Source organism: uncultured Parasphingopyxis sp., from assembly GCF_937129435.1.
Taxonomy (GTDB): Bacteria; Pseudomonadota; Alphaproteobacteria; order Sphingomonadales; family Sphingomonadaceae; genus Parasphingopyxis.
Map to the genome: position 1 here is coordinate 1 of NZ_CAKZNF010000041.1, position 56198 is coordinate 56198.

Here is a 56198-nt window from a genome sequence, read left to right on the forward strand (position 1 = left end):
CGTATCCTGCGCCATCCCCTCGTCGTCCTTCCGACAGAGTGGCATTTTATCCCCCCCCCCCCCTGCGGGGGAGGGGGCCGGGGAGAGGGGAAAATCTCGCAACCGGCCCTTAGTTGTTCTGAATACCGAGAGGGACTGCCCCTCTCCCAACCCTCTCCCCAGAAGGGGAGAGGGCTTTTCTAGCCGTCCGGCAGTTCGAGGATGCGCTTCGAGATGACGTTGAGCATCACCTCGCTCGTTCCGCCCTCGATGCTGTTCGCCTTGGTGCGGAGCCAGCCGCGCGCCCTGGCGCCGCCGTTCGAGGCCTCGCTCTCCCATTCGAGCGCGTTCGAACCGCCCGCCGACATGACGATCTCGTTGCGGCGCTTGTTCAGCTCGGTGCCCGCATATTTCATCATATTCGGCTGCGCGGGATGCGCGGTGCCGGCCTTCAGCGTGTCCATGAACCGCTCGGCCATCGCCTTGAAGGCCAGCGCATCGACATCGAGTTCGGCAATCTTCGCGCGAAGGAGCGGATCGTCGAGCCGGCCCATCGCATCGGCGCCGAAGCTCGGCAGCACCGCCTTGCCGAACGAGCCGGCGCGGTCGTTGCCGCCGGTGTTCGAGATCATCTCGCGCTCATGGCCGAGAAGATATTTCGCCACGTCCCAGCCGCGATTGACCTCGCCGACCTGCGCCGGGATGTTCTCGCCGTAGGATTTCGGCACCTCGACATCGTCGAAAAAGGTCTCGCAGAACGGGCTGTTGCCGCTGATCAGCAGGATCGGCTTGGTCGACACGCCCTTCGATTCCATGTCGAACAGCATGAAGGTGATGCCGCGATATTTGTCGGTCTTGTCGGTACGGACGAGGCAGAAGATCCAGTCGGCCTTGTCGGCATAGCTCGTCCAGATCTTGCTGCCGTTGACGACCCAGTGATCGCCCTTGTCCTCGCCGAAGGTCTGGAGCGACACGAGGTCCGAGCCCGAACCCGGCTCCGAATAACCCTGGCACCAGCGGATTTCGCCGCGCGCGATCTCGTTGAGAAATTTCTGCTTCTGCTCTTCGGTGCCGAAATGCAGCAGCGCCGGCCCGAGCATCCAGATTCCGAAGCTCGACAGCGGTGGCCGCGCATTGATTCGCGCCATTTCCTCGCGGAGGATTTTGGCCTCGGGAGGCGAAAGCCCCGCCCCGCCATATTCCTTCGGCCAGTCAGGCACGGTGTAACCCTTGGCGACGCAGGCATCGAACCATGATTTTTGCGCGTCGTTCTTGAAGGTCCAGTTGCGTCCGCCCCAGCAGACATCGTCGTCGTCGCGTACGGGCTCACGCATTTCGGGCGGACAGTTGGCTTCGAGCCATTCGCGCGTTTCGGCGCGGAAAGCGTCCAGGTCACTCATTGCTGTGTGTCTCCTTCGGAGTCGTCTTTTTCTTTTCACCTTACGCTTGACGTGCGCGTCAATACAAGGGCAGCCTGTAGCAAGCAGGCGGCATCAAGACCGGCGCGAGTTGGAGAGAGTTTCAGTGCCAAGCGCAGCGGACGTGATTCTGCCCGAAGAGGATGCCGAGCGCGCGCGCGCGATGAAGGGCCGGACGCTCACCCTCGGGCTGCTGACCGCCGTTTATTTCTTCAGCTATATGGACCGCCAGATCCTCGCGATCCTGCTCGAGGACATCAAGGCCGACCTGCTGCTCTCCGATACCCAGCTCGGCTTGCTTTCCGGGCTCGCCTTCGCGCTTTTCTACGCGACGCTCGGCATTCCCGTGGCGTGGCTCGCCGACCGCGCGAACCGGCGGAACATCATCTGCATCGCGCTCTCGCTGTGGAGCGCGATGACGGCGGTGTGCGGGTTGGCGCAGAATTTCACCCAGCTGCTGCTTGCAAGAATCGGTGTGGGCATCGGCGAAGCCGGCTCCTCGCCGCCGTCGCACTCGATCATCGCCGACCTTTACCCCGTCAACAAACGTGCCGGCGCTCTCGCCATCTATTCGCTTGGCGTAACGCTCGGCGCCGCCGCCGGGCAGATCCTTGGCGGCAACGTCACCTATTATTTCGATTGGCGTACCGCCTTTTTCGTTGTCGGCCTTCCCGGAATCGTTCTCGCCGTTGTCGTCCGCTTCCTGGCAGTCGAGCCGCCCCGCGGCATGTCCGATGCGATGCAGACGGCGGCCCAAGACTCGCCCAGCATCGCCGAAGGCTTCCGCAAGATGTGGGCGAACCGCGCGGCCGTGCACCTCGTCATGGGCGTCACGATCACCTCGATGATCGGCTATGCGCTGACCGGCTGGACACCCGCCTATCTGATCCGCAGCTTCGGGCTGAACACGATGGAGGTCGCCAATTTCGTCGCACCCGTCCTTGCCGTGGCGGGCGTCGCAGGCGCCGTCGGCAGCGGCAAGCTCGCCGACTGGCTGGCCGATCGCTACGGTGTCCATGCCCAAAGCTATATGATCATGGCGCTGAAGCTGGTCGCCCTGCCGTTCCTTCTCGGCTTTTATCTGTTCGAGAATATTTACTGGGCGGTCGGCGCCTATTTCTTCGCCCAGGTCCTGCAGAGCTGCTATCTCGGCCCGACTTTCGCGCTGATCCAGGGGCTCGCGCCGCTCAAGATGCGCGCCGTGTGGGCGGCGATCACTCTGCTGGTCATCAACCTGATCGGCCTTGGCCTCGGCCCGACGGCGATCGGCATCCTGTCCGATCTCTACGTCCCTCGCTTCGGCGATGAGTCGCTTCGCTACGCCCTGCTGACCGTTGCGCTGATGACGCCCTGGGCCCTGTTCCATTATTGGCGGGGCGGGGTCTTGCTGAAGCGGCAGGCAATTGAGAAGGCTGACACCGAATGACAATCGGCAATACCAATGCAGGCGGACGCGCTTTCGCCATCCCGCTCGACCGGCGCCTGCCCGGCCGCGTCAAATTTTTCTTCGGGTTCGGCGCGATCGCCTTTGGCGTGAAGGATCTCAGCTTCGCGCTGATCCTGACCTTTTATTTCAACCAGGTGATCGGCGTCGACGAGGCGATTGTCGGAACCGCGCTCTTCTGCGCGCTCGTCCTCGATGCGTTCATCGACCCGCTGATCGGCCATCTGTCGGACAATCTGCGGACGCGCTGGGGACGCAGGCATCCCTTTCTCTACGCCTCGGCCGTTCCGGCGGCGCTCGCCTATCTGCTTCTCTGGTTCCCGCCCGATCCCGACGGAGCCAACATGTTCCTCTTCATCTTCGGCGTCGCCTTTCTGGTGAGGGCGACCATGTCCTGTTTCGAAGTGCCGATGGCTTCGCTCGGCCCGGAACTGACGAGCGACTATCACGAGCGCACGCGGCTTTTCGGCCTGCGCTTTTTCTTCGCCTGGCTCGGCGGCGCCTCGATGCTGCTGCTCGCTTTTGCCGTGCTGCTCCCCGCCTATCCTGGAAATCAGCTCGATCCGCGCGGCTATCACGATTTCGCGATCATCGCCGCCATCGTTATGGCATTGGCCATCGCCTTGTCGGCACTCGGCACGCATAGCGAGATCAAATATCTGCCCACAGTCGAGCGCGAAGAGCTGACTCTCGGGCAGAGCTTCGGCAATGTCTTCGGATCGCTGAGCAACCGGGCCTTTCTCATCCTGATGCTGTGCACGCTGTTCGCCAATGCCGCGCAGGGCCTCAATTTCGGCCTGCTCATCTATTTCATCACCCATTTCTGGGAGCTGGGCAGCCAGGCGCTTGCCTGGTTCATGATCGCGCAGGTGGTCGGCATCGGCTTCGCCGTGTTCGCCTCTTCCTGGCTATCGAGACGGGTCGGCAAGCGCCGCGCCGCCGTGCGCTTCCTGTTGCTTGCCATCGTGGCGGTTCCCCTGCCCTATCTGGCGCGCATTGCCGGCTATTTTCCGGACAATGGCGATCCGATGCTTCTGCCGCTGCTTGTCATTCTTGCCGGGCTCGGTTCCTCGATGCTCGTTTCGGCGCTGATCCTGAAAGTATCGATGCTGACCGATGTGATCGAGGACGATGCGGAAAGGACCGGACGGCGATCCGAAGGCATTTTCTTCGCCGGACAGTTTTTCGTGCAGAAATGCGTATCGGGCCTCGGCATCGCCCTGACCGCCACCGTGCTGGCCATTGCGGCGTTTCCGAGCGAGGCGGAGCCGGGTACGGTTTCCGCCGATGTGTTGCAAAGCCTGGCGATCTGCTTTGCCGTGGTCATCATCGGCTTCGGCCTTTTCGCCGCCGCCATTGTGTCGCGCTTCCCGATCGATCAGAAAGACCACGAAGACCGGATCGCGCGAATGCGCGGCACGGCACAAGAAACAACCTTGTAAACCCATCCATCGAAAAGCCACAGGAGAACAGCATGGATTTCACCCTCACCGACCGCGAAACGCATTTCCGGGACCGCGTCAAAGCCTTTATCGACAAGGAGGTCCGTCCTCGCATCGACGATTATGCCGCGGAATTCCCGCCCGAAAATCGCTGGGGCACCAGCCAGACGCTCGAGGAGCTGAAGGAAAAGGCCAAGGCCGCGGGCCTGTGGAATTTCTTCATGCCGCCGCATTCGGGGCAGGAGCATGTCGACGATACGTTCGAGTTCGAGGGCGAACAGCTCACCAACCTCGAATATGCGCTCTGCGCCGAGGAGATGGGCCGCGTCGGCCTGTCGTCCGAAGTGTTCAACTGCTCGGCGCCCGACACCGGCAACATGGAGGTCCTCCATCGCTACGGCACGCTCGAGCAGAAGGAGCAGTGGCTGCGCCCGCTGATGAACGGCGAAATCCGTTCGGCCTTCCTGATGACCGAGCCGGCCGTGGCCTCGTCCGATGCCACGAATATCGAGACCAAGATGGAGCGCGACGGCGACGAATATGTCATCAACGGCCGCAAATGGTGGTCGTCGGGCCTCGGCGATCCGCGCTGCAAGGTCGCGATCGTCATGGGCAAGACCAACCCCGATGCCGCGCGACACAGTCAGCAATCGCAGATCCTGGTGCCCATCGATGCCGAGGGGGTAAACATCATCCGCCACCTGCCCGTTTTCGGTTATGACGATGCGCCGCATGGCCATATGGAGGTCGAGCTCAAGGACGTTCGCGTCCCGGCCTCCAACCTGTTGCTCGGCGAAGGGCGCGGTTTCGAGATCGCGCAGGGCCGCCTCGGGCCGGGCCGGATCCATCACTGCATGCGCACCATCGGCGTAGCGGAAGAAGCCCTCGAAAAGATGTGCAGGCGGCTGCAGTCGCGCGTCGCCTTCGGCAAGACGATCGCCGATCATTCGATCTGGGAATGGCGTGTCGCGCAGGCGCGGATCAACATCGAGATGAACCGCCTGCTGTGCCTGAAGGCCGCCGACATGATGGACCGGGCCGGCAACAAATCGGCGCGCAACGAGATCGCGATGATCAAGGTTTCGGCGCCGCAAATGGCGCTCGACATCATCGACGACGCGATCCAGGCCTTCGGCGGCGCCGGTGTGACGACCGATCCGGGTCTCGCCAGCGCCTATGCGCATCAGCGTACGTTGCGGCTCGCCGATGGTCCGGACGAGGTCCATGCCCGCGCCATCGCGCGCTGGGAGTTCGGCAACCATGCGCCGGACGCGGACGAGATTTCAAGCGGCGACCTGGCGGTAACGCGATAGAGATCAAGACCCTCGCTCCTCCGGGGGCGAGATTTCGAGCGGCGATATCGGGGTGAGCCGGTAGAAATACACCGTCATTCCCGCGAAGGCGGGAAGGACAAAGGTAGGAGAATTTTTTCATGAAAGCAGCCATTCTGCGCGAACCGGGCAAGCCGCTTGAAATCGGCGAAGTCGAGATCGACGAGCCCGGCCCACGCGAGGTCAAGATCAAGACGAAGGCCTGCGGGCTGTGCCGGTCCGACCTCCACTTCCTCGACGGCGTCTACCCCTATCCGCTTCCCACCGTGCTCGGCCATGAGGCGGCGGGTGTGGTCACGGCGGTGGGCAGCGAGGTCACCCATGTTCAGCCGGGCGACCATGTCGTCACATTCCTCGCTCCGTCATGCGGCTCGTGCAAACTGTGCCAGAACGGGCAATTCACGCTGTGCCAGGATCCCTCGATGCAGCGCACGCCCGGCACCACGCCGCGCCTGACGATCGACGGCGAGCCGATGGCGCAGTTTCTGAACCTGTCGGGCTTTGCCGAGGAAATGCTCGTCCACGAAAATGCCTGCGTCGCCATCGACAAGGAAATGCCGATGGACCGCGCTGCGCTGATCGGCTGTTCGGTCGTCACCGGCGCCGGTTCGGTGTTCAACGCGGCGCGGATCAAGGCGGGCGAGAGCATTGCGATCATCGGCGCCGGCGGTATCGGCCTGTCCGCAATCAACGCGGCGAAGATCGCCGGCGCGGGCGAGATCGTCGCTATCGATCCGGTCGAATCAAAGCGCACCATGGCGGAAAAGATGGGCGCGACGATGACCTTCGACGCGATCGACGAGAACGTCGTCAGCCAGGTGATTGAAGCGACCGGCGGCGGCGTAGACCATGCCATCGAATGCGTCGGCAAGGCGGTGACGGCCCAGCTTGCCTGGAAAGTCCTGCGCCGCGGCGGCGCGGCTGTGATCGTCGGCATGATCGCGCCCGGCGAGATGGTCGAAATCCACGGTCCGGAATTCCTGCAGGGCAAGTCGGTCAAGGGCGCGCTCATGGGGGCGGGCCACTTCATGCAGGACATGCCCCGGCTCGTTGCACATTATCTGGGCGGTCGGCTCGACCTCGATTCGGTGATCGCCGAACGCATTTCACTCGACCAGATCAATGAAGGCTTCGACAAGCTGAAATCGGGCGAAAGCACGCGCTCGGTGATCATGTTCGACTGATTGTTCCTCCCCGCCATGGGGAGACATTGGGAGAAAGACATGCAAACTGCCGATCCAGCTAGCCTCGGCTTCGTTCCCGAGCGGCTCGACGCCATCCCGGCTTTTCTCAAGGAACGCTATCTCGATACCGGAAAGCTGCGCGGGCTGCAGCTGCTCGTCGCGCGAAGGGGCGAGGTCGCGCTGATCTCGACGCAGGGCAAGTCCTATGCCGAGAGGAACGACGCGCTGCGCGAAGATCAGATCTTCCGCATCGCGTCGATGACCAAGCCGATCACTTCGATCGCGATCATGCAGCTCGTCGAGCAGGGCAAGCTGGCGCTCGACGAACCGGTCCACCGCGTCCTGCCCGAGTTCAAGGGCATAGGGGTTTACGATGCCGGCGGCGGTAGCGTTCCGTTCGCGACCAGGCCGACAAACGGACCGATGCGGCTCGTCGATTTGATGCGGCACACTTCCGGCCTCACCTATGGTTTCCAGAACCGCTCGAACGTCGATCTCGCCTATCGCACCGGCAAGCTCGAAAACTGGCACGGCAACCACGATCTCGACAGCTTCGTCGCCGCGCTCGGCGAACTGCCGCTCGAATTCTCGCCCGGAGACGCGTGGAATTATTCGGTCTCGACCGATGTCCTCGGCGCCATCGTCCAGCGCGCCTCGGGCGAGAAACTCGATGCCTATTTCCGCGACCATATCTTCAAGCCGCTCGGCATGGTCGATACCGGCTTCACCGTCCCCAAGAAGAAGCGTGACCGGTTCGGCGACTGCTGGACCTGGACCCCGAAAAAGCCGGTGCTGTACGATAGCGCCGAAAACAGCCTGTGGCACAGCAAGCCTAAGCTGCTCTCGGGCGGCGGGGGGCTTGTTTCCACTGCGGCGGACTATCACCGCTTCTGCACGATGCTCCTCAATCGCGGCACGCTCGGCGACGCACGGATCGTATCGCGCAAGACGATCGACCTGATGACGATGAACCACCTGCCGGGCGGCCAGTCGCTCGCCGACATGTCGACCTCGCTGTTCAGCGAAGCACAGCTTGCGGGCACCGGTTTCGGCCTCGGCTTTGCGGTGACGCAGCATGTGGCGAAATCGATGATGCCGGGTTCGCCGGGCGAGTTTTACTGGGGCGGTATGTATTCGACCGCCTTCTTCGTGGACCCGGTCGAGGAGATCACGATGGTTTTCATGACGCAGCTCCAGCCCTCGAACGTCTATCCCATCCGGCGCGAGTTGAAGACGCTGATCTATTCCGCACTGGCATAGCACCGGTCAGGCTTGGCAATGCCGCTGCGATAGGGGATAATGACGAAATTGGGGTCGCGACCACGCGAAAGGGGTTCCCATGCTATCCATCAAATCCATCGCCGCCGCCGCGCCGATCGCCTTGCTACTCGCCGGATGCGGAATGGGCGAGCCGGTTTCGATCGAAGAGGTCGAGGCGAAGATGACCGAGGATTTCTCCGAAGACGGTGCCGAAGTCACCTGGATTTCGGTGGAAGAAGGCGAAGAAGGAAACGATTATAACGTCTGGATCGATGTCGTCGATGGCGAGGAAACAAGCACGAAAAACTGCGATGTTTCGATGACCAGCATGTCATCGAGCTATTCCTGCCAAACGATGACGCCGTCGGTGATCGATCAGGCTGCCGAGTTGCTGCGCGGGACCTATACCGAGCGCGGGATCGATCTGCTCGACTATGAATTTGAGCGCACGGGCGAAGATATGGCCTTTGGCGGGGATGCGACGATCCAGAACACGGCGAATGGCGCGCGTGCATTGATCACATGCGCCGGCGAACAGGAAGGCACGCAATTCAACATCAACTGCGACGACGGCACGTTGAGGCCCGTACCGGCGGGATGACGATTGTCAGCCTGATCTCTAGCGCGTAGCCGGACGGCGATGGTCGATGTCTTCATCTCCTATTCGCGCGACAATGAGGATCGCGTGCGGCTGCTCGCTGAGAAGGTGCGCAAACTCGGCTATGTGCTGTGGTGGGACGAAGAACTGCCGCCGCACAAAAGCTATGGCGATGTGATCACCGAGAAAATCGGTCAGGCCAAGGCGGGGATCGTCGTCTGGTCCGAAACCGCGGTCCAATCCGAATGGGTGCGGGCAGAGGCCGATGTCGCGCGCAACCAGAAGAAGCTGATCCAGGTCACGCTGGACGACGCCCAGCCGCCAATGCCGTTCAACCAGATCCAGTTCGTAAAGCTTGGCGACTGGAATGGCGAGCCCGATCATCGCGGCTGGACCAAGGTGCAGGGCAGCCTTGCCGAACTGTGCGGGCGGACCGGGGACGATCCTGCCGTCCCTCGCCCTGCCGCTGCTCCGGCACCGACGGATGTGCCGCCAAGCGCGGAGGATATTCGCGAAGAACTGCGGACCAAGAGGCGAGGCCCGGCGATCCGATTGATCGCCGTCTCCGTCATCGCGCTGATCGCGATCATCGCGTTTCGCGTGTGGAACAATTATGCGGACCGCGAGCCGCTCGAACCGGCCGAAGAGGAAAGCGCGGTCGTGCAGTCCTATCCTCTCGACGCGGTCGTGCAGGATCCAACCGGCTTCGCCTATATCCGCATCGCACCCTCCGGGAACTCCGCCGTAGTCGGCCGGGTGATGGCGAACGACATCTTCAACGTATCGCGCACCAACGATCGCTGGTGGCCGGTGATGACCGAGGACGGCGCCGAGGGATATATCGACAGCCAGCAGGTCCGTGTGATCGATGGCGGCTAGGCCCGGCCCGACCAAACACTTCCGAGCCGCTCCGCCGCCCATGCCCCACGCCGCGATAAAATAGCGCTTTACTCGGTCCGGTTTCGCGATCAGTTACAGCAAGGTTCGGCTGGCACAGCCTTTGGGGGAGAATGACAATGAATTCATCAACGCGAATCGGGCTGGTCGTGGCCATCGCCGCGCTGGGCCTCGGCTCTGCTTGCAGCATCGACAATAGCGATGCGATCGAGGAAGCGATCGAAAGCCAATATGCCGAAGACGGCATCGAAGTGACGGGCGTCGAAATGGCGCCGGACGAGGATGGCGATGGCTATTCGGGCACGGCGACGGTCATCGATCCGGGCACCGGTCAGGAGACCGAACTCACCTGCACCGCTGTCCCAGCCGAGGGTTCGACCTACGACTGGAACTGCAACGTCTGATCGTCAGAGCGCGAGCTTCTCGCGAAGCTCGCGCTTGAGAACCTTTCCGATCGCACTGCGCGGCAGTTCATCGACGATGTAGACGGCGGAAAGGCGCTGCGTCTTGCCGAGGCGCTCGTTCGCCCAGCTGCGCACCACTTCGGCATCCCGCGGCCCGACGACGACGCCGACCGGGGTCTCGCCCCAGTCCTCGCTGGCGACGCCGATCACCGCAACCTCGTCGACATCGGGATGTTCCTTTACGACGGCTTCCAGATCGCTGGGGTAGATGTTGAACCCGCCCGAGATGATCATGTCCTTGCGTCTGTCCATCAGCGTCAGGAAGCCGTCCTCGTCGAACCGGCCGACATCGCCGGTGCGGATGAAGCGATTGCCCTCGCTGTCATACCATTCGCCCTCGCGCGTCTTTTCGGGCTGGTTCTTGTAGCCCTTCATCATCGTTCCCGAGCGACCGACGATCTCGCCGATTTCGCCGGTCGGCACCTCGTTCCCCTCCTCGTCAATCAGGCGGATGTCGTGATCGGGCATTGGCTGGCCGACGGTGTGGAGCTTGTCGGGAAATTCGTGTGCGCGCAGGACGCATGAGCCACCGCCTTCCGTCATGCCGTAAAATTCGACAAGCCCGCCGGGCCACCGTTTTAGCACCTCGGCCTTCAACTCGGCGGCGAAGGGCGCGCTCGTGCAGAATTTCATCTGATAGGCAGAAAGATCGAACTCATCGAAGCGCGGTTCGGCCATCAGGCGCTTATACTGGACCGGCACCAGCATAGTGGCCGTCACCTTCTCGCGCTCGCTGAGGGTGAGGAATTCGACCGTGTTGAACTTCTTCATCAGCACGACCTTCCCGCCCGAAGCGAGAGTGGGCAGGAAGACCACGAGCGTGGTGTTCGAATAGAGCGGCGTCGAGAGGATCGAGACGGTATCCGGCGAAGTGAAGAGCGCACGCACCTGCCGCCAGCGCATCTCCTGCGGCATGACGATACCCTTGGGCGTCCCCGTCGTGCCGCTGGAATAGATGATGTTGAAGCCCTGTTTGGGGTCGAGCGCGACGGGCTCGGGCTTGCTGCCCTCGGCCGGCAACCAGGCATTGAACGTGTCGTCGTCGTCGAGGGTGACGGTCTCGACGCCCTCCGGAACATCCATCGCCGCGCGGATATCGGCATCGGCAAAGAAGATCCGCGCACCGCTGTCGTCGAGCATCAGCCGCAGCGCGTCGGGCGTCGAGCTTTGCGCGAACGGGGCCACGCAGCCGCCGGCGCGCAGTATGCCGACCCAGAGCGCCGCATAGGCCCAACCGTTGAGCCCGCAGACCGCAACCGATTCCCCGCTTTTCAGCCCCTTCGCCTGCAACTGTGCCGCGATGCGATCGCCGAGCCGGTCGAGATCGGCATAGGTCAGCCGCACATCGCCGGCGATCACCGCTTCGGCATCGGGGCGCTCACTCGCATGCGCATGGATCAGTTCGGCGAACGATCCGAAATCCTGGGCAAGCAATTCAGCGGCTGTCGTCATGTATCGGGTATCCTCTCGGTTTTCGCCCTACCCCAATTCGTCATTCCCGCGAAGGCGGGAATCCATCACCTGACTGTGCCACTCATTGGAACTGTGGGAGTTGGATTCCCGCCTTCGCGGGAATGACGGCGCTCTAGGTCACCAGCCGTATAGTCCTATTGATGATCCCGCATCCCCAGCACGCGCTTGGCGAGGATGTTGTTCTGTACCTCGTCCGATCCGCCATAGATCGTCACGGCGCGGTGCCATAGCCAGTCGCGAGTCTGCGCCAGTTCTTCCTCGGTAAAGCCCTCGCCTTCCCAGCCATATCCGTTCATGCCCATGATCTCGACCATGAGCTCGGACCGCTTCTGAACGAGACCGGCGCCGATATTCTTGAGCGCGGAGCTGGAAGCCGACGGGCCGCCCTGCGCCTTCGCTTCGGCCTGCGCGCGGGCGACGGTGGTGAAGAAATTGCGGGCGCGCATATCGTATTCGATGATCTCCCGGCGCAGCGCCTTGTCGGCGATCTCGCCCTTGTCATCGAGTTCAACATAATTTTTCGCATGATCGGAGAGCGAGCGCAGCAGGCTGCGCGCCCCGCCGCCGCCGATGCCGGAGCGTTCGAACTGGAGCAGCCGCTTGCCGATCGTCCAGCCCTTCCCTTCCTCGCCGACGCGGTTCTCCTTGGGCACCTTCACATCGGTGAAGAAGGTTTCGCAAAAGGGCGACTTGCCGGAAATCAACTGGATCGGCCGCGTTTCGACGCCCGGCGAATCCATGTCGATGATCAGGAAGGTGATGCCGTCATGCTTCACCGACTTGTCGGTGCGGAACAGACCGAAGCAGAAATCGGCCCATTGCCCGCCCGATTGCCATGTCTTCTGCCCGTTGACGAGATAATGATCGCCCTTGTCCTCGGCAAAGCTCTGCAGGCTGGCGAGGTCCGATCCGGCGCCCGGCTCCGAATAGCCCTGGCAGCCGCGCGTCGAACCATCGGAAAGCGGCGGCAGCCATTTCAGCTTCTGCTCCTCGGTGCCGAATTCCATCAGCGTCGGCGCGAACATGCCTACGGCAAGCCCGCCGATCGGGTTATAGGCACCGATCTTGCGCATTTCCTCGTCGAGCACCGCCGCTTCTTCGGACGACAGCCCGGCGCCGCCATAGGGTTTCGGCCATGTCGGCGTGCCGAATCCGCGCTCGCCAAGCCGCCTGCGCCATTCGACCATATCCTCGGACATGTCCGTCGGCCCGTCGACCATGCCCATCGGATTGTGGCGTCCTTTGAGCGAGGGAATCCAGTTCTCTTCGAGCCAGCTGCGCGCTTCTTCGCGAAACTGTTCGATCGGTTCGGCATCGGCCATGGCGGGTCTCTCCAGCTTTACGTTTGCGTCAATTGTCCGCCAACGCCGCGCCCCGGTCAAGCCGGGCAAGGATGACGCGAGCACAATTTCCGATTATCACCGCCTTCAGAAGTTGTTTCGGAGATGTGTATGTTCCCCCGCCTGCCCGCTTTTCTCGCAATAATCCTGTTCGGCCTCGTCGCCGCCTGCGGCTCTTCGCAGGACAGCGAGCCGATGACGCTCGACGAACTCTACGCCTCGGAAGAAGGCCAGGACACGCACAGTTTCGCCAATCCGACCGAAGCGCGTGTGACTCATGTCTCGCTCGACCTGCGCGCCGATTTCGAGGCGCAGCGCATGGTCGGCTCGGCAACGCTCGACATAACCGCCGCCGACGATGCGGAAGAAATCGTCCTCGACGCGCGCGGCCTCGAAATCCGCGAGGTCGTCAGCGGCGACGGCCGGCAGCTCGAATGGGAAATGGGAGAGGCGACCGATGACATCCACGGCGCGCCGCTGACCGTGCAACTCGACGGTGCCGAGCAGATCAAGATCACCTACGCCTCGGCGCCCGACGCCGCGGCGCTGCAATGGCTGTCGCCCGAACAGACGACGGGCGGCGAGCACCCCTTCCTCTTCAGCCAGGGCCAGGCCATCCTCAACCGCAGCTGGATTCCGACGCAGGACAGCCCGGGCATTCGCCAGAGCTGGGACGCGCGCATCGTCGTACCCTCCGAGCTGCGCGTCGTGATGAGCGCCGAAGACCTGACGCCCCAAGGCGAGGCCGTCGAAGGCGAGCCCGATCTGACCGCCTATCGCTTCCGTATGGAGCATGAGGTCGCGCCCTATCTGATCGCGATTGGGATCGGCGATCTCGAATTCCGGGAAATCGGGCCGCGTTCGGGCGTCTATGCCGAACCGTCGGTCGTCGGCGAGGCCGCCGAGGAATTCGCCGATCTGGAAGAGATGATCGACGCGGCCGAGCGGCTTTACGGCGAATATCGCTGGGGCCGCTACGACCTGCTCGTTCTCCCCGCCTCCTTCCCCTTTGGCGGCATGGAGAATCCGCGACTGACCTTCGTCACGCCGACCGTAATCGCGGGCGACAGATCGCTCGTCAGCCTGATCGCGCACGAACTGGCGCATAGCTGGTCGGGAAATCTCGTCACCAATGCGAGCTGGGACGATTTCTGGCTCAACGAGGGCTTCACCGTCTATTTCGAGAACCGGATCATGGAAGAGGTCTATGGCGAGGAGCGCGCCGCGATGCTCGCCGATCTCGGCTGGTCGGACATGATGGATTCGATCGAGGAAGTCGGCGGCCTCAACAGTGCCGACACGCAGTTGCATCTCAATCTCGCCGGGCGCGATCCCGACGACGGGATGACCCAGATCGCCTATGAAAAGGGCGCGGTGTTCCTGCGCACCGTGGAGGCCATGGTCGGCCGCGAAAGGCTCGATGCGTGGTTGCGCTCCTATTTCGACCGCTTCGCCTTCCAGCCGCAGACCAGCGCCGGCCTGATCCGCGACATGCGCGCCAATCTGTTCGAAGGCAACGAGGCCGACGAACTCGGGCTCGAAGCATGGATCTACGAACCCGGCCTGCCCGAGAACGCCGTCCATATCGAATCGACGCGCTTCACCGTCGTCGACCGGGCGATCGAGAGCTTCGTGCGCGGCGGACAGCTGGTGAATGTCGGCTGGCGCGAATGGACGACGCAGGAACGGCTGCGTTTCCTCAACGGCCTGCCGCGCGATCTGGACGAGGAGAAGCTTCGCACGCTGGACGACGCCTATGATCTCAGCGATGCAGGCAATAGCGAGATCCGCTTCGCCTGGCTGATGCTGGCGATCGAGAATCGTTACGAACCCGCCCGTGCCTCAGTGCGCGAGTTCCTGACGTCGATGGGCCGCCGCAAGTTCGTCGCGCCATTGTTCGAAGCGCTTTGGGCCGAAGGCGATTGGGGCCGCGAGCAGGCCCGGCGAATCTATCGCGAGGCGCGCTCCGGCTATCATTCGGTGACGACGGGCACGGTCGACGAGACTTTGAGCTGGAACGGCGCCGGCGACGAATAGAGCCGCCACGGCGTCCGATTGAGCGCGGCTGAACGGGGTTCCTCGGCTCGTCCCTGACTCCTCACCATTCGCCGCAACGGGGGTTTGCGTTAACCTGTATCTGGGGAATCTGCGTCCAACACCGAACGCATCGCAGTTGATGCATATCCTTCGGGGGGTCGCAAATAATGTCCAGTTTTCCGCGCTTTTGCGCGCGCTTCCTTTTGTTCCTGACAATCGCATTCGGCATCGGCATGCCCGCCCAGGCAACCGCCTGGCAGTGCGTCACCTATGCCCGTCACGTTTCGGATTTCGAAATTCGCGGCAACGCCCATACCTGGTGGGCTTCGGCCGAGGGCCGCTATGCCCGCGGTTCGACGCCCGAAGCCGGCGCTGTCATGGTGCTGCGCCCGCATGGCCGGATGCGGCTCGGCCATGTCGCGGTGGTCCGCGACGTCGTCGACAGCCGCAACATCCGCCTGAACCACGCCAACTGGTCGGGCCGCGGTGTCGTCGACGCCAATGTGCTGGCGCAGGACGTATCGGCCAATAACGACTGGAGCGTGGTCAAGGTGTGGTACGGACCGATCAATGCGCTCGGCCGCACCAACTATCCGGTCTACGGCTTCATCTATCCCGAAACGCCGGCCGAACGGCAGGCACGGCCGGTGATGGCGCAGGCGCCCGCCGCGCTGCCGACGCCCGAAGAAGCACGCGTCGTCCTCGGCAACGCCACGCTCGATCGCAACACGGCCGCCCGGTCCCGTGCAGGCGGCGGCAACCCGCGCGACCTGCTCCAGGGCGCCATGGCGAACGCCGAATAGGCGAGTTCCCCTCCCGCTAGCGGAAGGGAAAAATCAGCGAACAGCGCGCACGCGGATAAAGGCGGAGGAAACCCAGCCGCTTTCGCACGGCCCCTCGTAACGCCGCCGGGAGGCGACCGGGGCCGAAACGCCGCACGCGGCAGACAGTTCGCCGCTCTCCGCATAGACAATGCCAAACCCGCGCTGATCGTGCGTGCGGTTGCAGATATAGACGGCATCGCCATTGGTCAGCGTCCCCGTCTGCCGAGCCTCCTCGAACGGCGCTGCGCGCACCGGAAGCTGCCCGTCCCCCGAAACCGACTGAACGACGCCCGTGGCCTGGCATGCATCGAAACGCGGCCCCGCCTCGCCGATCACGATCGGCTGGACGAGATCATTGTCGACATTCACCTCGCCACGATTCAGCGGTTGCGTCCCCGTCCCGCTCGTCTGCTCGACATTCGGATTGCAGGCGGCGAGCGCGAAAAGCGCAAATGAGAGAGTGATGTTGCGAACCATGCACCTTGGATAGGGCATTGTCCGGGCGGGTCAATCGCCCGTCAGGCCGCCTCCGTCTTCCTTGCTTCCTTCTTGCGCTCATGCGGGTCGAGGAAGCGTTTGCGGATGCGGATGGCTTTCGGCGTCACTTCGACCAGTTCGTCATCGGCGATATAGGCGATGGCCTGTTCCAGCGTCATCACGCGCGGCGGCGTAAGGCGAATGGCGTCGTCCTTGCCGGATGAACGGATATTGGTGAGCTGCTTGGTCTTGGTCGGGTTGACCTCGAGATCCTGCGGCTTGGCGTTTTCGCCGATCACCATGCCCTGGTAGAGCTTCTCGCCGGGGCCGACGAACAATATGCCGCGATCTTCGAGTGTGTTGAGTGAATAGGCGATCGCCTCGCCCTGCTCCATCGAGATCAGCACGCCGTTCTGCCGCCCTTCGATCCTGCCCTTGTAGGGGCCGTATTTCTCGAACAGCCGGTTCATGATGCCGGTACCGCGGGTGTCCGACAGAAATTCGCCATGATAGCCGATCAGGCCGCGCGAGGGTGCGGAGAAAGTGATCCGCGTCTTGCCACCGCCAGAGGGCGACATGTCGGTCATCTCCGCCTTGCGCAGCGCCATCTTCTCGACGACCGTGCCGGAGAATTCATCGTCCACATCGACGACGACCTGTTCGTACGGCTCCTCGCGGCCATCGGGGCCGTCGCGGAAGAGCACGCGGGGACGTGAGATCGACAGTTCGAAACCCTCGCGCCGCATCGTTTCGATGAGCACGCCCAGCTGGAGTTCGCCGCGGCCGGCGACCTCGAACGCGTCCTTCTCGGCGCTTTCGGAGATGCGGATGGCGACATTGCCCTCGGCCTCGCGCTCCAGCCGGTCGCGGATGACGCGGCTCTGCACCTTGTCGCCCTCGCGCCCGGCCATCGGGCTGTCGTTGACCGAAAAGGTCATGGCGAGCGTCGGCGGGTCGATCGGCTGCGCCGGAATCGCCTCGCTCACCTCGGGCGAGCAGATGGTGTTGGCGACCGTCGCATCGGTCAGGCCGGCAATGGCAACGATATCGCCGGCCTCGGCGCTCTCGACCGGAACGCGGTCGAGGCCTTCAAACGAGAGAATTTTCGTCGCGCGGCCGCTTTCAACCACCTTGCCCGTGGCGTCGATCGCCTTGATCGGCATGTTCATTTCGAGACGACCCGAGGCGATCCGCCCCGTCAGCACACGGCCCATGAAATTGTCGCGATCGAGTAGAGTGGCGAGCATTGTGAACTCTCCATCGGGATCGGCGTCGGGCGTCGGCACATGTTCGACGATCGTTTCGAACAACGGCGTCAGGTCGCCGTCGCGGACGCTATCATCACGGCCCGCATAGCCCGATCGGCCGCTGGCATAGAGCGTCGGGAAGTCGAGCTGCTCGTCATTCGCCTCCAGCGCGAGGAACAGTTCGAAACACTCGTCGAGCACTTCGGCCGGGCGGGCATCGGGACGGTCGATCTTGTTGACGACAACGATCGGCTTCAGCCCTAGCGCCAGCGCCTTGCCGGTGACGAACTTGGTCTGCGGCATCGGCCCTTCCGCCGAATCGACGAGCAGGATGACGCCGTCGACCATCGACAAGATGCGCTCGACTTCGGCGCCGAAATCGGCGTGGCCCGGCGTGTCGACGATGTTGATCCGCGTGCCGTTCCACTCGACGCTCGTGCATTTGGCAAGGATCGTGATCCCCCGCTCCTTTTCGAGCTCGTTCGAATCCATCGCCCGCTCGTCGATCCGTTCGTTCTCGCGAAACGTGCCCGACTGGCGAAAAAGCTGGTCGACGAGCGTCGTCTTGCCGTGATCGACATGCGCGATGATGGCCACGTTACGCAGCGCGCGTGGGGAAGAGGTCATGACAAAATCCTAAGGGAATGTTCGGCGGCGCCTATACCCGCAATGGTGCGGCGCAACAAGGCGGCTTCGCAAAGCGATGCGGAGTGGCTAGGGCGTGCCTATGCGCGGGGCCTTTGCGATCATTCTACCCGACCGGTTCATTCCGGTGCTGCTGGCGACGGTGGTGCTCGCCATATTGTTTCCGCTCAGCGGACGGGCGCTGGAAGTTATCGGCTATGTTTCGATCGTCGCCATCGTGGCGCTGTTCTTCGTTCATGGCGCGCGGCTGAGTCGGCAGGCGGTGCGGCGCAGCTTCCTGCAGTTCCGGCTGCACCTCGTCATCATTGCCTTCACCTTTCTCGCCTTTCCGTTGATCGGATTGGGGCTCACGGAAATTGCGGCTCCGTTCATCGGCCCCGAATTCACGCCCGGCGCGCTGTTCCTCTGCGCTCTGCCGACCACGGTCGCCTCGTCGATCGCCATGGTGTCGATCGCGCGCGGCAATGTCGCCGCGTCGGTGGTCGCGGCGGCGGTGTCGAACATGCTCGGCGTCGTAATGACGCCGCTGATGTTCGCGCTGATGCTCTCGACCTCGGGCGCGCCGATGGGGCTCGGCGGGATCGGCAAGGTGATCCTGATGCTCGCCCTCCCCTTCGCCATCGGTCAGCTTTTCCGGCCTGCCGTCGGCACATGGGTCGAGAGCCGCCCCGGGCTCAGCCGCACGCTCGACCGGGTAACGATCCTGCTCGCCGTCTACACCGCGCTGTCCGCGGCCGTCGGCAGCGGCCTGTTCGACGACATTGGTGTCGCGCAATTCGCGCTGCTGCTCGCCGCGATGCTGACGCTGCTCGCCCTCGTCATCGGCGCGGCGATGCTTGCCGGCCGCTTGCTGGGCTTCGACTATGGCGACCGCACAGCCCTGCTGTTCGCGGCGATGCAGAAGAGCGTGATTTCGGGGACCCCGATGGCGCGCATCCTGTTCCCGGGCGCCGAGGCCGGGCTGATCATCATGCCCCTGCTCGTCTACTACATCCCGATGCAGACCATTTCGGCGATCATCGCCGCGCGGATGGGCGTGACCGCACCCGGCGAACCGCCGTCAGAGCCACTTCAATTTGCGGAAGATGATCAGCTCGACCACGAGCAGAACCGCTAGCACGGCGCAGGTGATCCAGAAGGCGTCGGCATCGTCGACGCCCGGCATTCCGCCGACATTAATACCCAGCAGGCCGGTCAGGAACGATAGCGGCAGGAAGATCGCCGCGACGATCGAGAGGATGTACATATTGTTGTTGAGCGTCTCGTTGAGGCGGTTGGCGACGTCGTCCTTGAGCACCAGGCCGCGCTCCCTCGCCGTATCGATTTCCTCCAGAAAGCGCTGCGACCGGTCGATCACTTCGCGCAGGGAAAGCCGGTGCGTTTCATCGAGCCATTCGGGCGGCTCCATCCCCAGCCGGTTGAGCGCCTCGCGCTGCGGCGCAAGAAAGCGGCGCAGCCCGACAAGCTCCTGCCGCAAGTCGCCAAGTTCGCGACGCAGATCCGCCGGGTCGTCGGTTTCGGCGCGTTCCTCGATCGCGTCGAGCTGGTCGTCATATTCGACGACCACGGCACCAATGCGATCCGTGAGTTGCTCGATCAGGGCGACGAACAGGTCGCTCGCGGTTTTCGGTCCATCGCCGACGCCGACCAGATGTTCGAAGAGATCACGCACCGTGCGCAACTTTTCCTCGCGCACCGTGATCAGCCGACGGCCGTCGCACCAGACGCGCAGCGCGACCATGTCCTCGACTTCGCTCCCCGGATTGAGGTTCACGCCGCGCAGGATCGCGACGAATCCCTTCGAACCATGAAACACGCGCGGCCGCGATTCCGGTGAGAGCATCGCGCCGGCTGTCGGTTCGGTCAGCCCGCCCTCGGTCGGCAACCAGGTCCTGACGCGCTCCGATGATCCATTGACGTGCAGCCAGATCGGAGGGCGCGACGGCGACCAGCTCTCGACAGCCTCCCATCCAACCCTTTGCGCCCCGCCCTCGCCATCGAGCAGACAGGCAAAGATCAGCCCGTCGGCCTCGTCAAGCGGCTGGCGCTCCTGCAACTCGGGATGGTCTGGCTTGCTCATCATCCAATCCTATGAGGCCGCGGGCCATTCGGCCAGCAGGAGCTGTCAATATCGGTCGAAACGGTGAAACACATCAATCTATTGCTGTTCAATCACGCAATTTTCTGTCAATAAGGCTTCGGGATCGCGCGATGAAACACCAGCGGCACTAGCGGGCTGGTATCGTGAAACGATCAACCAGGGGGAAATCAGGATGCACAGGAAATACACAGCCGCGGCATGCGCCGCGTTGCTTGCCACGTCGGCCGTCCCGGCTCAGGCGCAGGAACGCTATCTCGGCGACATCTTCATTGCCGGCTACACCTTCTGCCCGCGCGGCACCACCTCGGCCGAAGGGCAACTGCTTGCGATATCGCAATATTCTGCATTGTTCTCGTTGTACGGCACCACCTATGGCGGTAACGGAACGACCAATTTCCAGCTGCCCGACCTGCGTAGCCGGAGCCCGGTCGGCCAGGGACCGGGGCCGGGCCTGACCAACTATCCGCAAGGTGCGACAGGCGGTGTCGAGAGCATCACGCTAACCAACAACCAGCTGCCGACTCACCGCCATGACGCGCGTGTGCGTGCCTCCGGCGGAGCGCCGAACACCAACGATCCGAACGGCAACACCTTTGCCACCTTTCCGCCGGGCACGAATCAATACACGACCGCTGCGGACAATGTGACGATGGCCAATGACGAGGTGCAGGTGGCCAACACCGGGAACGGCCAGCCATTCAACAATCGAAACCCCTTCCTTTCGATGCGCTACTGCGTGGTTCTTGAGGGCATTTTCCCGTCGCGGAATTGATGAAAGACGCGACTATCGATTCAAGATTTCAGGGGAAATGACATGACCAAGAAACTGTTCATCAGCGTCGCGGCCGTCGCCATCGCATCGGCAACCGCGCCAGCCCAGGCACAGGACCGCTATCTCGGCGACGTCTTCATCGCCGGTTACGGCTTTTGCCCGCGCAATACGACATCGGCGGAGGGGCAGTTGCTCGCAATATCGTCGAACACGGCGCTCTTCTCGCTCTACGGCACCACCTATGGCGGTGACGGACGAACGACCTTCCAGCTACCCGACTTTCGCAGCCGCAGCCCTGTCGGCCAGGGGCCAGGGCCGGGGCTGACCAACTATCCGCAGGGCGCGCGGGGCGGTGTCGAAACGATCACATTGACGACCGATCAGATGCCAACACACCGGCACGATGCCCGCGTGCGTGCCTCCGGTGGAGCGCCGAATACCAACGATCCGTCGGGCAACACCTTCGCGACCTTCCCGGCGGGGACCAATCAGTACACGACCGCCGCGGACAATGTGACAATGGCTAATGACGAGGTGCAGGTGGCCAACACGGGCACCGGACAGTCATATAACAATCGCAACCCGTTTCTCTCATTGCGCTATTGTGTCGTGCTGCAGGGCATTTTCCCGCCGCGCAACTAGCAACGATACGACCGGATGTGCCGCCCGGACACGCGCTTCGGGCGGCCTTTCCTCACTCAGCCGAAGACCGACCAGCCGGTTCGCTCGACCAATGCCTCCAGCGCGAGAGCGCCGACCTTCGATGTCCCCGCCTCGTTGAGACCCGGCGACCAGACCGCCACCGTTCCCTCGCCAGGCGCGACGACGAGAATCCCGCCGCCCACGCCGCTTTTCCCCGGCAATCCGATACGAAAGGCGAAATCGCCCGAATTGTCGTAATGGCCGCAGCTCATCATGATCGCGTTGATGCGGCGGCAGCGTTGCGGCGTCAGGATGCGCTCGCCGGTCACCGGATCCTTGCCGTCGAACGCCAGGAACAACGCGGCGCGCGCCAGTTGCGCACACGAAAGCCGGAGCGCGCAGTGGCGGAAATAGGCTGAAAGCACCGTTTCGACGTCGTTTTCCAAATTGCCGAAGCTCTTCATGAACCAGGCGAGGCTGCGGTTGCGCGCGCCGGTTTCGCTTTCGGAGCGGGCGACCTCCGCGTCGAAATCGATCGACGCATCCTCCGCATGATCGCGCAACACCCGGAGCAGCCAGTCGATCGCCGCGTCGGCATCGTTGCCGTCGATCAGATGGTCGGTGACGACGATCGCGCCGGCATTGATCAGCGGATTGCGCGGAATGCCGTTTTCCTTTTCGAGCTGGACGATCGAATTGAACGAAGTGCCGGAGGGTTCGCGGCCGACGCGCTGCCACAGCGCGTCGCCGACATTTTCAAGCGCAAGGCTCAGCGTGAATACCTTGGAGATGCTCTGGACGGAGAATCCCTCATGGGCATCTCCGGCCGCGTGACAGCCGCCATCGGGCGTCGCGACCGCAATTCCGAATTTCATCGGATCGATACAGGCGAGCGCGGGGATATAATCCGCCACCTTCCCCTCGCCGCGATGCGGTTCGACGGCTGTGGCGACTTCGCCGACGATATCTTCGATGTTCATGCCACGGGCCTAGCGCAGCGGCATATCGGGGTGGAAGCGGGAAATAGCGCCAATCGCACGATTTGAACTCGATCCGATAGTGTATTATATCGATAATACAGCACTTGAAACTGTCGCGGATCGGCGGCATCTAGCGGGAAACGGCAGGAAGGAACGACATGGCCACCACCCCGACCCCAGAAGGCCCGACATCCGAAGGCGCGCCCACCGCGACGAAGGAAGAGACGACACTCAGCCTCGACGCGCCCGATCCGGTGCCGACAGTGACGGCCGAAAAGGCGGCAGGCCTTGTGCCGGTCGATCCCGAAAAACAGGCCAAACTCAACGAGAAGGTCGACAAGTTTGTCGACGAGCTGATCGCGCAGGACGCGAACAGCCCCGAATTCGGCGAGAAGGTCGACCAGATCACCCATATGGGCCGCAAGGAAATCGCCGCGGCATCGGGCCAGTCGAATCGCTTCCTCGACCGCCCCGTCCGCTCGATGGACGAGAACAGCGCCATCGGCACCGATCTCGCCGAACTGCGCCGCACGGTCGAGGATCTCGACCCCGCGACGCGCGGCAGCCTGACCGGGTCGCGCAAGCTGTTCGGAATCATCCCCTGGGGCAACAAGCTCAGAAACTATTTCGACAGCTACAAGAGCGCGCAGAGCCATATCTCCGAAATCCTGAAGCGCCTGTCCTCAGGTAAGGACGAGCTGACCAAGGACAATGCGGCGATCGCCGTCGAACGGCAGAATCTCTGGGATGCGATGGGCAAGCTCGAGCAGATGATCCACGTCGCCAAGGCGCTCGACGCGAAGCTCGAAGCCAAGGCGAACGAACTCGACGCGACCGACCCGGAAAAGGCCAAGGCCGTCCGCGAAACCGCGCTCTTTTACGTCCGCCAGCGGACGCAGGACCTGCTGACCCAGATGGCCGTCAGCGTGCAAGGGTATCTCGCGCTCGATCTGGTCAAGAAGAACAATGTCGAGCTGATCAAGGGCGTCGACCGGGCCTCGACGACCACCGTCGGCGCCCTGCGAACGGCCGTTACCGTGGCACAGGCGATGACAAACCAGAAGCTGGTGCTCGACCAGATCACGGCGCTCAATACGACGACCGCGAACATGATCGATTCGACCGGCGAGATGCTGAAGACGCAGACCGGCGCGATCCACAAACAGGCGGCCGAATCGACGATCCCGCTCGAAACGCTCCAGCGCGCCTTCCAGAACATCTACGACACGATGGACGAGATCGACCGTTTCAAACTCGAAGCACTGGGTTCGATGAAGCAGACCGTGACTTCGCTAGAAGGCGAGATCGAGAAATCCAAGGGCTATATTGCCCGCGCCGAGGGGGCCGAACGCGGCCAGGCCAAGGCAGCGCCGATGCTGGAGGCCCTCGATTGATCCAACCCCCCTTCCCCGCATGTGAGAAACGATGGAAATGACGTCCGAATCCGACCGTATCCTGCAACAGGCAGATCAGCTGCTCCGCCGCGTATCGCCGGCGGCGCGCGACCTTGCCCGTCGCCAGCGCCAGCGGCGTCAGCAACGGATGATGCGGCGGCTTCGCACGGCGGTCATCTGGGGTGCGGTGATCATGGCGGCGATTATCGGCGTCAGCATGGTGCTCAGCGCGCTCAACCTCGCATGGATCGTCGGCGGACTGATCATCTGCGCGATCATCGCCTTCTTCATCCTTGTCGCGCCGGGCGAGGAAGAGACGACGGCGGAAAAGCTGATGGAGAGCGAACTGCCCGCGCTTCCGGCGAAGACCGAGAGCTGGCTGGCCAGCCAGCGGCTCGCCCTGCCCGCCCCGGCCGCGCGGCAACTGGACGGTATCGCGACGCGGCTGGAAGAACTTCGGCCGCAGCTGGAAAATCTCGACCCGCGCGAACCTGCGGCGGTGGAGGTCCGGCGCCTCGTCGGCGTCGAACTTCCCGAACTCGTCGAGGGCTATAAGCGCGTTCCCGAACATCTGCGCCGCGACGATGGGCGCGGGCGCAGCCCCGAAAAGCAGCTAGTAGAGGGCCTCGGCATCGTCGAGGAAGAAATCGGCCGCATGACGCGCCAGCTCGCCTCGGGCGACCTCGACGCGCTGGCGACGCAGGGCAAATATCTCGAACTCAAATATCGCGGCGACGAGGAAGTCAGCGGATAGGCTGGCCCCGATGCCGCTTTGTCGTCATTGCGAGGAGCCGAAGGCGACGCGGCAATCCAGAGCCGCAAAGAACCCTGCTTGCCGCTCTGGGTTGCTTCGCTTCGCTCGCAATGACGGGAAAGCCAACTGCCAGCCTTCCGGTATCACCTTCCTACCGCTCGACGCACATCGCGATGCCCATGCCGCCGCCGATGCACAGCGTCGCCAAGCCCTTGGACACGTCGCGCTTCTGCATTTCGTAGAGCAACGTCGTCAGCACGCGCGCACCCGATGCGCCGATCGGATGGCCGATGGCGATGGCGCCGCCATTGACGTTGACCTTGTCGGCGTCCCAGCCGAGTTCCTTGCCCACTGACAACGCCTGGCTCGCAAAGGCCTCGTTCGCTTCGATCAGGTCGAGATCGGCGATGCTCCAGCCCGCCTTTTCCAGCGCGCGCTTCGTCGCCGGGACCGGGCCAATGCCCATGATGGAGGGATCGACACCGGCCGAGGCCCAGCTGGCGATCCGCGCCATGACAGGGGCGCCGCGCCGCTCGGCCTCTTCGGCGCACATCACGACGAGCGCGGCGGCGCCATCGTTGATGCCGCTGGCATTGGCGGCGGTCACCGTGCCGTCGGGCTTGAAGGCCGGGCGCAGGCCGGAAAGGCTTTCCGCCGTCACCCCCTCGCGGATATATTCGTCGGCCTCGACGACCGTCTCGCTCTTGCGCGACTTCACAGTCACCGGAGTGATCTCGTCCTTGAAACGGCCGGCGGCACGCGCCGCTTCGGCGAGGTTCTGCGAGCGCGCGGCGAAGGCGTCCTGGTCCTCGCGCGTCACCTGATATTGCTCGGCGAGGTTCTCCGCCGTGATGCCCATATGGTAGCCGTTGAAGACGTCGGTCAGCCCGTCCTTGATCATCGTGTCGACAAGCTCGAGCGAACCCATTTTCTGGCCGCCGCGCAAATTCTGCGCATGGGTCGAAAGCGACATCGATTCCTGCCCACCGGCAACGACGATATCGCTGTCGCCATTGGCGATCGCCTGGCTCGCCAGTGCGACGGCGCGCAGCCCCGAACCGCAGACCTGATTGACGCCCCAGGCCGGGATTTCCTTCGGAACGCCCGCCGCCATCGACGCCTGTCGCGCGGGGTTCTGCCCCTGCCCCGCCGTCAGCACCTGGCCCAGAATGACTTCGGAGACCTCGCCCGGCTCCACGCCCGACTGGGCCAGCGCGGCTTCGATCGCGGCACGGCCGAGTTCATGGGCGGGTGTACTGGCAAACGCGCCGAGAAAGCTGCCGACGGGCGTGCGCTTGGCGGCGGTGATGACGATATCGGACATGGGACGACTCCTTGGGAAACGATTGTTGTTTGTTTTCCGGCGTCGATATCACCCTTGCTGCACCTGCGAAAGCCATGTCGCAAGCGGCTCCCATAGCGACTGACGCGCTCTCCCGCCGACGATCATGCCGACATGGCCCTGCGCCAGCGTCCAGACTTCGCCGGCGCGCGCCGCGCTCGCCTCGGGAACGATGCGATCGGTGGAAGATACGATGTCGAGAACGGGGCAATCCAGCGCCGAAAGATCGACGGTCTCGCCGCAGATTTTCCACTCCCCCTTGCCAGTGACGTTCAGGCCGAACAGTTCCTCGATCAGTTCCTGTCCGGCGCCGAAGGTGAGCGGAGGGCCGCCATTCGCCCAATCCTCCAGTGCGACGAAAGCGGCCGCGGCATCGCTTTCCGGTTCGAGCGTCGCGAATTTTTCGAACTTGCGGACCGTCCGGCTGGGGTCGAGCTTCCAGAAGGCCGTTTGCAAGACTTCCATCGGCAGCGCGCCGAGCGCCTGCGCGGCGGGATGGGCCTGGTCCCACAAGGCAGACAGGCCCTCATGTGCGTCCTCCGGAAAGCCATCGAACCGCCATGGCGACGCGATCATCGTCAGCGAGAGCGGCGCGCGAGCCGTCGCGGCGCCGGCCGCCATCGTCCCGCCGAGACAGTAGCCGACGAGATGACAGGGCCGGTCGAGCGCATCGAGCAGCGGCAGCAGCAACCGTTCGACATGTCCCGCAACGGTGAGCTTCGCCTCCTCCGCAAGCGGAGCGCCCCAGTCCATCAGCAACGGATTGAAGCCCTGTCCCGCCAGCCAGCGCAGCAGCGAATTGCCTTCCGCGAGGTCGAGTACCGTCGGTGGATTGATCAGCGACGGGACAAAAACGACCGACGCGCCCTCCCCGCCATAATCGAGCAGCCGCGCGCGGCCATGCGAAACGCGCACCGGTGGCGGGTTGATGCGCGGGCGCCGCGGCGCCGCCTGATAGACTCGCAACCCCGCCAACGCCCGCTTCATCCGCTCCGGTGATTGTGCGGTTTCGCTGCGCAGCAACTCAAGGAAAAGCGGGAGTGGGCGCGGTTTATGTTGCACCGCACTTTCCGCAGGTGCTAAGGCAGCGGGAATATTGGGAGATTCGCCAATGGCCAAGAACGCCTCCGATTCCGATACGATCATCATCAAGAAATATGCCAACCGGCGGCTCTATAACACCGGAAGTTCGAGCTATATCACGCTCGATCATCTCGCACAGATGATCCGCGACAAGCAGGATTTCAAAGTCGTCGACGCCAAGAGCGGCGAAGATATTACCCGCGGCGTCCTGACGCAGATCATCATGGAGCAGGAAGGCGGGGGACAGAACATGCTCCCGGTCAGCTTCCTGCGCGACCTGATCGGCATGTACGGCAATTCGATGTCGGCGATGATGCCGCAATATCTCGAAGCCTCGATGCAGGCCTTCCAGCGCAACCAGGAAAAATTCCGCGAGACGATGGAAGGCGCGATCGGATCTGGCCCCTTCGGCGAGATCGCGCGGCGCAACATGGAGATGTTCGAGGCCGCAACGAGCGCTTTCGGCGGCCGCCCGGGCACGACCGCCCGGCCCGGAACCTCCGCTCCCGCCGCAAGCCGGGACGACGAAGTGGCCGCGCTCAAGGCGCAGCTCGCCGAGATGCAGGACAAGATCGACAAGCTGAGCGACTAGGCCGCATTGCTTCGGCAGGGGCGCGGAAATCATGCCGCATCTTCATCCGCGCACGCTGTTCATCGCGCTCGGCATCGGCTTTCTGCTCGCCGCCGCCTGGGCCTCATGGATGGACAGGCGGCGTCAGAATCGCGCCAACCCCGATCGCGTCGGCATCGTCAGCTGGCCGCTGATTCTGGTGCTTGCCCTGACGGGAGCGGCGATCATGGCGCTCTTGGCGATACGAGCTTAGGCAGGTCTAGCGATCGTCATTGCGAGGAGCCAAAGGCGACGCGGCAATCCAGAGCGGGAAGCGCGGCACTTCGCCTCCCTGGATTGCTTCGCGTCGCTCGCAATGACGGATTGGCGGTAGAGTAGCGCGCGGAAACCCTGCTCAATTTCTACAAACACGACTCCAGGCACGGCTGTTCGAAACCGAACGCCTTGGCCTTGTCCAGCGTATAGGGGCGCAGGCCCATAGAGCGGTATTCGCCGACGATTTTCCCGTTCTCGTCCTCGTCGATATATTCGAACTTGAAGAGTTCCTGGGTGACGATCACGTCGCCTTCCATGCCGATCACCTCGGTAATGTTCGTGGTGCGGCGCGAGCCGTCGCGCAGGCGCTTCACCTGTACGATCAGGTCGACCGAGTCGGCGATCTGCTTCGAGATCGCTTCCTTCGGAATCTTGATGTCGCCCATCAGCACCATGTTCTCCATACGGCCGAGGCATTCGCGCGGGCTGTTGGAGTGGAGCGTACACATAGAGCCGTCATGGCCGGTGTTCATGGCCGCAAGGAGGTCGAAACACTCCTTGCCGCGAATTTCGCCGAGGATGATGCGGTCGGGACGCATACGCAGCGCGTTCTTCACAAGGTCGGCGATGGTGATCTCGCCCTTGCCTTCGAGGTTCGCCGGGCGCGTTTCGAGGGGCAGCCAGTGCGGCTGCTGCAGCCGCAATTCGGCGGCGTCCTCGATCGTCAGCACGCGTTCGCCCGGATCGATCATCTTCGACAGCGCGTTGAGCATCGTCGTCTTACCCGAGCCGGTACCGCCCGAGATGACGATGTTGAAGCGGCTGGCGCCAGCGACCTTCAGGAAGGTCGCCATCTTTTCGGACATCGAGCCGAAGCCCTGCATCATATCGATGGTGATCGGCTTGTCGGAGAATTTACGAATCGAGATCGCGGTGCCGCGAAGCGAGAGCGGCGGCACGATCACGTTCACACGCGACCCGTCGGCGAGACGGGCGTCGGCGAGCGGCGTAGTCTGGTCAACGCGGCGCCCGACCGAGTTACATATGCGCTGTGCGATCTGAAGCAGGTGTGCCTCATCGCGGAACTTGATCGAGGCAAGCTCGAGCTTGCCCTTCTTTTCGATGTAGGTCTGGTCGGGGCCATTGACCATGATGTCGGACACTTCGGGATCGTGGAGCAACTCCTCGAGCGGGCCGAGGCCGAGCAGCTCGTCGACAAGCACCTTTTCGAGCGCGAACTGTTCGCGCCGGTTGAGCGTGATCTTCAGCTCGGCGAGCACCTCGGAAATGATCGGCCGGAATTCCTCGGCCAGCTCATCCTTGGTCAGCGTGGAAGCCGCTTCCGGATCGACGCGTTCGAGCAGGCGCGGCAGCACCTGTTCCTTGATCTTGTGGACCGACGCCTCGAAACCCGTCGCTTCCTCGAGCGCCTCGGCAATCGAATTGGACCGCTCATTGAGCTTGTCCATCGCGTTCGGCGAAGACGGAATCGCGGTGCCGTCATCGTCATACGATTCGATGTCGAGCGAATCGATCGGCGGAAACTGTTCCCCGCCCTGGGCCTCTTCCTCTTCCGGTTCGTCTCGCGAATCGGAAAGCGATTCCTGAGTCGGGTTGCTTTTCATCGGGCGCGCAACGCCGAAGCTCGGCTTCTGCCCCGCGCCGCCCTTGCGTCCAAATGCGCTCATCCGTCCCTCAATTCCTTGGCTCCCGCGACAAGCGGGCCGATCAGGGACATGGTGAATAAGTTCAAAACTTTGATTATTTCCTAATGGCTGGCAATGCGAGGCGATGACGCCGCCCGACCCTGCGCCTCCCGCCAAAGCCGGCGACAACGATGCACAGGGTATGATGATCGCCTTGCTGGGCTTCGGGTGCCTGACGATCGGCGACGGCGTCATCAAGTCGATCGCGGGCGAATGGCCCGGCACGGCCGTAGCGGGCATGCGCTATCTCATTGGAACAGTTGGGCTTTTAATCATCCTTCTTGCCGTCGAAGGGCGCAAGGGTTTGCGCTTTCCGATGCCTTGGGCGCAGATCGGGCGCGGCGTTTCGGTCGGGGTCGCGACCATCGCCTTTTTCAGCGCGATCTTCCTGATGCCACTCGCCGATGCGGTCGCGATCCAGTTCACCTCGCCGATGCTGACGGCGCTGTTATCGGCGCTCATTTTGGGCGAACGCCTGCCCCGCGCCGCCTGGCCCGCCACGCTGATCGCCTTTGCCGGCATGTTGCTGATCCTTCGGCCGAATGTCGCGGATCTCGGCTGGGCGGCTTTGCTACCCGTCGTGGCGGCTTTGGGTATCTCCGCGATGATGGTTTTCAACCGCATGGTCGCGGGCAGCGGGTCGGTGCTGCTGATGCAATTGCTGATCAGCGCAATCGCCGCGCCGGTGATCGTGCTCGCAGCGATAATCGGCCATTTCAGCGGTTTCGAGGCGCTCCGTGTCGACACACCCGGCTGGTCGGTCGTCGGGCGCTGCGCCTTCGTCGCCGTCACCGCCACGCTCAGCCATTTGTTGATCTATGTCGCGACAACCAAGGCCTCGGCCGCGATCACCGCGCCCATGGTCTATGTCCAGCTGCTGACCGCGGCGATCATCGGCATTGTCTTTTTCGGCGACTGGCCCGACCCGCTGGCGCTGGCCGGCGCGATGCTGATCATCGGCGCAGGGCTGTGGCTGTGGTGGCGCGAGAGACGGCGTGCGAAACTCCTGTCGCCCGGCACCCCTGCCTGACGCATCGCGAGTCTCAGCCGATCCCCTCTTCCGCCCGCAGCGCCTTGCGGTCGAGCTTGCCGATCATGGTTTTCGGGAGCTCGTCACGCACGACGACTTCGGCCACGCGCTCATGCTTGCCGAGCTGGGGGTTGAGCCAGGCGAGCAGGTCCGCGCCGGACACCGTCTGGCCCTTCTCCAGCGCCACGAACGCCTTGGGCTTCTCGCCAGTATAATCGTCGGGCACACCGATCACGAGCGCCTCCTTGATCGCATTGTGGCGATAGAGGATGTCCTCGATCTGGCTCGGAAAAACCTTGAAGCCGGACACGGCGATCATGTCCTTCAGCCGGTCGACGATATAGATGTAGCCCTCTTCGTCGATCGTCCCGACATCGCCGGTACGAAGGAAACCGTCGTGCAGGATCTGGTCGTCGGCATCGGGACGGTTCCAATAGCCGTACATCACCTGCGGCCCGGCGATGCAGATCTCGCCGGGTTCGCCCTCGGGCGCGGGTTCCGACGGATCCTCCTTGTCGACGAGCTTTACGATGGTCGAGGGGATGGGCTGGCCGATCGAGCCTTCGCGATTCTCGCCGTCATATGGATTGGTGGAAACGACGCCCGAACTTTCGGTGAGGCCATAGCCCTCGACAAGCTTCGCGCCGGTCAGCGCCTCGAACTTGTGCTTGGTCTCGATCGGCAGCGGCGCGCCGCCCGATACGCAGACGCGCAATGAGGAGAAGTCGGTCTTCGCCGTGCGCGGATGGTCGAGCAGCGCGGTGTACATGGTCGGCACGCCCGGCAGCCCTGTCGCCCTTGTGCGCTCGATTGCCTTGAGCGCCTGGGCCGCGTTCCAGCGCGGCAGCATGATGATCTCGCCGCCGCGATACACGGTGCGGTTGAGCACGGTGGCATTGGCGAAGACGTGGAAGAAGGGCAGCACGCCGAGGATCCGGTCCTCGGCCTCGGGCTCGGGATCGACGGCGCAGATCTGCCGCGCGTTCACGGTGATGTTCTGGTGGGTCAGCATCGCGCCCTTGGGCGTGCCTGTCGTGCCGCCGGTATACTGGATCAGGGCGATATCCTTGCGCGGATCGATCGGCACGCGGCTGACCTGCCCGTCATTGTCGACGAGTTCGGCAAAGGGGATGACGTCGCGGCGGGTCGGGATGTCCGCCACCTCGCCGCGCTGGAACATCCGGAACAGCAGCGATTTGGCCAGCGGCAGCGCCTCGACGACCGTGCCGACGACGAGCTTTTCGAGCGAGCTGTTATCGAGAACTTCGAGCGCCGTCGGCAGCAGCGCCTTGGCCGAGAGAGTGAAGAGCAGCTTCGTCCCCGAATCCTCGACCTGATGACGCAGCTCGTCGACCGAATAGAGCGGCGAGAAATTGACGATCGTCGCGCCCATCTTCATCGCGCCATAATAGGCGGCGAGATAATGCGGGACGTTGGGCAGGAAGATACCGACGCGGTCGCCCTTCTTGATCCCGGCCTGCTGCAGCCCGCGCGCGACGCGGTTCACGCCGAGCCGGACATCGGCGTAACTGAACTTCCGCCCCATGAAATCGGCGAGATAGGCGTCGGGATGCTTGGCCGCGCTTTCGGCGAACATCTGCGGCACGGTGAGCGGCGCGAAATTGCGGTCCCAGCTTGTCGGGTGGCGATAGTCCTCGCGCCAGATATCGGGGATTGCGACCATGGTACTTCCTGTCCTGAACTCCTGGGCGCTGCCGTTTTACTGACATGGCTGTCAATAGCAACATCGCGGATGACGGCCCCGCAATGTCGCGCTATGCCGCCTTCCGCCATGACCGACGATTTCTACCGCATCAAGCGCCTGCCGCCCTATGTCTTCGCCGAAGTGAACGCGATGAAGGCCGAAGCGCGAGCGCGCGGCGAGGATATCATCGATCTCGGCATGGGCAATCCGGACGGCGCGCCGGCGCAGCATGTCATCGACAAGCTCGCCGAGGTCGCGAACGACCCGACCGCCCATCGCTACAGCGCGTCGAAGGGCATCAAGGGCCTCCGCAAGGCGCAGGCCGCCTATTACAAGCGCCGCTTCGACGTCGATCTCGATCCCGAAAGCGAAATCGTCGTCACGCTCGGTTCGAAGGAAGGGCTCGCCAACCTCGCCCAGGCGATCACCGCGCCCGGCGATGTCGTGCTCGCGCCCAACCCGAGCTATCCGATCCACACCTTCGGTTTCATCATCGCCGGCGCCGCGATCCGGTCGATCCCTGCCGCGCCCGGCCCCGACTTCTTCACGCGGCTTGAATATTCGCTGAGCTACAGTGTGCCCAAGCCTTCGGTCCTCGTCATGGGCTATCCGAGCAACCCCACGGCCTATGTCGCCGATCTCGATTTCTACAGGAAGGTCGTGGATTTCGCGCGCGAGCACAAGCTCTGGGTCATCAGCGACCTCGCCTATGCGGAAATCTATTTCGGCGACGAACCGACGCCGTCGCTGCTGCAGGTGCCCGGCGCCAAGGACGTGGCGGTCGAATTCACCAGCATGTCGAAGACGTACAGCATGGCCGGCTGGCGTATGGGCTTCGCGGTCGGCAACCAGCAGCTCATCGCCGCGCTGACGCGGGTAAAAAGCTATCTCGACTATGGCGCCTTCACCCCGATCCAGGTCGCCGCGACCGCCGCATTGAACGGTCCGCAGGATATCATCGAGCACAACCGCAAACTCTACAAATCGCGCCGCGACGCGATGGTCGAAAGCTTCGGCCGCGCGGGTTGGGACGTGCCCCCACCACCCGCCAGCATGTTCGCCTGGGCGCCGATCCCCGAACAGTGCAAGTATATGGGCGCGATGGAGTTCTCGAAGGACCTGCTCCGCCATGCAGGAGTCGCCGTGTCGCCCGGCGTCGGCTTCGGCGAGGAAGGCGAAGGCTATGTCCGCATCGCACTGGTCGAGAACGAACAGCGGATCAGGCAAGCGGCACGTGGGGTGAAGAAATATCTCGAGGGGTATCGCTCGAACAGCGCGGGCGGTTAGCCGAGCCCTTAATCCGAGCATCTGCGAGGTAATATTGAAGTTCAGCGATCCACAATCCAAGACTGAAAGTTCAACAGGCTGGGCATTTGTCCTTTCGCTTCCGGTTGTTGGTATCTTGATCGCGTATGCGGCCTTAGGCTTGCTGGGAGATTGTTTCGGCGATGAAAAATGCCTCGCTGGTATGAGCGAGAGCCGGAGAATTATCTATCTCAGTCCGATCATTGCCATCGGGGTGTTCCTCGCGATCAAAGGGATGATAGATTTTATCAGACGCCAGCGAGACAGGTAGAAGGCAATGACCACCCCCATCGAATTCTTCTTCGACCTGTCCAGTCCGTGGACCTGCCTCGCCTTCCACAATATTCGCCCCCTTGCTGCCGAAGAGGGCGCAAGCATCACATGGCGGCCGATCCTCGTCGGCGGTGTCTTCAACGCCGTGAACCAGAGCGTCTATGCGTCTCGCGAAGACGCAACAGGGCCCAAGGCGCGGCATTTCGGCAAGAGCCTCAAGGACTGGGCGGCCTGGTCGGGCGTGCCGATGAATTTCCCCTCGCCGCATCATCCCGTGCGGAGCGTCCATGCGATGCGGCTGTGCTGCGTGCTGGAAGACGATCAGCCCGCCCTTGAACGCTTCGCCGAGGCCGCCTTCGCCGCCTATTTCGGCGACCAGCGTAATCTCGACGATCCCGAGGTGCTCCGCGCCATCGCCGACGAAGCGGGGTTCCACGGGGCCGCGCTAATCGCGCAATCGCAATCCGATGCCGCCAAGGCCCGGCTGCGCGCCAACACCGACGAAGTGATAGAGCGCGGCGGATTCGGCTCGCCGAGCATCTTCGTGGGCGGCGACGATCTCTATTTCGGCAATGACGAACTGCCGCTCGTCCGGCGCGCGATTCGGGTAGCGCAGGGCCGCGCCGAGGCGTAAAAGGCGCGTTCACCAAAAGGACTCGCAGCAATGGACGCCCCGCCCACCGAAACCGAAGAAGATCCCCGCCGCAAGCGCGCCTTCATCCTGGGCGGCGTTGTCCTGGTGGCGGCTTTGGCCTGGAACTGGGACGGCTGGTTCGGCGATGGCGAGGGTCATGGCATCACGGTCGAAGTGGGCGACACCGAAGAGGCCGCCGATATCGTCGAACGGGAACTGAGCGAGATCGGCCGCGGCGAACAGGGCGCGGAAATTGCGGCGCGAATTCGCGCGGCCGGCGGCGACGAGGCCGAAGCTGAAACCGCTTCAAGGGCTGCGCCGGATAGTGCGGCCGAAGGCGAAGCTCGCAGCGAGGACACCGCACCCGCAAGAACCGCCGGAACGGGCGACGCGGAGACCGAGGAAGAGGCAGAAGCCGGCCTGTTGATGTAGGCGCTCGACCGTCCGCGCATTGCGTGCGGCCAGCCGTTGCTTACACCCATGTAGATGGGCTAAATCTCTCCGCCGAGAGAGGAACATGCCGATGAAACTGCTTGCTGCTGCAACGCTGTCGCTGCTCGTCACGACGAGCGCCTTTGCCGCTATCCATAATGTCGAGGCGGGGCCCGATGCGCAGGAGCGGCTCCAGACCGCGCTGATCGAGGCCGAGCCGGGCGATACGGTGCAGATCGGCGAAGGCCGGTTCGAACTCACCGACGGCCTGTCACTCGATGTCGACAGGGTCACTGTAGCGGGCGCAGGCGCCGATGCGACCATCCTCGATTTCACCAACCAGCAGGGAGCCGGCGAAGGGCTCTATGTCACGTCCGACGATGTGGTCTTGCGCGATTTCGCAATCGAGAACACGACGGGCGACGGGATCAAGTCGAAGGACGCAGATCGCATCACCTATACCGGCCTGCGCGTCGAATGGACAGGCGGGCCCAGCCCCGACAACGGCGCCTATGGTATCTATCCGGTCGAATCGACGCATGTGCTCGTCCAGAATTCGATCGTGCGCGGCGCGTCGGACGCCGGCATCTATGTCGGCCAGTCGGATCAGATCGTCGTCCGCCACAATGTCGTCGAACAGAATGTCGCCGGGATCGAGATCGAGAACAGCTACAACGCCGATGTCTACGAGAATGCGGTCAGCCAGAATACCGGTGGCATCCTCGTCTTCGACCTGCCCAATCTGCCGCAAATGGGCGGCCATTCGGTGCGCGTGTTCCGCAACGCCATCGCCGACAACAATACCGACAATTTCGCGCCGGAGGGCAATATCGTCGCCGGCGTTCCGGCGGGCACGGGCATCATGGTGATGGCCAACCGCAACGTCCACATCTTCGAGAACGCGCTGACCGACAACGGATCGGCAAGCGTGATGATCGTGGCCTATCGCCAGCCCTTCGAGGACGAGAATTACAATCCCCTCCCCCGCGACGTGGTGGTGCGCGACAATGTCCAGAACAATGCAGGATATGCTCCCGATTTCGCTGGCGGCGCGGAGCTGGCGGCCGCGATGGGCGGCCGCATCCCGCCGATATTCTGGGACGGCAACGGAAGCGGGATCGTCGTCAACGAGAACACCCCGGTGCTCTCGCTTGGCCTGACCCGGCCCGGCCAGCCGGTGACCGAGGCCCGGCCCGCGCCCGCCGATCTTCGCTCCGACAGCGTGCCGACGGAACCAGAGGCAGTGGTGCTGCCCGATAGCATGGCGTTCGCAAACGAGTGATCCGCCTGATCGCCGTCCTCCTTGCCTGGCTGACGCTTGCCGGACTGAACGACGTCCCGGCCGTCAACGACGCGGCGATCATGGATGATGGCTATCCGCGGCAATTGTCGGACTTCGCCTTCTTTTTCGACGATCACGCGCAGGAGCCCAATGCGCGTGTCCATGCCTATGAACTCAACACGCCGCTCTTCACCGATTACGCGGTCAAACAGCGCTGGGTTTACGTGCCGCCCGGGCAGCGAATCGCCTATGCGCCGGACGGCACGTTTGAATTCCCGGTCGGCAGCGCCCTCATCAAGAGTTTCGGCTATCCCGCCGATTTCCGCGATCCCGACAGCCCCGTACGGCTGCTCGAAACGCGCGTGATGCTCCGGCGGCCGGATGGCTGGGTCGCGCTGCCCTATGTGTGGAACGCGGACGGCACCGAGGCGGTGCTGGCACGCGCCGGGCGGCGGATGCCGGCCTCTTTCATCGACGCGGATGGCGAAACCCGCGAATTCAGCTACCGCGTCCCCAACCAGAATCAGTGCAAGGGCTGCCACCAGCGCGACGATGAAATCCAGCCGATCGGGCCGAGCGCGCGCAACCTCAACAACGGCACGCGGCTGGCGCAATGGGTCGATTGGGGCATTCTCGGCCGCTCACCCGCCGATGCCCCGCGGATCGCCGTGTGGGACGATCCGGCGACCGGCACGCTCGACGAACGCGCCCGCGCCTATCTCGATGTTAATTGCGCCCACTGCCACCGCCGCAATGGCAGCGCGAGCAATTCAGGGCTGTTCCTGACCTATGAAGAGCCCGACTCCGTCGCGCGCGGTATTCTGAAACGCCCGGTGGCGGCGGGGCGCGGCAGCGGAGGCCATGATTTCAACATCGCGCCCGGCCATGCCGACCGGTCGATTCTCGTCCACCGGATGGAATCGGACGATCCGGGCGTCCAGATGCCCGAATTGGGACGTGAGTTGCTGCATCGGGAGGGCATCGAGCTGATTCGGCGCTATATCGATGCGATGCCAGCCGCTAATGACGGGCAAGGATGACCTCCCGCGAATCGACCCGCTTCCTGCCGCTGGCGCATGACGACGAAGATCAGTTCGATCGCAGTCTGGGCGATTGGGCGGTGCAACTCGGTATCGGCGCGATCCAGTGGCCCTGGCTGCTGCGCTCGCTGCGGGGCGGCAGCAAGGCGGAAAAGGCGCGGTTGCTGGCACGGTTGGACTTGCCCTACGATGCGCTTCCCAATCTCGGCAGCTGGAAGGCCGATACCAGCCTGCTGCACCGGATCGTCGACCGGATATTGGAAGCGAAGCCCAAGCTCGTCGTCGAATTCGGCGCCGGCGCATCGAGCCTCATCGCGGCGCGGGCGCTGCAGCTCAACGGGACGGGCACACTGATCAGCTTCGACCAGCATGAAGGCTTTGTCGACGCGACCCGCCAATGGCTCGCCGATCACGGCCTTACCGCCGATATGCGCTGCGTTCCGCTGAAACCCGCGCCCGAGCCGTGGGACGGGCTCTGGTATGATTTCGGCAGCCTGCCGGACGGGATCGACCTGATGCTGATCGATGGGCCGTGCTGGACGATCCATCCTTTTACGCGCGGCGGCGCAGCGACGGTGTTCGACCGGATCGCACCGGGAGGCATGGTGATGCTCGACGACGGCGCGCGACCGGGCGAGCGGCTGGTGCGCCGCAAATGGCAGAAGCACTTTCCCGAATTCGATTTCCGCCTCGTCAGCGAAGGCACCAAGGGCACGGTGGTCGGCACGCGGCGCGCATAGAAAAGGCGGCACGATAGCCTCGCGCCGCCTGTTTCAGGTCAAATCGAACAGAGCCTTAGGCTTCGGGCTTCGCGGCCTCGTCACCGGCCGCATCGCTCTTGCCCTCGCTGCCGGCCGCATTCACGTCCGCGGGCATGGCCGCCGCTTCTGCGAGTTCGGCCTCTTTCGCCGCATCGAACGCAGCCTGCTCCTCGGCAGTCATTTCCTCGCCCGACGTCGCCTGGTCCTGCGCGATGGCAGGAACGGTGAACACCGACGCAAGCGCCGCGGCATAAACGAACTTTTTCATCGAAAAGTCTCCCAAAGAACCATGCAACAAGGCGTTACCGCCTATTGCAACGCTCCAGATGGCATTCGCGGTCCCAGCTTCAACTCTATACGTCGTCCGCCGATACCAGTTCGGCGCGATCGAGCTCGCCGGTCATGCTCGCGACCGTCGTCGCGACGGCTGCGTCGCCCGAGACGTTCGTGGTGGTCCGCATCATATCCATGATCCGGTCGATCCCCGCAACGAAGGCGATCGTTTCGAGCGGCACGCCGACAGCGGTGAAGACAAGGCTCATCATGATAAGGCCAGCCCCTGGAATACCGGCCGCCCCGATCGCACCAAGCGTCGCGAGGATCGAGATCAGGAAATACTGACCTATCGTCAGATCGACGCCGAAGATCTGCGCGCCGAAAAGCGTGGCAAGGCCGAGATACATCGCCGTGCCGTTCATGTTGATCGTCGCTCCCAACGAGACAACGAAACTCGAAACGCTCGGCGATACGCCTAGATTGCGCTGGGTGCAGCGGAGCGTGACCGGCAGCGTCGCGTTCGACGAGGCGGTCGAATAGCTGACCGCCATCGCATCGATGATCCCGCGGAAAAAGCCGATGACCGATGTCTTGGCAAGGAACTTGATCATCGCCGAATACATGACGAAGATGATGAGCAGGCACCCGACATAGTTGAGTATGACGACCTGCCCCAGCCCAAGCAGCGCATCCCAACCGAAGGTCCCCGTCACCCAAGCCATAAGAGCAAAGACGCCGAAGGGCGTCAGCTCCATGACGACCATCGTCACCTTCTGCATGATGATCGCACCGGAATCGAAGACATTGGCGACAGGTTGCCCTTCTTCCTTTGCCATCAAGATGCCGATACCGATCAGCAAAGCGAAGACAATCAGCGGCAGCACGTTGACGTCCGCCATCACCTGAACCGGGCTTTCCGGCACCATCGACAGGATCATGTCCGTCGGATTGACGGGTTCGGGTCCATCGCGCAGAACGTCGGCCACACTGCCCGTCTCGACTGCCACGGCTCCGCCGCCGCTCGACAGGACGACGGTGTCGGCTGAGGCAGTTACCACTTCGCCGACGATCCCCGATTCCGTGCGCACAAGGTCGCCCCGGGAATATTCGGACGCGACCTGATCGGTTGCGTCAATCCCTGCACCCGGCTGGAACAGCGTTCCCATTCCCAGGCCCAACCACACCGCGATCTGGCCGGTGATGACGAACAGCAGCAGCGCCCGGCCGCCAACCGCACCCAGTTTACGCAGATCGCCGATCGCCGCGACGCCCGCCACAAGCGAGAAGAAGATGAGCGGTACGACGAGCATCTTGATCGAGGCGATGAAGAAATCGCCGATCCACTTGATGGCTTCGGCGCCCTCGCCCCAGAAATAGCCGGCGACGATGCCGAGGATCAGCGCGCCGATGACGCGCATCCAGAGCGGGATAGCAAACCATTTCCTGAGCACGCGACACCTCCCCGGCTTTCAGCCGCTCCTTGCTATCGCCGCACCCTCCCGGCGGCAACTATTCCGCAAACAGGAAGGCGATGGTGCAACAGGTCGTGAGGCCGACAATCAGCGTCAGCGGCAGGCCGATCTTGATGAAGTCGGTGAAGCGATAGTTGCCGGCGGCGTAGACGAGCGTGTTGGTCTGATAGCCGATCGGCGTCGCAAAGCTGGCCGAGGCGGCGAACATCACCGCGATCACCAACGGTCTTGGATCGGTACCCAGTTGCGCCGCGAGGCCGATGACGATCGGCGTGACGATAACGGCCACCGCATTGTTCGTGATGATCTCCGTCATCAACACCGAGAGCAGATACACCACGAAAATCAGCGCCCAGGGCGGCGCGTTTTCGAGAAACGGGACCATCTGCGCGACAACGAGGTCTACGCTGCCCGCGCGTTCCAGGCCGACGCCGACGGCGAGCATCGCGAAGATCAGGATCAGCACATTGCCGTCGATCGATCCCCATGCTTCCTCGGCATCGATGCAGCGTGTCGCAAGAATGATGCCCATGGCAAGGATGGCGGCAACCGCGATCGATACGATGTTCAGCGCGGCCAAGGCGACCACCGCCGCTAGCGCAAGGATCGCGATGGGCGCCCGGTCGCGCCGGAATTCGCGTGTCCGCGTCTGGCCGACACCCAGCAGGTTCGGGTTTTCGTACATACGCCGGATCGCGTCCTGCGATCCCGTGACCAGCACGCGGTCCGCAGCCCGCATGCGCGCATTGGGAAGGTCCGGCCCCGGCAGCTGGCGATGCCGCGTGATGCCGATGATGCGCACGCGCAGGCGACTGAGAAAGGGAATATCGGCAAGCCGGCGCCCGAGACTGGGATGCGTCGGCGCGATCGTCGCCTCGACCAGTGCTTCGGCATTGGCGCTCGGCCCGTTGCGCCCGGCGATCCCCATCTCGAACTGGCGCGTCCGCCGGAGCGACAGCAGCTCGGTCATGTTCGCACTGATGACGACATGATCGCCGGCCATCGCGACTTCTTCGCGCAGGTTCGTCTTGATGAAGCTGCCGTCGCGCTTGATCGACTGCACCTTGAGCCGGCTCGGTCGCAACGCGGCAAGCTCGCCATAGGGCCGGCCGATCGCATCGCTGTCCTCAAGGACGATCAACTCGGTGAGAAAGTCCGTGCCTTCGTTGGAGCGATAGAGCGAGGGCAGCTTGCCCTCGGGCAGCAACAAAGGCCCCAATATGGCCAGCGCGCCCGCCCCCGCCAGCGCGGCCATGATCGCATAGGGCGTGATTTCGAAGATATCGAACGGCTCCATGCCCGAATCGCGGGCCACGGCATCGACGATGAGGTTCGTCGAGGTACCGATCAGCGTCATCATACCGCCCATGATGCAGACATAGGAAAGCGGGATCAGCAACCGCTTCACCGACATGTTGGTCGCTTCGGCCAGCCGCGCGATGATCGGGATCATGACGAGGACGACCGGCGTGTTGTTCATGAATGCCGAAGCGATGAAGGCGCCAAGCATCAGTTCGACGATCGCGAGCTTCGGGCGCCGTGTTGCACGCGCGACGATGGTGCTGGCGATCGCATCGATCGTGCCCGTTCGCAACAGGGCACCCGACAGCACGAACATCGCGCCGATGGTAATCGGGGCCGGGTTCGAGAAAACCGAGAGCAATCCGTCCGAATCGAGGATGCCGAGGAAGAGGAAGGTGCAGGCGCCGAACAGCGCGATCACCGCCGCCGGGAAGCGTTCGAAGATGAACGCGACAAACATGATGCCGAGGATCACAAGGCCGATCACGGCCTGATGCTCGCCGATAAAGGCGCGCGCAACATCGATGCTTTGCTCGATCATGCCGCGAACCCTATCCGCACTGGGCGCGATGTAGGAGCATGTGATCCGCGAGGACCAGCGCCATCATCGCTTCCACCACAGGCACACCGCGAATGCCGACACAGGGGTCGTGGCGCCCCTTGGTCCGGATCTCGGTGTCTTCTCCCTCCCGCGTCACCGTCTTCAGCGGTGTCAGGATCGAACTGGTCGGCTTGAAGGCCACACGACAGACGACCGGTGCGCCCGTCGAAATCCCGCCCAGCACGCCGCCCGCATTGTTGCTCAGAAAGCGCGGGCCATCATTGCCGACACGCATTTCATCGGCATTGTCTTCGCCGCCGATCCGCGCCGCCTCGAAACCGTTGCCGATCTCGACGCCCTTGGTCGCGTTGATCGACATCATCGCCGCAGCGAGATCGGCATCGAGCTTGGCATAGACCGGCGCGCCCCAGCCGGCGGGTACGCCGTCCGCAACACATTCGGCGACCGCGCCGAGCGATGAACCTGCTTTGCGCGCCGTGTCGACGGCTTCTTCCCATCGCACCGCCGCCTCGGCATCGGGCGAGAAAAAGTCATTCCGGTCAATCTGTTCGAGACCGACCTTGGCGCGGTCGATCATATCGCCACCCAGCTCGGTCAGATAACCGGTGATCGCCACACCTTCACCCAAAATCTTACGCGCCACCGCCCCTGCCGCCACGCGCGCCGCCGTTTCGCGTGCCGAGGACCGGCCGCCGCCGCGATAGTCGCGAAAGCCATATTTGGCGTCATAGGTGTAATCGGCATGGCCCGGACGGTATTTGCCCGCGATCTCGGAATAATCCTTCGATCGCTGGTCGACATTTTCGATCATCAGATGAATGGGCGTTCCGGTCGTGCGCCCTTCGAACACGCCGGACATGATCCGCACGGCATCGGGCTCGCGCCGCTGCGTCGTGTGGCGCGAAGTGCCGGGACGGCGCTTTTCCATCCAGGGCTGGATATCGCCTTCGCCGAGTTCGATTCCGGGCGGACAGCCATCGAGCACTACGCCGAGGCCGGGTCCGTGGCTTTCCCCCCATGTCGTGAACCGCAGGACGCGGCCGAAACTGTTGTAACTCATTCGTCCTCTAGGGCAGCGAAAGCACGAGCATAGTCGGCGCGGCCCGATTTGGGCAGAGCAAATCGTTCATCGAGGATCAGCGCCTGCCAATAGGGACCGGCATAGGGCGATGCGAAGGGTGCGGCGGTTTCCGCCAAATAGCCGAAACGCGCATAATAGGCCGGGTCGCCGAGCAGAAAGATCATCTGCCAGCCCTGCTCCCGCGCCCAGCCATGTGCCGCTTCGATCAGCGCGCTGCCGATCCCGCGGCCCTGCCGATTTGGCGAGACGCCCACCGGGCCGAGGCCCAGCGCCCGAATCCTATTGCCGTCCCCCTCCGCTCGCATCGGGCTGAGGGCGACATGGCCGACGATCGCACCATCTTCCTCTGCGACATGTGAAAAAACGAGGTCACTATCGGCCGACAGCATGGCCACGAGCTCCGCTTCGCCGCCGTAACCGCGATCGGACGCGGAGAAGGCTTCGCGATGGAGGCTGGCGATCACCTCCGCGTCTTCATCGCCCGCGGCGCGATAGCGGGTCACTTCTCCAGCGCGATGTCCGGCGCGTCCTCGGCCTTCATGCCGATGACATTGTAGCCGGCATCGACATGATGGATCTCGCCGGTCACGCCCGACGAAAGGTCGCTCAGCAGATAGAGCCCTGCCCCGCCGACATCCTCGATCGTCACATTGCGCCGCAGCGGCGAATTCAGCTCGTTCCATTTGAGGATGTAGCGAAAATCGCCGATGCCGGAGGCCGCGAGGGTCTTGATCGGTCCGGCGGAGATGGCATTGACCCGGATATTGTCGGGGCCGAGGTCCATGGCGAGATACTGGACGCTGGTCTCGAGCGCCGACTTCGCCGCGCCCATCACATTATAATGCGGGACCACCTTTTCCGCGCCGTAATAGGTCAGCGTCAGGATCGACCCCCCGTCAGGCATCATCTCGCTCGCGCGCTTGGTCACGGCGACCATCGAATAGACCGAAATGTTCATCGTCATCAGGAAGTTGTCGAGACTGGTGTCGACAAATTTGCCGCGCAGCTCGGTCTTGTCAGAAAAGCCGATGGCATGGACGACGAAATCGATCGTCTCCCAACGCTCTTTCAGCTTCGCGAAGGCCGCATCGAGCGTATCCATGTCGGAAACGTCGCATTCGAAGATGAAATCGGAGCCGAGACTGTCCGCCAGCGGCCGGACGCGCTTCGCCAGCGCCTCTCCCTGATAGCTGAAGGCCATCTCCGCACCCTGTTCGGCCAGAGATTTCGCAATTCCCCAGGCAAGCGACTTGTCGTTGGCGAGGCCCATGATCAGCCCCCGCTTGCCCTTCATCAATCCAGTCATTCCTGCTCCTCGGCCTGTACGTCTTCGGTTGCGGCGTCCTTTAGCTCGCTTTCAGGCACTTCCGCCAGTGCCGCGTTCAGATGCGCGCCGACGACGACCCCGAACCCGATGACCCAGAAAAACATCAGCGCCAGCATCACCCCGGCGAGACTGCCATAGGTCAGGTCGTAGCTGATCATGTTGGCGAGGATCAGAGGCATGAGCGCCGTCGTGCCGAGCCACCATATCGTCACCAGCAGCGCGCCGGGCCATTTCGGGAAGCGGCGGCTGCGATAGCGGCGCGGCGTCAGGGTGTAGAAGACCATGTAAAGCGCCCCGAAAATGGCCAGCGCCGGCACGATCCGCGAAAGGGCGAGCAGCAGCCGGTAATCTTCGAGAAACGGCAGGATATCGTAGATGAATTGCTCGATGCCGGTCAGCACGAATTGCAGCGCGAAGCCGAGCAGCGCGATGGCGACGGCGGCGATGATGAGACCGATCGAGAACAGCCTGTATTCATAAAACGGACGGCCATAGGGCGTGCCGTAAGCGCTGCGAAGCACCTCGCGCACCGTCTCGATGAAACTCGCCGTCGTCCACAGACCGATCAGCGCACCGATCCAGAGAAGGCTGCCTGTGCGCGCCGACAGCACGCTCGCGATCGGATCCTCGAGCGTATTCGATACGCTGGGCGGCACGTTTTCAAGGAACAGCCGCACCGCTTCGAGCCCGCTTTCGGTCTGGCCGAAAAGCTGCGCCAGCGCCGCCATCACGATGAAGAAGGGAAACAGCGTCAGCAGCGCCATGAAGGCGAGATTGCCGGCATGCGTGAAGCCTTCGGCGAACACGCCGGACACGACGCGCTTCAGAACTTCCCAAGCCGAAGTGTGGGCGTTGAACTGCTCGAGGCTACGCCCCAGCCGCGCGCGCGTCGTGGCAAGCCGCCGCCGCGCTTCGGGTGACCGGGGAGCCTCCTGGGTCAAGGATTAGACGCCGAGCTTCGACCGCGGGTTCTGGGGCGTGCCCGGTGTCCAGTCCTTGACGAAAGCCGTCAGCGCTTCGTCATTTTCGGGAAGATCGATTTCCAGCCTCACAAGCTGATCGCCTCGGCCGCCCTTGGTCTTGGGGAAACCCTTGCCCTTCAGACGCAGCGTCTTGCCCGACGCGGCGTTCTTCGGGACCGTCAGCATGACCGGCCCGTCCACCGTCGGCACCTTGATTTTCGCGCCGAGCACGGCCTCGTCGAGACCGATCGGCACGTCGAGCCGGATGTCGTCGCCATCGCGTTCGTAGAAACGATGCGATTTCACGGTGATCGAAACCAGTGCATCACCCGCGCCACCCGGTCCCTGCTCGCCCTGGCCCGTCAGCTTCATCTGCGAGCCGTTGACCGCCGCTGCCGTCAGCTTGAGGTCGATCGTCTTGCCGCTGGCGAGGGTGATGCGCTGCGTGTCGAGCCGTGCCGCATCCTCGAAATCGACCGCGAGCTTGTAAGCGACATCGGCGCCCTTTTGCGGCGGCGGAGGACGTCTGCCAAAGCCGCCGAACGGCCCGCCGCCTCCGCTCTGCTGGCGCCGCCCGCCCCCACCGAACAATCCTTCGAAAATATCGCCCAGATCCGCCGAATCGCTGGAAAATTCGAATCCGCCGCCCGAACCCCGGCGAAAGCCTCCGCCCTGCCCGCCCATGCCGCCGAACGGATGCGTCGGATTGCCCTCGGCATCGATCTCGCCGCGGTCGAACTGGGCGCGCTTGTCCTTGTCGGACAACAGGTCATAGGCCATGGTCGCAGCCGAGAATTTGTCCGCGGCTTGCGGATTGTCCTTGTTTCTGTCCGGGTGCAGCTCCTTGGCGAGCTTGCGATAGGCGCTCTTGATTTCGGCCTCGCTCGCACCTTTCGATACGCCGAGAGTCGCATAGGGATCCGCTGCCATGAGGTCGCTTTCGTATATCATCGCCGGTTAGCCAACTGTTGCACAATTACAACAGTAGAAATGGGACGAAGTTCCTGTGATTTCAAGCCGGTGACCGGGCCATATGGATACGCCGGACGATCAGGAAAATCAGCAGGCCGACCGGGCCGAAAAGGAACGTCGCAAGCAGGATCGGTACCTGGACGATGCGCGACAATGCGATCTCGTCGGCATTGCGCGCGACCCAGAGCCCGGCGAAAAGGTCGAAGGCGAGATAGTGGATCCAGCCGACCGTCGTCCCGCCTTCGGTCGCGAACAGCGCCATCACGCCCTGCAACGTCGTGAAATCCGGGCCGCCCTCATCGCCTCCGCCGGTCGCGAAAAACATCAGGTAAATCAGTATCGCTGCATAGGCGAGGCACAACAGGCCGACGGCGCCGTCGCGCAGCAGCGTGAACAGCCATTCGCGGCGCGGCGCGAGCAGCAGCACGATCCATGCGATCATCGCAAAACCATTGGCCAAGCTGAAGATCGTTTCCCAGTCCATGCCCATCCTCCCCGGTCAAAGCAGCCTGCAACGATTGCTAGAACAGCGGGCTTGGCTTTAGAAGGGCGCATGACCGACGACCCACTCGCCATTTTCGACCGCTGGTATGCCGAAGCGCGCGACAGCGAGCCCAATGATTCGAACGCCATGGCGCTTGCCACGACGACGCCCGAGCACCAGCCTTCGGTTCGCATGGTGCTGCTCAAGGGCCATGATGAACGCGGCTTTGTCTGGTACACCAATTTCGAGAGCCGCAAGGCCTATGAGCTGCTCTCCACGCACAAGGCGGCGATTCTCTTCCACTGGAAGTCGTTGCGCCGGCAAATCCGCGCCGAAGGGCCCGTCGAACGCGTCGATGACGCCGAAGCCGATGCCTATTTCGCCACCCGCAGCCGGGATTCGCAACTCGGCGCCTGGGCGTCGGACCAGTCGCAACCCCTGCCCTCGCGCGAAATCTTCGAGGAGCGCTATGAGGAAGCGAAGGTCCGCTTCGCCGATCAGGACGTTCCCCGTCCGCCGCACTGGTCGGGCTTTCGCCTGAGTCCGCAGCGCATCGAATTCTGGGAAGACGGCGAACACCGGCTGCACCACCGCCGTCTCTTCACCCGAACCGATACGGGGTGGGAGATGGGGCTGCTCTACCCCTGAGCCGAACGCTCACCGAAAAGACACGAACAGGAAACATCATGACCGAAATCCCGATCATCCAGATCGACGCCTTTACCGACCGCGCCTTTAGCGGCAACCCGGCCGCCGTCATGCCGCTGCGCGAATGGCTCGACGACGACGTGCTGCAGGCGATCGCCGCTGAGAACAATCTGAGCGAAACGGCTTTCTTCCTGCCGCATGACGGCGATGATGCCGATTTCGACCTGCGCTGGTTCACGCCGACGGCCGAGGTCGCGATGTGCGGCCATGCAACACTGGCCACCGGGCACCTGATCCTGGGCGAAGACGAAAGTGCCGGAAATGTGCGCTTCGCGACGCGCAAGGCCGGCGTGCTGGAGGTCCGGCGCGATGGAGACCGCTATTTGCTCGACCTGCCGATCACGCCGGCCGAACCGGCCGAACGGCCCGATCTTCTCGACGCACTGGGCACGCCTGACGCACAAATATTCCTGTCGGTCGCAGACAGCGCAGAGGATACGGCGATCGTCCTGCTCCCGGACGCCGATGCCGTCCATTGCTGCGCGCCCGACATGAAGGCGCTGGCGGGCATCCATCTGATGGCGATCGTCACCGCGGCAGATGGCAGCGATCAGGATGTGATCAGCCGTGTTTTCGTGCCCGCCTGGGGAATCGACGAGGACCCGGTGACCGGTTCCGCCCATGCGGCGCTGACGCCCTTCTGGGCCGAGCGGCTGGGCCGCGACAGCTTCTCGGCCTTTCAGGCCAGCGAGCGCGGCGGGAGAGTGGAGTGCCGGCTCGACGGCGATCGCGCTGTCCTTGGCGGATCATGCGCGACCGTCATCGAAGGGCTGTTCTACCTGCCCTAGCGTGACGTGCGGAGCAGGCCGTATTGCCGCGGCAGGGTCATGACGATGTCGTCAACCTCGATGCTGCCGCGCTGGACGACGAGTTCCTGGTGGTTGCGCTGTGCATCGCCGGTTTCCGCCTCGATGCAGTTGCGGCCTTCGCACTGTTCGCGGAAGCGATAGCGCAGGTACGAAACCAGTTCGCCGGCCGTGACATTCCCGTCGTCATTGTCGTCCGCACGGCCTCCGATCCCGTCGGAGAAGAAGCGGGCGAGATAGCCCCCGGCACTGAATTCGGATGCCACGAGGCTGGTCAGATCCTCTTCGGAGCTGAACAGGCCCATCATGTTCGGGCGGGTGATGACATCGCGTTCGAAACCGCCCGAAAAACAGGCGTCGAGCACGACCATAGAGGTGCCTGCACGAACCTGGCCGAACATCTGCGCCAGTTCGTCGTCGAGCAATTCCTCGCCATCGCCGAAGACGAGCTGCTCGTCGCGGCCGTCGAGTTCGGCGGTATCGGTGGGGTCATCCTCTTGCGTGCCGTGGCCGGAGAAGAAGAACAGGAAGACATCATCCGGTCCGGCCTGGCGCGCAACCTCGGCAAAGGCACGGCGAAATTCGGGGAGCGTCGCCTCTTGGTTGGTCAGCAGGATGCTCGCCGGATGGAGCACGCCGAGTTCCTCCAGCCGCGTGAACAGCTTAGATGCGTCGGTGTCGGTGTCCGTCAGGTCGGACGTGTTGCCGCCATAATCGGCCACGCCGACCGAGATGGCAAAGACGCGGCGCTGCTGCGCGTTGGCAGGGATACGGCTCGTGCCCTCTTCGACCGAAAGGCGGTAATAGCCGCCCGCGCCCGGCGCATAGGAAGTGGCGAGCACGGTATAGAGCCCATCCTCTTCGAGCACCGATTCATAGCGGCTGTTCAGCGAGTCGCCGGTGTCGTCGATATCGACCTGTGCGCCCGAGGGAGCCCGCACGATCAGATAGGTGTCGAAATCTTCCGACGAATAGTCGATCGTCACCGGCTGCCCGCGCCTTCCCTGAAAGGTGTAGCGATCGACGAACTCGCCGCTGGCCAGCGCGTCGTCATTCTTGCCGAGCGCCTCGTTGAAGGCATTGCCCAGCGCGATGCGGGTGGCGCCGGCCCCCTGCACCTCGGTATCGGCAGTGCCGCTGCGATTGGGCAGCACGCTCACCTCATAGGCGCCGGTTTCGCCGGGCGAGTAGCTGGTCACGAGCAGCGAATATTCGCCGTCCGCCGGAAGCGTCGCGAGGATACGGCTGTTGAGCGTGGCATCGCTCGCGGTCGCATCGTCGTCATTGGCGACGGAGAAATCCTCGCCGTTCGATAGGGCGATGCGCGTGTCGAAATCGGTCGAACCGGCGCGGATATCGACCCGCTGGCCGGCCCGGCCGCTGAAGACATAGCGTTGCGCGTGATGGCCGTTGCGGCCCAGCGTGGCTTCGCCCTCGAAATTTGCCGTCAGCTGCTGGCCGACCTCGATAGCGCGGCTCGGCGCTTCGCCACCCTGCGCCACCTGCAGCTGTTCGCTGGGCACGACGCGGATCGTATAGTCGCCCGTCCCCTGCGCACGATAGGAGGACGCGCGCACGCGCACCTCGCCGTCGCTCGGCATGGTGAAGTCGATCCGGCTGTCGGTATCTTCGGCCGTCCAGGGGTCGTCATCGTTGCTGAGCACCGTTCCGTCGGGCAGCGTCGCGCGAAGCTGCGTGTCGAAGGCGTCGGAAGCCATGGTGATCGACAGCCGTTCGCCTGCCGACCCGCGGACGCTCCATTCGTCATAATATTGCTTGTCGCCATCGCTGGCGTCGCCCGAGCCGAGTTCGCCCTGATAGCTGCGGCCCGCGGTCATCGTGCCGTCTTGCGCCTGTACCGCGACCGGCGCGATCGCCGTGCTCGCCATGAGCGCTGCCGTCATTCCGATCCAGAATTTCTTCGTCATCATTCAACCCCGTATTTCCGACGACCCGCTTCGCCTATGCGGGTCATGCGATGAAGCGAGGCTTAACAGCGATGAACCGTTGCGCCCCGATGCCCCTTTTCGCGTAAAATCATCGCTCATTCTATGATCTAGCGCACAATCCTATCCGGCGGCGAAGAAGCGGCCGAGCCGATCGACGACGGCGCGACGATCGGCATCGGGCGTGTTGCCAAGCCGCACCACGGTCAGGCGCTGATCGGGCGACACAACCACATATTGGCCGAGATGGCCGACAAAGGAGAACACCGTTTCCGGCCCGCTGCCCGGAAACAGCGTCGGGCGATCATAGGCTCCGCCCGCCCGGTTGAGCCAGATCTGCCCGCCATATTCCGGGTTGTTCGGTGCCGGCGTCAGCATGAACTCGCGCCATTCGGGCGAGATGATCGGCGTCCCGTCCACCGCGTTGCCCGTCCGCATGACTTCGCCCAGCCGGGCCCAGTCCCGCGCCGTCGCATGGATCAGACTGCCGCCGACCTGCGTCCCCTGCGCGTCGAATTCGAAATAGACGCTCGGCGTGCGCGCAGGGCCGAGCAGCCGCGCTTGCGCGAAGCGGCGATAGGCGGCGGCGCGCTCGCCCGGATCGTCGCTGTCGGTTAGCGTATCGGCGATGATGCGCGAGAGAATGACGGTTGTGGCCGAGCTGTACTCGTACATCTCGCCGGGCGTCGCTTCGAGCGGCTGGCCGATCGCATAGCCGGCCATGTCGTCGGTGCCGCTGGTGAACAGCATCCGGTTGGTGTCCGAATCCCAGATCGGATCGTTGACCTCTGTGTGTTCCAGCCCCGAACGCATTTGCAGAAGGTGGCGCAGCGTGATCGCGGCCCTCGGATCGCCCTCGCCCTGCCATTCGGGGATCGGTGCCGGCGCATCCAGATCGAGCCGCCCGTCTTCGACGAGAAAGCCGATCAGGATCCCCGTGATCGATTTCGCCATCGACCAGGAGATATAGCGCATGTCGGCCGTGTAACCCGGCGCATACCGCTCGGCGACGAGCCGGCCGTTCTCCACCACGAGCACCGCGCGCGTCTCGCCCACCCCCTCATCCTCGAACAGCGCGTCGACGAGCGGGTCGAAGCGGCCGGGGTTGGATATGGCGGTTTCGGCGGTCGTAGCCTCGTCTGCTTCGCTGACCGGCGGGGGCGCGATGGCCGCCCCGAAGAGCGGCAGCGCAAGCAACACGGCAAATGTCCTGACCCGCATGACGAGACCCCCACCCATCACCGTCACGCTGAATCGCGTTCAAGTTGACGGTTTTCCTTTTTCGAACGGACAGCCTAAGCACGCCTCCCATGAAAGTGAAGCGCCCCTGGCTCGTCGGCAGCATCGTCGTGCTGCTCGTCCTTCTGATCGCGGCGGTCGTCTATGCGATCCGCATGCGGCCGACGCTGCAGCTCGGCGTCGGCTATGGCGCCCATGTCATTTGCTCGTGCCGCTATATCGGCGGGCGCGACATGGAGAGCTGCTACAACGACTATGAGCCCGGCATGGAGCCGATCATGATCGACGACGACGAGGAAGAAAAGCGTGTCACCGCCTATGTCCCGATCCTCGCCAGCCGTTCGGCGCAGTTCCGCGAAGGGCTGGGCTGCGTGCTGGAGCCGTTGCCGGGGGAAGAGTGAGCGACCTGTGAGCAATCCCTTCGAATACGCCATATCTTTGCGCGTGCATCATCCAACACTGACCGCCGAACAACTTTCGAGCGCGCTGAATCACCGACCGAAGGCAGGTTGGACGGTTGGCGAGCCTCGAATGACCCCGAAAGGCACAGCGCTTGGTGGAGTGCGCGATGAAAGCTATTGCTGCTTCGATATTTGCGTGGGTACCGATGGTAAACTGGCCGACGAACTTCAAAACGCCGTTTCCGAGCTAACGCATTCTCGCGAGTTTTTTCAGAGTTTCGCCGTTCCGGGGGCTCTGCCTACGTTTACGTTTTCTGGTATCCGAATGGCGATACCGGAGAAATGTTCGACTGCGAACTACTCAACGGACTCACTGATCTCGGAATCGCACTCGGGATAAACGTCTATGAAGAGCGGCGCTCAGCCTAAGCTGCCAAAGCCGCTTCCGCCGCCATCGTTTCGGCGATCCAGCCGCCGCCCATGACGCGGTCGCCCTTGTAGAGCACCGCCGCCTGCCCCGGGGCGACGCCGTATTCGGGGGCGTCGAAGGTCAGCGTTTCGCCGTCGAAGCGCGCCGGGACGGGCTTGGCGAGCGAGCGGACCTTGGCGGTCATCTCGCCGACATAGTCCTCGCCGAGCCAGTTCACGTCCACGATCCGCGCGGCACCCACCGCCAGCGCGCGCTTGGGGCCGACGATCACGCGGCGCGTCTCGGGCTCCAGCTTGACGACATAGAGCGGTTCGGGCTGGCCGCCGATTTCGAGGCCGCGGCGCTGGCCGACGGTGAAGTGGATCAGGCCCTTATGCTCGCCGAGCACCTCGCCTTCGCGTGTCACGATCTCGCCACCCTCACCCGCTTCGGGCCGAACCTTCTTCACGATCTTGGCATAGTCGCCATCGGGGACGAAACAGATGTCCTGGCTGTCGGGCTTCGCCGCGACGATGAGGCCCAAATCCTTGGCAATCTCGCGCACGTCCGACTTCGGCATCCCGCCCAGCGGGAAGCGAAGATAGTCGAGCTGCTCCTGCGTCGTGGCGAACAGGAAATAGCTCTGGTCGCGCGCGGGATCGGCGGCGCGGTGGAGTTCGGCGCCCTGCTCGCCAACAACGCGGCGGACATAATGGCCGGTGGCGAGGCAGTCGGCGCCCAGATCGCGCGCCATCGTCAACAGATCGGTAAACTTCACGCCCTGATTGCAGCGGATGCAGGGAATCGGTGTCCGCCCGGCCATATATTCGTCGGCGAACTCGTCGATCACCGATTCGCGGAAGCGGCTTTCATAATCGAAGACATAATGCGCGATGCCGAGCCTTTCGGCGACGGCGCGCGCGTCGCGGATGTCCTGACCGGCGCAGCAGCTTCCGGTCCGCCTGGTCGCCTCACCATGATCGTAGAGCTGCAGCGTGATGCCGATCACCTCGGCCCCCGTCTTCGCGGCGAGCGCGGCGACAACCGAGGAATCGACGCCGCCCGACATGGCGACGACGATCCGGGCCTCGCTGGCGGGCCGGTCGAGCTGGAAATCGGTATGCATGATGGCGGGCTATTTAATGGCGGATGCGCGCGCATGAAAGGGGCGCATCGCATCCCTCGCCGGTTCTAAACGCCCGGCTAACGATCATGACCAAAGCCTTGCGGCGATTTTTACGGGGTTTTCAACCTTCTTCCCTAACGATGGGCGCATGGACATGGCCCTCGCCTCTTTCGATACCCGTTCGGGGTCGCTCGCCGATACGGTGCTCGACTATCCGGCGCTCGTCACCTTGCTGGGCGCGCACCAGCGCAGCCAGCCGACGGCGCGCGTCGCCCGCGCAATCGAGGCAGCCGACGATACCCGGCCGGCCATGGGGGCGCTGATCGCGCTGCTCACCGCCACGCACCCGGCGGCGAACGCCGTTTCGGGAAGCGCGCTGGCGGGCCGGTTCAACCCCGCCGTCCCGCTTTCGGACAGCGCATCAACTATTGGGAAGCTTTGGTAGCATGGCCGTTAACCCTCGCATTTTAGGCTTCTTTCAACGGACTTTGATTAGAAGCTGTTCAGCACAAGATCACAAAGGACCGGCTCAGCCCGTTTGAGGAAACGCATGATCGAGAACCAGAAAATACGTCCGGCACAAGTCGTCGGCCCGCTCGGCGAACCGCTGACGCTGGACAGCCTGCCGCCGCCCTCGACGCGCCGCTGGGTCGTGCGCCGCAAGGCCGAGGTCGTGGCTGCCGTCAATGGCGGACTGCTGACCGTCGACGAGGCGTGCGAGCGTTATGACCTGACGGTCGAGGAATTCGCGAGCTGGCAGCGCGCGATCGACCGCTCCGGCATGCCGGGACTGCGCGTCACGCGTATCCAGCAATACAAGGCCCTCTACGAGCGCCAGCAGAAATATTAGGGTTTCGCCGCACGGCCGAGCAGCGGCCGCCAGCGTGCAAACGGTTCCCCGGTCGCCTCTCTCCGTCTGGCGGCCGGGGAATTTCGTTTGATTCGGGACCGCCAACTTTTCGCTTCGATTCCTCCCTCTGTCGTCCTACCCTTCCGATGCGGAACGAAAACATTCGGCCGCGCGTAGAGTGAGCGTTGAAGGGGTCGCCGTCGGGCGGCGCAACAGGAGGAGAAGAAGCATGTTGGACTGGATAATCGCCCTCGTCATTGGCGGCATCATCGGCTGGCTCGCCAGTATCGTGATGAACCGCGATGCCTCGATGGGCATCTTCTGGAATGTGATCGTGGGTTGTGTGGGCTCGATCCTGGGCCGCTTTCTCTACGGCCTGATCATGGACGGCGCTTCCGCCCGGATGCGCGACAATCCGTTCAATATCGAAACCCTGCTCGTCGCCTTTGGCGGCGCCGTAGTGTTGCTGTTGATCATGAACCTGATCCAGCGCGGGCGCGTTCGATAAAGCGAAAGATCCATTTGGCACGTGAAAGGGCCGGCGGAGCGATCCGCCGGCCCTTTTCTTTGCTATTGCAGCTCGAAAACCACCGACAGCGTCACGTTGAGCGACTGTTCGCCCGGCACGATCTGGGTCGAGGCGTCCGATTCGGCCTGCGCGCGCATGGCCATCGGCATCGGCGGACGGCTATTCCCGCTCTCGCTGACCGCCACGATCCGCGTCACCTGCATGCCAAGCGCGGATGCGTAAATGTCGGCGCGTTCGCGCGCCTGGGTCAACGCATCCCGCCGGGCCGCATCGAGCGCGTCATCGGGGTCCTCGATCTGGAGCGAGGGACCGTTGATCTGGTTGACGCCCTGCGCAACCAGCGCATCGATGATCGGGCCGGACTGTTCGATCTCCCGGAACCGGATCGTCAGCTGGTTGGAGGCATTATAGCCGACCAATTGCGGCGCCCGGTCATTGCCGTAATCGTAGCGCGGATTGAGGTTGATCGACGCGGTCTGGATATCGCGTTCGGCGATTCCCGCCTGGCGAAGCGCCGCAAGAACCGAGCGCATCTGCGATGCGTTCTGCGCCAGCGCCGCCTGCGCGGTCGGCGCCTCGGTCACGACGCCTGCGTTGATGATCACCAGATCGGGCACCTGCGTCGATTCGCCGGTCGCCATGATCTCGAGGCGCGTTCCCTCGATCGAAACGGCATCCTGGATTTGCGCCGCAACCGGCGCCGCCGCGACGGCGGACGTGGCGGCGAACAGGGACAGGGTAATGACTCGCATGGTGGAAACTCCTTCGCAACTGCGGAAAATGCCGCTAATTCGGCTCACGATCAGACAAGCAGACACGCCGTGACGCTTCGATGAACGACCCACTCAATCCGCCCGATTGCCTTGCTTTGGGCCGGTATTCGTCGCAAAGGGCAACGGATTTCATCTCCGGCTTGTTCCCTGTGTCTTATTAGGGTAATACAGCAGTGCGAATGATAGCACCGGAGGCATGTTCAAGGTGGCAGATATGAACGTCGAACCGAGTTTCGGCCAAGACAGGGTAGAACCGATCGGCGAATTCGAGGCCGAGGAAAAGCGGCGCAAGCGGCGGCGGGCGATCATCATCGCCGTCGTGGCGATCGTTGGCGCGATCCTGCTCGCCATGATGTTCATGGGCGGAGGCGAGGAAGGCGCGGGTGAAAGCGCAGGCGTCGCCGGGGCCGAAGGGGGGCCGCGCGACCTGCCGACCGTGACCGTGATCGTCCCGGGGTCCGACACCGTGTCCAATGTCATTTCCGCGACGGGCAGCCTTTCCGCCCGGCGCGACCTTCCGGTCGGCGTGGCCGGCGAAGGCGGCCAGATCTCTCGCGTTCTCGTCGACGCGGGCGACTGGGTCGGCCAGGGCCAGGTGCTCGCGGTCATCGACCAGTCGGTTCAGGCGCAGCAAGTCCAGTCGGCCAACGCCAATATCGAGGTCGCCCGCGCCGATCTCGCGCTCGCCCAGTCGAACCTCGATCGCGCGCTCCAGCTCATCGATCGCGGCTTTATCAGCCGCGCCGATGTCGATCGCCTGACGGCGACGCGCGATGCCGCCCGGGCGCGTGTCAATGTCGCGACGGCGCAGCGCAACGAACTCAACGCGCGCAGCGCGCGCCTCGCCATCC

General features: G+C 63.4%; 56 protein-coding genes (1 of these 56 running past the window's edge). 32 read left to right on the forward strand and 24 right to left on the reverse strand.

Features of this window, described 5'->3' with window-relative positions; genetic code table 11:
- Window positions 1-179: 179 nt before the first annotated feature.
- Window positions 180-1379: an acyl-CoA dehydrogenase family protein gene (locus Q0139_RS07860; RefSeq protein ID WP_298019831.1), complete on the reverse strand. Its 1200-nt coding sequence runs from the start codon at window positions 1377-1379 to the stop codon at window positions 180-182.
- A 124-nt stretch (window positions 1380-1503) separates the two neighbouring features.
- On the opposite strand from Q0139_RS07860, the gene Q0139_RS07865 reads away from it, so the two are divergent.
- The 8 genes from Q0139_RS07865 (at window position 1504) to Q0139_RS07900 (ending at window position 9957) form a co-directional block, all read left to right on the forward strand.
- On the forward strand, window positions 1504-2823 hold the full coding sequence (locus Q0139_RS07865; RefSeq protein WP_298019833.1) for an MFS transporter: 1320 nt from the start codon (window positions 1504-1506) through the stop codon (window positions 2821-2823).
- A complete protein-coding gene (locus tag Q0139_RS07870; RefSeq protein ID WP_298019835.1) occupies window positions 2820-4283 on the forward strand; it encodes an MFS transporter in 1464 nt (487 codons plus the stop codon). Before Q0139_RS07865 ends, Q0139_RS07870 begins: the two co-directional genes overlap by 4 nt.
- A gap of 32 nt (window positions 4284-4315) precedes the next feature.
- Entirely contained in the window at window positions 4316-5596 is a 1281-nt protein-coding gene (locus Q0139_RS07875; protein WP_298019836.1) for an acyl-CoA dehydrogenase family protein, read from the forward strand.
- 119 nt (window positions 5597-5715) lie between these two features.
- Window positions 5716-6798, forward strand: coding sequence for a Zn-dependent alcohol dehydrogenase (locus Q0139_RS07880; RefSeq protein ID WP_298019838.1), 1083 nt, complete (start codon window positions 5716-5718; stop codon window positions 6796-6798).
- Between the two features lie 39 nt (window positions 6799-6837).
- Window positions 6838-8058, forward strand: a complete 1221-nt coding sequence (locus Q0139_RS07885) for a serine hydrolase (protein ID WP_298019840.1) — start codon at window positions 6838-6840, stop codon at window positions 8056-8058.
- 79 nt (window positions 8059-8137) lie between these two features.
- The gene (locus Q0139_RS07890; RefSeq protein ID WP_298019842.1) at window positions 8138-8659 is read left to right on the forward strand and encodes a hypothetical protein; all 522 of its coding nucleotides are present in this window, start codon (window positions 8138-8140) and stop codon (window positions 8657-8659) included.
- Between the two features lie 39 nt (window positions 8660-8698).
- Window positions 8699-9535 carry a TIR domain-containing protein gene (locus Q0139_RS07895; RefSeq protein WP_298019844.1) on the forward strand — a complete coding sequence of 279 codons (837 nt, stop codon included), beginning with the start codon at window positions 8699-8701 and terminating at the stop codon, window positions 9533-9535.
- A gap of 137 nt (window positions 9536-9672) precedes the next feature.
- Window positions 9673-9957 (forward strand): hypothetical protein, encoded by a 285-nt coding sequence (locus tag Q0139_RS07900; protein ID WP_298019846.1) that lies wholly within the window; start codon window positions 9673-9675, stop codon window positions 9955-9957.
- 3 nt (window positions 9958-9960) lie between these two features.
- Here the strand turns inward: Q0139_RS07900 and Q0139_RS07905 are convergent, their stop codons facing one another.
- The gene (locus tag Q0139_RS07905; RefSeq protein WP_298019848.1) at window positions 9961-11469 is read right to left on the reverse strand and encodes a class I adenylate-forming enzyme family protein; all 1509 of its coding nucleotides are present in this window, start codon (window positions 11467-11469) and stop codon (window positions 9961-9963) included.
- Window positions 11470-11624: 155 nt separating this feature from the next.
- Complete coding sequence (locus Q0139_RS07910; protein WP_298019850.1) at window positions 11625-12812, reverse strand: acyl-CoA dehydrogenase family protein; 1188 nt, start codon at window positions 12810-12812, stop codon at window positions 11625-11627.
- 129 nt (window positions 12813-12941) lie between these two features.
- Here Q0139_RS07910 and Q0139_RS07915 point away from each other — a divergent pair, with 129 nt between their 5' ends.
- Window positions 12942-14867 carry a M1 family metallopeptidase gene (locus Q0139_RS07915; protein WP_298019852.1) on the forward strand — a complete coding sequence of 642 codons (1926 nt, stop codon included), beginning with the start codon at window positions 12942-12944 and terminating at the stop codon, window positions 14865-14867.
- A 167-nt stretch (window positions 14868-15034) separates the two neighbouring features.
- Entirely contained in the window at window positions 15035-15670 is a 636-nt protein-coding gene (locus Q0139_RS07920) for a CHAP domain-containing protein (protein WP_298019854.1), read from the forward strand.
- A gap of 33 nt (window positions 15671-15703) precedes the next feature.
- Here Q0139_RS07920 and Q0139_RS07925 read toward each other — a convergent pair whose 3' ends face one another.
- Both Q0139_RS07925 and typA read right to left on the reverse strand, forming a co-directional pair.
- Window positions 15704-16168: a hypothetical protein gene (locus Q0139_RS07925; RefSeq protein WP_298019856.1), complete on the reverse strand. Its 465-nt coding sequence runs from the start codon at window positions 16166-16168 to the stop codon at window positions 15704-15706.
- A 41-nt stretch (window positions 16169-16209) separates the two neighbouring features.
- On the reverse strand, window positions 16210-18042 hold the full coding sequence (typA, locus tag Q0139_RS07930; protein WP_298019858.1) for a translational GTPase TypA: 1833 nt from the start codon (window positions 18040-18042) through the stop codon (window positions 16210-16212).
- Window positions 18043-18142: 100 nt separating this feature from the next.
- Between typA and Q0139_RS07935 the strand changes: the two genes are divergently transcribed.
- Window positions 18143-19177: a bile acid:sodium symporter family protein gene (locus Q0139_RS07935; RefSeq protein WP_298019860.1), complete on the forward strand. Its 1035-nt coding sequence runs from the start codon at window positions 18143-18145 to the stop codon at window positions 19175-19177.
- Here the strand turns inward: Q0139_RS07935 and Q0139_RS07940 are convergent.
- Entirely contained in the window at window positions 19121-20140 is a 1020-nt protein-coding gene (locus tag Q0139_RS07940) for a zinc transporter ZntB (protein WP_298019862.1), read from the reverse strand. The genes Q0139_RS07935 and Q0139_RS07940 overlap by 57 nt on opposite strands.
- Window positions 20141-20333: 193 nt before the next feature.
- Between Q0139_RS07940 and Q0139_RS07945 the strand changes: the two genes are divergently transcribed.
- Both Q0139_RS07945 and Q0139_RS07950 read left to right on the forward strand, forming a co-directional pair.
- Window positions 20334-20933 (forward strand): phage tail protein, encoded by a 600-nt coding sequence (locus Q0139_RS07945; protein ID WP_298019864.1) that lies wholly within the window; start codon window positions 20334-20336, stop codon window positions 20931-20933.
- A 42-nt stretch (window positions 20934-20975) separates the two neighbouring features.
- A complete protein-coding gene (locus Q0139_RS07950) occupies window positions 20976-21575 on the forward strand; it encodes a phage tail protein (RefSeq protein WP_298019866.1) in 600 nt (199 codons plus the stop codon).
- Between the two features lie 56 nt (window positions 21576-21631).
- Here Q0139_RS07950 and Q0139_RS07955 read toward each other — a convergent pair whose 3' ends face one another.
- Window positions 21632-22555, reverse strand: coding sequence for a glutaminase (locus tag Q0139_RS07955; protein ID WP_298019868.1), 924 nt, complete (start codon window positions 22553-22555; stop codon window positions 21632-21634).
- Between the two features lie 158 nt (window positions 22556-22713).
- Between Q0139_RS07955 and Q0139_RS07960 the strand changes: the two genes are divergently transcribed.
- Together Q0139_RS07960 and Q0139_RS07965 are read left to right on the forward strand one after the other, a co-directional pair.
- A complete protein-coding gene (locus tag Q0139_RS07960; protein ID WP_298019870.1) occupies window positions 22714-23949 on the forward strand; it encodes a toxic anion resistance protein in 1236 nt (411 codons plus the stop codon).
- A gap of 37 nt (window positions 23950-23986) precedes the next feature.
- Entirely contained in the window at window positions 23987-24703 is a 717-nt protein-coding gene (locus tag Q0139_RS07965) for a hypothetical protein (protein WP_298019872.1), read from the forward strand.
- Between the two features lie 151 nt (window positions 24704-24854).
- Here the strand turns inward: Q0139_RS07965 and Q0139_RS07970 are convergent, their stop codons facing one another.
- Together Q0139_RS07970 and Q0139_RS07975 are read right to left on the reverse strand one after the other, a co-directional pair.
- Entirely contained in the window at window positions 24855-26027 is a 1173-nt protein-coding gene (locus Q0139_RS07970) for an acetyl-CoA C-acetyltransferase (RefSeq protein ID WP_298019874.1), read from the reverse strand.
- Window positions 26028-26075: 48 nt separating this feature from the next.
- Complete coding sequence (locus Q0139_RS07975) at window positions 26076-27158, reverse strand: alpha/beta hydrolase (protein ID WP_298019942.1); 1083 nt, start codon at window positions 27156-27158, stop codon at window positions 26076-26078.
- On the opposite strand from Q0139_RS07975, the gene phaR reads away from it, so the two are divergent.
- Both phaR and Q0139_RS07985 read left to right on the forward strand, forming a co-directional pair.
- Window positions 27157-27720, forward strand: a complete 564-nt coding sequence (gene phaR, locus Q0139_RS07980; protein ID WP_298019876.1) for a polyhydroxyalkanoate synthesis repressor PhaR — start codon at window positions 27157-27159, stop codon at window positions 27718-27720. The genes Q0139_RS07975 and phaR overlap by 2 nt on opposite strands.
- A gap of 31 nt (window positions 27721-27751) precedes the next feature.
- Entirely contained in the window at window positions 27752-27952 is a 201-nt protein-coding gene (locus Q0139_RS07985; RefSeq protein WP_298019878.1) for a hypothetical protein, read from the forward strand.
- Between the two features lie 148 nt (window positions 27953-28100).
- On the opposite strand, the gene Q0139_RS07990 is transcribed toward Q0139_RS07985, so the two are convergent.
- Complete coding sequence (locus Q0139_RS07990) at window positions 28101-29642, reverse strand: CpaF family protein (protein WP_298019880.1); 1542 nt, start codon at window positions 29640-29642, stop codon at window positions 28101-28103.
- A gap of 103 nt (window positions 29643-29745) precedes the next feature.
- Between Q0139_RS07990 and Q0139_RS07995 the strand changes: the two genes are divergently transcribed.
- On the forward strand, window positions 29746-30690 hold the full coding sequence (locus Q0139_RS07995; RefSeq protein WP_298019882.1) for a DMT family transporter: 945 nt from the start codon (window positions 29746-29748) through the stop codon (window positions 30688-30690).
- 13 nt (window positions 30691-30703) lie between these two features.
- Here Q0139_RS07995 and Q0139_RS08000 read toward each other — a convergent pair whose 3' ends face one another.
- Window positions 30704-32374 carry a long-chain fatty acid--CoA ligase gene (locus Q0139_RS08000; protein ID WP_298019885.1) on the reverse strand — a complete coding sequence of 557 codons (1671 nt, stop codon included), beginning with the start codon at window positions 32372-32374 and terminating at the stop codon, window positions 30704-30706.
- Between the two features lie 108 nt (window positions 32375-32482).
- Between Q0139_RS08000 and Q0139_RS08005 the strand changes: the two genes are divergently transcribed.
- From Q0139_RS08005 to Q0139_RS08035, 7 genes are all read left to right on the forward strand, one after another.
- Window positions 32483-33682, forward strand: coding sequence for an LL-diaminopimelate aminotransferase (locus Q0139_RS08005; RefSeq protein ID WP_298019887.1), 1200 nt, complete (start codon window positions 32483-32485; stop codon window positions 33680-33682).
- 34 nt (window positions 33683-33716) lie between these two features.
- Window positions 33717-33971: a hypothetical protein gene (locus tag Q0139_RS08010; RefSeq protein ID WP_298019888.1), complete on the forward strand. Its 255-nt coding sequence runs from the start codon at window positions 33717-33719 to the stop codon at window positions 33969-33971.
- A gap of 6 nt (window positions 33972-33977) precedes the next feature.
- Window positions 33978-34607, forward strand: a complete 630-nt coding sequence (locus tag Q0139_RS08015) for a 2-hydroxychromene-2-carboxylate isomerase (RefSeq protein WP_298019890.1) — start codon at window positions 33978-33980, stop codon at window positions 34605-34607.
- 30 nt (window positions 34608-34637) lie between these two features.
- Window positions 34638-35039: a hypothetical protein gene (locus Q0139_RS08020; RefSeq protein WP_298019892.1), complete on the forward strand. Its 402-nt coding sequence runs from the start codon at window positions 34638-34640 to the stop codon at window positions 35037-35039.
- A 91-nt stretch (window positions 35040-35130) separates the two neighbouring features.
- Window positions 35131-36321: a parallel beta-helix domain-containing protein gene (locus Q0139_RS08025; protein WP_298019893.1), complete on the forward strand. Its 1191-nt coding sequence runs from the start codon at window positions 35131-35133 to the stop codon at window positions 36319-36321.
- The gene (locus Q0139_RS08030) at window positions 36318-37361 is read left to right on the forward strand and encodes an SO2930 family diheme c-type cytochrome (RefSeq protein WP_298019895.1); all 1044 of its coding nucleotides are present in this window, start codon (window positions 36318-36320) and stop codon (window positions 37359-37361) included. Before Q0139_RS08025 ends, Q0139_RS08030 begins: the two co-directional genes overlap by 4 nt.
- On the forward strand, window positions 37358-38101 hold the full coding sequence (locus Q0139_RS08035; protein ID WP_298019897.1) for a class I SAM-dependent methyltransferase: 744 nt from the start codon (window positions 37358-37360) through the stop codon (window positions 38099-38101). The genes Q0139_RS08030 and Q0139_RS08035 overlap by 4 nt, the downstream gene beginning before the upstream one ends.
- A 55-nt stretch (window positions 38102-38156) precedes the next feature.
- Here Q0139_RS08035 and Q0139_RS08040 read toward each other — a convergent pair whose 3' ends face one another.
- From Q0139_RS08040 to Q0139_RS08080, 9 genes are all read right to left on the reverse strand, one after another.
- Window positions 38157-38390 carry a hypothetical protein gene (locus Q0139_RS08040; protein WP_298019899.1) on the reverse strand — a complete coding sequence of 78 codons (234 nt, stop codon included), beginning with the start codon at window positions 38388-38390 and terminating at the stop codon, window positions 38157-38159.
- An 85-nt stretch (window positions 38391-38475) separates the two neighbouring features.
- On the reverse strand, window positions 38476-39849 hold the full coding sequence (locus Q0139_RS08045) for a dicarboxylate/amino acid:cation symporter (RefSeq protein ID WP_298019901.1): 1374 nt from the start codon (window positions 39847-39849) through the stop codon (window positions 38476-38478).
- 58 nt (window positions 39850-39907) lie between these two features.
- On the reverse strand, window positions 39908-41713 hold the full coding sequence (locus Q0139_RS08050) for an SLC13 family permease (RefSeq protein ID WP_298019903.1): 1806 nt from the start codon (window positions 41711-41713) through the stop codon (window positions 39908-39910).
- 10 nt (window positions 41714-41723) lie between these two features.
- A complete protein-coding gene (gene aroC / locus Q0139_RS08055) occupies window positions 41724-42794 on the reverse strand; it encodes a chorismate synthase (protein WP_298019905.1) in 1071 nt (356 codons plus the stop codon).
- Entirely contained in the window at window positions 42791-43318 is a 528-nt protein-coding gene (locus tag Q0139_RS08060; protein ID WP_298019908.1) for a GNAT family N-acetyltransferase, read from the reverse strand. Before Q0139_RS08060 ends, aroC begins: the two co-directional genes overlap by 4 nt.
- Window positions 43315-44121, reverse strand: coding sequence for an enoyl-ACP reductase FabI (fabI, locus tag Q0139_RS08065; protein ID WP_298019909.1), 807 nt, complete (start codon window positions 44119-44121; stop codon window positions 43315-43317). Before fabI ends, Q0139_RS08060 begins: the two co-directional genes overlap by 4 nt.
- Window positions 44118-45083 carry a YihY/virulence factor BrkB family protein gene (locus Q0139_RS08070; protein WP_298019911.1) on the reverse strand — a complete coding sequence of 322 codons (966 nt, stop codon included), beginning with the start codon at window positions 45081-45083 and terminating at the stop codon, window positions 44118-44120. Before Q0139_RS08070 ends, fabI begins: the two co-directional genes overlap by 4 nt.
- 3 nt (window positions 45084-45086) lie before the next feature.
- Entirely contained in the window at window positions 45087-46034 is a 948-nt protein-coding gene (locus tag Q0139_RS08075) for a DnaJ C-terminal domain-containing protein (RefSeq protein WP_298019913.1), read from the reverse strand.
- Between the two features lie 82 nt (window positions 46035-46116).
- Window positions 46117-46560, reverse strand: a complete 444-nt coding sequence (locus tag Q0139_RS08080) for an ABA4-like family protein (RefSeq protein WP_298019915.1) — start codon at window positions 46558-46560, stop codon at window positions 46117-46119.
- Between the two features lie 69 nt (window positions 46561-46629).
- Here Q0139_RS08080 and pdxH point away from each other — a divergent pair, with 69 nt between their 5' ends.
- Window positions 46630-47208 carry a pyridoxamine 5'-phosphate oxidase gene (pdxH, locus tag Q0139_RS08085; protein ID WP_298019917.1) on the forward strand — a complete coding sequence of 193 codons (579 nt, stop codon included), beginning with the start codon at window positions 46630-46632 and terminating at the stop codon, window positions 47206-47208.
- A gap of 38 nt (window positions 47209-47246) precedes the next feature.
- A complete protein-coding gene (locus Q0139_RS08090; protein ID WP_298019919.1) occupies window positions 47247-48056 on the forward strand; it encodes a PhzF family phenazine biosynthesis protein in 810 nt (269 codons plus the stop codon).
- Here the strand turns inward: Q0139_RS08090 and Q0139_RS08095 are convergent.
- Both Q0139_RS08095 and Q0139_RS08100 read right to left on the reverse strand, forming a co-directional pair.
- Entirely contained in the window at window positions 48053-50005 is a 1953-nt protein-coding gene (locus tag Q0139_RS08095; protein ID WP_298019921.1) for a caspase family protein, read from the reverse strand. The genes Q0139_RS08090 and Q0139_RS08095 overlap by 4 nt on opposite strands.
- 138 nt (window positions 50006-50143) lie before the next feature.
- Window positions 50144-51259 (reverse strand): serine hydrolase, encoded by a 1116-nt coding sequence (locus tag Q0139_RS08100; protein WP_298019943.1) that lies wholly within the window; start codon window positions 51257-51259, stop codon window positions 50144-50146.
- A 71-nt stretch (window positions 51260-51330) separates the two neighbouring features.
- Here Q0139_RS08100 and Q0139_RS08105 point away from each other — a divergent pair, with 71 nt between their 5' ends.
- A complete protein-coding gene (locus tag Q0139_RS08105) occupies window positions 51331-51660 on the forward strand; it encodes a hypothetical protein (protein ID WP_298019923.1) in 330 nt (109 codons plus the stop codon).
- Window positions 51661-52085: 425 nt separating this feature from the next.
- Here the strand turns inward: Q0139_RS08105 and mnmA are convergent, their stop codons facing one another.
- Window positions 52086-53195 carry a tRNA 2-thiouridine(34) synthase MnmA gene (gene mnmA, locus Q0139_RS08110; protein ID WP_298019925.1) on the reverse strand — a complete coding sequence of 370 codons (1110 nt, stop codon included), beginning with the start codon at window positions 53193-53195 and terminating at the stop codon, window positions 52086-52088.
- 148 nt (window positions 53196-53343) lie between these two features.
- Between mnmA and Q0139_RS08115 the strand changes: the two genes are divergently transcribed.
- The 3 genes from Q0139_RS08115 (at window position 53344) to Q0139_RS08125 (ending at window position 54553) form a co-directional block, all read left to right on the forward strand.
- Entirely contained in the window at window positions 53344-53640 is a 297-nt protein-coding gene (locus Q0139_RS08115) for a hypothetical protein (RefSeq protein WP_298019927.1), read from the forward strand.
- A 105-nt stretch (window positions 53641-53745) separates the two neighbouring features.
- A complete protein-coding gene (locus Q0139_RS08120) occupies window positions 53746-54045 on the forward strand; it encodes a DUF1153 domain-containing protein (RefSeq protein ID WP_298019928.1) in 300 nt (99 codons plus the stop codon).
- A 232-nt stretch (window positions 54046-54277) separates the two neighbouring features.
- Window positions 54278-54553 (forward strand): GlsB/YeaQ/YmgE family stress response membrane protein, encoded by a 276-nt coding sequence (locus Q0139_RS08125; RefSeq protein ID WP_298019945.1) that lies wholly within the window; start codon window positions 54278-54280, stop codon window positions 54551-54553.
- A 62-nt stretch (window positions 54554-54615) separates the two neighbouring features.
- Here the strand turns inward: Q0139_RS08125 and Q0139_RS08130 are convergent, their stop codons facing one another.
- On the reverse strand, window positions 54616-55326 hold the full coding sequence (locus tag Q0139_RS08130) for an SIMPL domain-containing protein (RefSeq protein WP_298019930.1): 711 nt from the start codon (window positions 55324-55326) through the stop codon (window positions 54616-54618).
- 217 nt (window positions 55327-55543) lie between these two features.
- Here Q0139_RS08130 and Q0139_RS08135 point away from each other — a divergent pair, with 217 nt between their 5' ends.
- On the forward strand, window positions 55544-56198 hold the 5' portion of the coding sequence (locus Q0139_RS08135) for an efflux RND transporter periplasmic adaptor subunit (RefSeq protein WP_298019932.1). It continues 575 nt past the right edge of the window; only the first 655 of its 1230 coding nucleotides appear in the window; the start codon lies at window positions 55544-55546; its stop codon lies off the right edge, out of view.

Coding starts and splice junctions, on each gene's coding strand:
- Q0139_RS07860 (WP_298019831.1), bottom strand. CDS start 1,379: ATGAGTGACCTGGACGCTTTCCGCGCCGAAACGCGCGAATGGCTCGAA.
- Q0139_RS07870 (WP_298019835.1), top strand. CDS start 2,820: ATGACAATCGGCAATACCAATGCAGGCGGACGCGCTTTCGCCATCCCG.
- Q0139_RS07875 (WP_298019836.1), top strand. CDS start 4,316: ATGGATTTCACCCTCACCGACCGCGAAACGCATTTCCGGGACCGCGTC.
- Q0139_RS07880 (WP_298019838.1), top strand. CDS start 5,716: ATGAAAGCAGCCATTCTGCGCGAACCGGGCAAGCCGCTTGAAATCGGC.
- Q0139_RS07885 (WP_298019840.1), top strand. CDS start 6,838: ATGCAAACTGCCGATCCAGCTAGCCTCGGCTTCGTTCCCGAGCGGCTC.
- Q0139_RS07890 (WP_298019842.1), top strand. CDS start 8,138: ATGCTATCCATCAAATCCATCGCCGCCGCCGCGCCGATCGCCTTGCTA.
- Q0139_RS07895 (WP_298019844.1), top strand. CDS start 8,699: ATGGTCGATGTCTTCATCTCCTATTCGCGCGACAATGAGGATCGCGTG.
- Q0139_RS07900 (WP_298019846.1), top strand. CDS start 9,673: ATGAATTCATCAACGCGAATCGGGCTGGTCGTGGCCATCGCCGCGCTG.
- Q0139_RS07905 (WP_298019848.1), bottom strand. CDS start 11,469: ATGACGACAGCCGCTGAATTGCTTGCCCAGGATTTCGGATCGTTCGCC.
- Q0139_RS07910 (WP_298019850.1), bottom strand. CDS start 12,812: ATGGCCGATGCCGAACCGATCGAACAGTTTCGCGAAGAAGCGCGCAGC.
- Q0139_RS07915 (WP_298019852.1), top strand. CDS start 12,942: ATGTTCCCCCGCCTGCCCGCTTTTCTCGCAATAATCCTGTTCGGCCTC.
- Q0139_RS07920 (WP_298019854.1), top strand. CDS start 15,035: ATGTCCAGTTTTCCGCGCTTTTGCGCGCGCTTCCTTTTGTTCCTGACA.
- Q0139_RS07925 (WP_298019856.1), bottom strand. CDS start 16,168: ATGGTTCGCAACATCACTCTCTCATTTGCGCTTTTCGCGCTCGCCGCC.
- typA (WP_298019858.1), bottom strand. CDS start 18,042: ATGACCTCTTCCCCACGCGCGCTGCGTAACGTGGCCATCATCGCGCAT.
- Q0139_RS07935 (WP_298019860.1), top strand. CDS start 18,143: ATGCGCGGGGCCTTTGCGATCATTCTACCCGACCGGTTCATTCCGGTG.
- Q0139_RS07940 (WP_298019862.1), bottom strand. CDS start 20,140: ATGAGCAAGCCAGACCATCCCGAGTTGCAGGAGCGCCAGCCGCTTGAC.
- Q0139_RS07945 (WP_298019864.1), top strand. CDS start 20,334: ATGCACAGGAAATACACAGCCGCGGCATGCGCCGCGTTGCTTGCCACG.
- Q0139_RS07950 (WP_298019866.1), top strand. CDS start 20,976: ATGACCAAGAAACTGTTCATCAGCGTCGCGGCCGTCGCCATCGCATCG.
- Q0139_RS07955 (WP_298019868.1), bottom strand. CDS start 22,555: ATGAACATCGAAGATATCGTCGGCGAAGTCGCCACAGCCGTCGAACCG.
- Q0139_RS07960 (WP_298019870.1), top strand. CDS start 22,714: ATGGCCACCACCCCGACCCCAGAAGGCCCGACATCCGAAGGCGCGCCC.
- Q0139_RS07965 (WP_298019872.1), top strand. CDS start 23,987: ATGACGTCCGAATCCGACCGTATCCTGCAACAGGCAGATCAGCTGCTC.
- Q0139_RS07970 (WP_298019874.1), bottom strand. CDS start 26,027: ATGTCCGATATCGTCATCACCGCCGCCAAGCGCACGCCCGTCGGCAGC.
- phaR (WP_298019876.1), top strand. CDS start 27,157: ATGGCCAAGAACGCCTCCGATTCCGATACGATCATCATCAAGAAATAT.
- Q0139_RS07985 (WP_298019878.1), top strand. CDS start 27,752: ATGCCGCATCTTCATCCGCGCACGCTGTTCATCGCGCTCGGCATCGGC.
- Q0139_RS07990 (WP_298019880.1), bottom strand. CDS start 29,642: ATGAGCGCATTTGGACGCAAGGGCGGCGCGGGGCAGAAGCCGAGCTTC.
- Q0139_RS07995 (WP_298019882.1), top strand. CDS start 29,746: ATGACGCCGCCCGACCCTGCGCCTCCCGCCAAAGCCGGCGACAACGAT.
- Q0139_RS08000 (WP_298019885.1), bottom strand. CDS start 32,374: ATGGTCGCAATCCCCGATATCTGGCGCGAGGACTATCGCCACCCGACA.
- Q0139_RS08005 (WP_298019887.1), top strand. CDS start 32,483: ATGACCGACGATTTCTACCGCATCAAGCGCCTGCCGCCCTATGTCTTC.
- Q0139_RS08015 (WP_298019890.1), top strand. CDS start 33,978: ATGACCACCCCCATCGAATTCTTCTTCGACCTGTCCAGTCCGTGGACC.
- Q0139_RS08020 (WP_298019892.1), top strand. CDS start 34,638: ATGGACGCCCCGCCCACCGAAACCGAAGAAGATCCCCGCCGCAAGCGC.
- Q0139_RS08025 (WP_298019893.1), top strand. CDS start 35,131: ATGAAACTGCTTGCTGCTGCAACGCTGTCGCTGCTCGTCACGACGAGC.
- Q0139_RS08035 (WP_298019897.1), top strand. CDS start 37,358: ATGACCTCCCGCGAATCGACCCGCTTCCTGCCGCTGGCGCATGACGAC.
- Q0139_RS08040 (WP_298019899.1), bottom strand. CDS start 38,390: ATGAAAAAGTTCGTTTATGCCGCGGCGCTTGCGTCGGTGTTCACCGTT.
- Q0139_RS08050 (WP_298019903.1), bottom strand. CDS start 41,713: ATGATCGAGCAAAGCATCGATGTTGCGCGCGCCTTTATCGGCGAGCAT.
- aroC (WP_298019905.1), bottom strand. CDS start 42,794: ATGAGTTACAACAGTTTCGGCCGCGTCCTGCGGTTCACGACATGGGGG.
- fabI (WP_298019909.1), bottom strand. CDS start 44,121: ATGACTGGATTGATGAAGGGCAAGCGGGGGCTGATCATGGGCCTCGCC.
- Q0139_RS08075 (WP_298019913.1), bottom strand. CDS start 46,034: ATGGCAGCGGATCCCTATGCGACTCTCGGCGTATCGAAAGGTGCGAGC.
- Q0139_RS08080 (WP_298019915.1), bottom strand. CDS start 46,560: ATGGACTGGGAAACGATCTTCAGCTTGGCCAATGGTTTTGCGATGATC.
- pdxH (WP_298019917.1), top strand. CDS start 46,630: ATGACCGACGACCCACTCGCCATTTTCGACCGCTGGTATGCCGAAGCG.
- Q0139_RS08090 (WP_298019919.1), top strand. CDS start 47,247: ATGACCGAAATCCCGATCATCCAGATCGACGCCTTTACCGACCGCGCC.
- Q0139_RS08095 (WP_298019921.1), bottom strand. CDS start 50,005: ATGATGACGAAGAAATTCTGGATCGGAATGACGGCAGCGCTCATGGCG.
- Q0139_RS08100 (WP_298019943.1), bottom strand. CDS start 51,259: ATGGGTGGGGGTCTCGTCATGCGGGTCAGGACATTTGCCGTGTTGCTT.
- Q0139_RS08105 (WP_298019923.1), top strand. CDS start 51,331: ATGAAAGTGAAGCGCCCCTGGCTCGTCGGCAGCATCGTCGTGCTGCTC.
- mnmA (WP_298019925.1), bottom strand. CDS start 53,195: ATGCATACCGATTTCCAGCTCGACCGGCCCGCCAGCGAGGCCCGGATC.
- Q0139_RS08115 (WP_298019927.1), top strand. CDS start 53,344: ATGGACATGGCCCTCGCCTCTTTCGATACCCGTTCGGGGTCGCTCGCC.
- Q0139_RS08120 (WP_298019928.1), top strand. CDS start 53,746: ATGATCGAGAACCAGAAAATACGTCCGGCACAAGTCGTCGGCCCGCTC.
- Q0139_RS08130 (WP_298019930.1), bottom strand. CDS start 55,326: ATGCGAGTCATTACCCTGTCCCTGTTCGCCGCCACGTCCGCCGTCGCG.